The following is a 55,497-nucleotide window of genomic DNA, read 5'->3' on the forward strand; positions in this document are numbered from 1 at the left end:
CAAAATCGTCTTCCAGTGAAAGTACAGCCAGTCCCCCTTGCCGCAAGAGCCCCAGCGATAACCGAGGTCCTGCACCCTGACGCCGGCGGGCACGACTTCCATCCGAGCCGCGTACTCGCTCACCTTGTCTTCCAGCCACGGTCGTGCCCGACCGCAGTACCAGCGCACCAGGTGCTCCCGACCGTCCTTGGCCAGCGCCTGCGGCATCACGAAGCGGCCCCCCACCAGCTTGACCGCCGCATCCGACTCAGCCACCAGCCGCAGCCGATAGCTACGGCCTAGGTAGGGAAACCCTTCCCCATCCACGAAGGTCTTTCGGTGCGCCTGCTGTCCCAGGGCCGCCTGGCGGGCGAGCTGCCGGTAGACCCACATGCGCTTGCGGCGCACGAAGTCCCGCAGCTTCGTCTCATCGACCGCGGGGGGTGCCGACAGCACCAGCTCGCCCGTGCGATCAACGATGATTTCCATCGACCGCCGCGCGCTGCTGCGCCGCAGCTCGAAGCGCAGGTCGTTGACCACCAGAGCACTCATGCCTTGCTCAGCCGGTCGTGGTTGGCGCGCGCCAGTTCCATCAGCTTGTCGGTCAAGGCCTCCAGCTGGGGGGTCGGCATCAGGCGCGATCGCATCAGGGCCTCGAAGACCCTGGCCCCGAGGCCATCCTGCGCCGGCTTGCGGTTGGGCCGCCAGAAGGTCGGGGTCAACTCGGCCGCAATCATGTCGACGAGCTCGACGGTCAGGTCCACCAACCTCTTGCGCTCGGCGTCAGTGATGGCGCGGTCGCCGGCGGCGGCGTCGACCATCAGGCGCAGAAACGGCCCGTAGCGCTCGGGGAGGTCGGGCAGGCGATCGTCGTCCGCCACCTTCCCGGCCTTGATCTCATCGACGAGCCCCCGCAGGGCGGCGCTCAATTCGTCCCACTGCTCCCCCAGCTTGTCCAGCAGCTCGCGCAGCCGCTCGCTCAGTTTGCGGTAGGCGACGGGGTCCTGGTCGAGGTTCTCGCGGATGTGGGCCCGGATGGCGTGCTCCATCTCGGACGCCTTGGCACGATCATTCGGTTCGCGCGCCACCTTTTCGCCGAAGTCGGCGTCGGTCAGCGACACCGGGGGGATCTTGGGGTCCACCCCCATCGACACCACGTGGTCGTCGATGAGCTTGCGGACCTTGGCGCCCACGTCCTTGCCGAGGATGGGGGTGTCGCGGTAACGGTTGCGAGCGCGGGCGTAGATGAAGGCCAGCAGCTTGGCGTCGGGAACGAAGGGCAGCCCCTCCGGGCGCGGCAGCACCACGTCCAGGGTGTCGAGGAAATGCTTGAGCTTGACCGCGAACTCGGCGCGCAGCCGCTCGTCGTTCAGCACCTCAACGCAAGCCTCGTGGTCGGACAGGTTTTCGACACCCCGACGACGGAACAGGTCCACCACCCGCAGGTAGCGATCCCGCAGCACCGGGATCTCGTCCTTCAGGCTCTGCAAGGCCCCCTCTATGTCCTCGTCGGCATAGACGTTGAGCGCCTGCTTCAGATGGTGCGCTAGGCCGTAGTAGTCGACCACGATGCCGAACTTCTTGCCGTGGCCTGTGCGGTTCACCCGCGCGATGGTCTGCAGCAGCTCGGCCTCGCGGATCGGTCGGTCCAGGTACATCACCCCCTCGATCGGCGCGTCGAAGCCGGTCAGGAGCATCGACTTGACGATGAGGAAGGCAAGGGGGTCGCTCTTGGCGGGGTCGGCATGGTTCAGGGGCTGTTTGAAGCGCTTGATGCGCTGCTCCTGGGCTGCGGCATCGGTCCAGGGCCTCCATGCCGGGTCGTCGTTGTTGCTGCCCGAGATCACCGGCGCGAACTCCAGGCGCCGAAGAGTGTCCCGGTAGCGCCAGGCTTGCACCTGGGCCTGCACCCTGGGCGGACGCCGGCACAGGGCCTCGTCATCAAGCGTCTTGTCCTCGGGGCTCAACTGCTCGGCCTGGGCCAGCAGCTCGTCGCATGCGGTGCTGAAGGCGTCGAGATAGCGCACCACCGCCAAGCGGCTGTAGGCCACCACCTGGGCCTTGAATCCGTTGGGCAGGATGTTGGTCACGTAGTGGCCGAGCATGTCGCGCGCCTTGTCGGCGATCAGGGCCGGGGCCTCGAAAATCTGCCCCTTGGTGGCGTACTTCTGGCGGATCGCCTCCAGCTCCTCGGGCGTGTGCTCGCGAAACAGGTCCTCGAACAGCTCGTCGAGGTTGGCGCCGTCCTTGACGGCGCCGTGCGCGGTGCGGCCCTCGTAGAGGATCGGCACGATGGCACCGTCGTCCTCGGCCTCGCGGATGGTGTAGCGGTCGATGAAGTCGCCGAAGATCTCGTGGGTGCGCTTCTTGTCCCCCATCAGGATGGGGGTGCCGGTGAAGCCGATGCGCGCGCAGTTGGGCAGGCCTGCCTGCAACGCCGCCTGCAGGTCCCCAGCCTGGCTGCGGTGGGCCTCGTCGACCAGCACCAGGATGCTGTCATCGTCGTTCAGGACCTCGGTGAGGTACGACGGGGCCGGTTCGCGCGCGCTGTGCTTCGGCAGGTCCCCACGGGTCAAGGCCGGCTCACCGAAGGCATCGCCGCCGCGCTGCTTCTGGATCATGCCGAACACCAGGCCTGGGCCCTTGCGACGAAGCAGCCCGCGCAGGGCCTCCGCCGACGTGGCGAGCTCCACGGTCTCGCCGGTCAGCGCCGCCGTGCCGGACAGCTGCACCTCGAGGTCGGTGCGATCGGTCACCACGACCACCTTGAAGCGGCGAAGCTGGGGGTCGGTGCGCAATTTGCGGATCAGGAACACCATGGTCAGGCTCTTGCCCGAGCCCTGGGTGTGCCAGATGATGCCGCCGCGCCGGTCGTGCTCGCCGTCCTGCGAGCGGGTCTTGCCGGTCCGCAGGCGCTCGACGGCGTGAGCAACGGCGCGGTACTGCTGGTAGCGGCACACGGCCTTGACCGTCTGGCCGTCCGCCTGCATGAAGAGCGTGAAGTGGCGCAGCACGTCCAGCAGGTTGGCAGGGGCCAGCAGGCCGGCCACCAAGCGCTCCTGCTCCGAGAGCGAGCCCTTGCCTAGCGCGGTGGCCACGTCGGCGTCGGTGCTGGGCACCACGGTCTTCCAGGCCGCGTAGTGGCGGAAGCCGGCGCCAATGCTGCCCACCCGGGCCTCGTCGAAGCTGGTGACGATCAGCAACTGGTTGGTGTGGAACAGCCGTTCGTTGCCTTCGTTGTCGTCAACCTCGAAGTCCGCTCTGCGCTGGTTGGTGTAGCGGCGCAACTGGTCCACCGCCTCGGCCAGGGGCTCGGGGCACGAAGGGCTTTTGCACTCGACGACAACGAGGGGAATGCCGTTCACCAGCAAAACCAGATCGGGGACGATGAAGGCCTTCCCGCGGTCGAAGCCGGGCGGGCAGTCCACGCGGTACTGGTTGACGACCGTGAACTCGTTGCGCTCGGGGTGCTGCCAGTTGATGAAGTGGATGGTCTGGCCGCGGCCGCCGTCCCAGCCGGGCAGCCCCTCGACGGTGATGCCGCCGAGCAGCAGCTCGGTGGCGGCGACGTTCGCCTCCATCAGGCGGTGGGCGCCGATGCGAGTGACGGCGCCGACGGCCTGGGAGATGCGCTCCTCATCGAGCCAGGGCACGCGGTGGCCGTCGACCTCGCGCAGGTTTAGGGCGTGGAGCTGGCGGCGCAGCACGGCCTCCTGGATGACTTCGGTGAAGCTGGTGCGGACGGTGGCAGAGGGATGGTCGAGGTCACCTTCGACGTAGCGCCAGCCCATCGTGAGCAGCTGCTCCACAAAGGGCTTTTCTACGGTGTCGAGTTCCCAGCCCATGCGCGGTCCTTCTGTCAGGCTAGCAACGGCGTCACGCGGACGCGGCCGGTGAGCAAGTCGTCCATGAGGCCGAACTTCTGCCGACGCAACTTCTCCGCGAAGGCGATTTCACAGTCGAGCCTTACTTCGATGGTCGACATGCACTCGATCGCAGCCCGCTGCTCAGCAAGCGGTGGCAAACAGATCTGCATTGCACCGAGTTGATCCAGGTAGAGGCCGGGCTGGGCCGTCTGATTCACTTGCGCCCAAAGCCCATCCTGGAAGCGCTTGTGTGACATGCTGGCGTACAGGAACGAATTGTGCAGCTTTTGACTCGCTCCCCGCAAAACCGCAACGCTCCGTTGGAGCGTGAACTTCGGAAGGTCACCAACGACTGCCAGCTTGCCAATAGTCGCGCCGACAATTGCGAGTAGAACGTCACCGACCTCAATCGTCCAATGCTTGTGCATGCCCTGAAAGAACGCCTCCGAAACGTGCGTGTCTTGGTCGGTCAGAAGGAGCCGACCGTCCTTCATGTTTCGTACGCTGAGCAGTAACGGACCAGTCTCCGTCCGAGAGGGTGGGAGGTGCGTGCCATCGCGGATCAGATCACACGCGGCAGCCAAGGACTGCACCGACCAACCCTTCGGAATCCACCCCAACACCGACTCCTTGTAGAGATGCGGCGCGTCCTTCTGCGACGGGCGCAGCTCGCCGCTGGCGTCCATGCCGCGGGTCAGCAGGTCATGTAGCAGCCCCTGCTTGACCCGTCGGAGCTTCTCAATGATCGATTCGGTTTGGCGGATGATGGCGTCGAGGGTGTCGAGGATCTCGACGATCTTCGATTGCTCGCGTAGCGGAGGAAGACTAAGCGGTACGGCTTCGAGAATTCCCTTTGACAAACCACCGCGCCCACCGCCGGATGAGCGTGCACGAAGTTCCTCGTATCGATGGTCCAGGTTGTGAAACAGGTACTCGCTCTGGAGCTCCGCGTCGTCGCCTCGAAACAAAGCGATCGACTGATTGGAACTCAACTCGCAGAGCGTGAGCGCAACCGTGCCCCGAGTCTTGCCTTGACCTGCGAGGCCGATAGCAACTGCTGGGGGGGCTACGAGCGTCGCGTTTGACGCCGTCAGCCCTGCCTCGGATATGCGGCCGGGCACATCGCGTACACGGCGCAGATTTACGTCGCCCGACGCCATCCAGGGGATGTCACCACCCCAAAACCGCGGCACCTCGGTCGACGGCGTACCCCCGAGTGTGCAGGACGCAACCTCGCCGAGTTTTTTTATCTTCCAGTCATTGGGCGTGGCAGCACGATCTAGATCATGCATAGCCGAGATCTCGCAAGTACATCTGAAACTTCGCCGAGGCACCGTCTCGATCCTCTTCAATTGCCCTAAGCGTCACGCAGTACTTGTCCCACCAGCCATCGAACATTGCAACGACGTGCTGCCGCTGCGCACCAACGTATCGATCCAAAATCGCGCGCATGTCATTTCGCAGAATAGTTAGCAACAGCGCCGCTGCGTTAGCGTCGTCGAGAGCATCGACCGCCGCATTCAGGCGCTGGGCGAAGCCCTGCTCCTTGGCCTTGCACTCCTTCTTCAGCACCGCGAGTTGGCGCTTCCACTCCTTGAGCTGCGCCTCGTCCGCTGCCGGTTCGTCGTCGCCGGACTCGGCTTCTTCGCCATCATCGCCCGCGCCCTTGTCGGGCGTGGCCGCTTTGATCTGGCTGTCTAGTTCGGCCTTGCGCGCTTCCAGCTCGGCCAGCGCCTCGACGAAATCACTCATCAGGAACTTGACCAGTTTGTGATCCAGCGGGTTGTCCTTGCTCTGGTCGTCGCCCATCGCGGTGAGGATGCTGGTGCGCCAAGCATCCACTACACCCTTGGCGCCGCGGGCCATCAACGTCATGAATTCGTACTTGGCGTCGTCCCAGAAGCCGGCCACAATCCCGCGCACCTGAAAGCGTCCAAGCACGCCTGTGGGCTCCAGCGCGGCGCTGAAACTGTATAGGAGGTCGTTGCGCAGACCGACAAGACTGGGCGCATCGGCCAGTGCGATGATGCGCGGACTGTGCGCCTGCCACCAAGTGTCGAAGGCGTCGCGCACCGCCTGCTCGCGAGCCACAAGGCCGGGGTTGGCCTCGACCGTATTCCTCACAGCCTGCCGCGTCGTCAGCTCGGGACGGAAATCGTAGTAGCGGGCATCGCGCTCGACGAACAGCGCCAGCGGGTCCAAGCCGTGCCCCTTGAAGAGTGCGGCCTTGTCCTGCACCTCGGCCTTGGGCACACCGCCGACCAGGTGCGCGCGCACGTCGTGCGGTTCCGGCGCGGGGGCATTGTCGGCGTAGCGACGGATGTTGAGGTTGAAGTCTTTCTCGCGCAGCTTGGCGTTCGTGACAATGGCCGAGAAGCCGGGCACCTCGGCAAAGCTCTCAAAGGTGTTGACGATCTTCTCGACGTGCTCGGGCAGCAGGTGGTTCTGCGCCCGGCCCTCGAAGTATTCGCGGTCGGCGTTGATGAACAGCACCTTGCCCTGCCGCTCGGCCGGCTTGCCGCTATGGTTGCCCTGGCGCTGGCGCATCACCAGCACGCAGGCCGGGATGCCCGTGCCGTAGAACAGGTTCGCGGGCAAGCCGATCACGGCTTCGAGCAGATCGGCCTCGATCATGGCGGCGCGGATGGCGCGCTCTTCGCCACCGCGGAACAGCACACCATGCGGCATCACGGTAGCAAGCTGGCCGCCGTCCTTAAGCACGGCCACCATGTGCTGCAGGAACATCAGATCGGCCTTCTTGGCTCCAAGCGGTACCTCGCCGTAGCGAAAACGCTCGGCGCGGAACTTGGGCGCCCAGACGGCCTGACCGGCGCGGTCGATGTCGGTAGTGCCCCAGTTGATGGAAAACGGGGGATTGGAGAGCACGCGGTCGAAGCGCATGAGCTCGCCACCTTCAACGTGCTGCGGCTCAGCCAGGGTGTCGTCGTTGCGCAGGTCGGCGGTGCTGATGCCGTGCAGCAGCATGTTCATCTTCGCGATGGACCAGACCGTGCCGTTGGCCTCCTGGCCGCACAAGTCTGCGCGCCGTCCGTCCCCGCCATGTTCGTCGATATACTCTTTTGCCAGAATCAGCATGCCGCCGGAGCCCACGCAGGGGTCGTAGATGCTGTGCTCCTGCTCGGGTTTCACGAGCCGCACCATCATGCGCACCACGGAGCGAGGGGTGTAGAACTCGCCCCCCTTCTTGCCGGCCGAGTCGGCGAACTCGCTGATCAAGTATTCGTAGGCCGCGCCCAGCAGGTCGGGGAACTCGAAGTCCTCGTTACGCAGGCGGTACTGGCTGAAGTGGCTGATGAGCTGGCGCAGCTTGTTGTCCGGGATCTTGCTCTGGCCGACCTTCCGGGTGAAGTCGATGTGCTCAAGCACCTCGGCCAGGCTGGAATTGTTCGATTCGAGCCCTCCCAGCGCGCGGTTGAGGAAGCCGCCCACGTCGTGGTGGGCTTCGTTGACGAGGTACTCCCAGCGCGAGTTGGGAGGGACAAAAAAGGAGTCGCCGTACCAGCGCTTGAGCTCGGCGCTCTCGCGCGCCTCGGCCTCGGTCTTGCAGGCGTCTAGCTCGCGCTGCATCACCTCTTCGCGACGCTGGTCGAACACGTCGGAGCAGCGTTTGAGGAACAGCATCCCGAAGATGTATTCCTTGAACTCCGAGGCATCCATCTTGCCGCGCAGGATGTCGGCGGCTTTGAAAAGGTGGCGTTCGAGTTGGGGGAGGGTGAGGGGCATTTGCTAACAGACAACACGGGTCGGAGGGGCTGCACCTGCGTGGCGGAGCCGCCGGAGGAACGTTCAGGATGATAGTCACCCTTCACCTTCGGTCCCGCCCTCTAGTTCTGCAAGTCCGACTTCTTGCCCTCTTCCAAAAAATCGGCAAGGATCGCGCCACCCCTGCACCCACGACCACGACAGGAACTGCGATGGCAGCTCCAAAAGCGGCTACGCCCGCCATCGGGGTTGCGATCGATGCGAGCAACCCCACGCTGCTCCCCTGATGACGCCCCGCATCGGGCCAGTTCTCTCGTCCCAACCGACCCGCTTGCTCACAAGCGCGACACGTTTTAGAAGTGCCGTCGTGAGATCGAGTAGGTGACCTTACCGACTGGAGAGCATCGCCGTGGCGAATGACAGTCGCTCGCTCAGCCCAGGCAATCAAGAGTAGGCCGCTCGTCGTTGACGCTACCTTAATGCAGCCACTGCAACGCTGTGAACCTATCGCGCGTACCGCGCAATGCAGCCGCCGCACATCCACTCGCCGTCGTCGTAGATGCCGCCGGTCATATCGGTATGCTGATGGCACCAGCCGCATTCAGGCAGGCTGGCGGCGTGGCGTTCGCGCTCCAGTAGTTCGCGAAACGGATCGGGCCTGTGCCGTCGATCTTGGTGGCCAAGCTGCAGCGACGGCAACAGCTTCGGATCCGGCGGGCTCGCAAATGTGCCGCAGTTCGAGCACCAGCGTCCACCGTGATGTTCAATGGTGCTGGCCTTCTTGCATCGGCGGCACACAGTCTGCTCGGGGTCGATGGAGATCGAAACGGTCGTGAGGATCGAAGCCGGAGCCAAATCCGGCTCTCGCGCCGCTTCAGATGCCGTAATAGATGCCGGCTCGGATGGCGCCAGCAACTCGTCCAAGCTGGAGACGCGACGACAGTCCATCCCATTCTTGTTGAGATGGAGCAGCAGAGGGTCATAGCCCTTGTCCTTGGACAGAACGATGCACACGGTGTCCTTCGCAGTCTCAAATGTACGGCCGAGATGAAACGCGATGTGGAAGTCCAGCGCGTTCCTCCCAGAGCCTTCGATCGGGTGGAAGTCGACGCGGCAAAAGCGATGCGCCGTCGCCTTGTCCTTAGCTGCCCTCGGCGGATGCTGGTTGGCTCCGACGAAGATGACCCCGCGGTAGCTGTCGTCCAGTCGTGAGATGTCGAATTTTTGAACGTTCTCATAGTCGACCAAGATGAGGGTGCCGGCCATAGACAGTCGAACTGTGGGTTACTGGGAAAGCAGCGCCGCTGCGACCAAAAGCGCAATGATGCCGACGGCGCCAACCTGCTGACTCATCGGCTTTTCGCCGGTCAGCCAGGTCGCATAGTGCTCGCAGTTGAGCTTGACCAGGTCATAGGGGGGCTTTGCTCCGGCCGACTGGCTGGCGAACCATTCGATCTGAGAGTGACGCTCGATCGGTGCGGCTTTGTCTTGTCTGACGGGCAATCCCTGAGCAAATTCAGACAAGCTGGTGACCTCAATTCCGTCCGGCGTCATGTGCGCAACGAGACCGCTCGGCAGTGAAACCCCTACGTGACGCCCGACACGAGCCAGGGTGGGTCGAGAGATGACGCCGACGAACGGCGAGACTAGCCAGGGACTCGTGTGTTGCCGATTCACCGTCACAGTAGTCGCTCCAACCGATCAGTCCGCTTCAGTGCCCGGACCCGGCTCGGGAATGTAGACGCGGCGAAGTGGAAGGAGAGCTTTGTACTTGGAGTCGAGCGCCTCATAGTGTTCGAGCACCAAGTCGACCAGCGCATCGCCATCGACTAGGCGCAGGTTGCTTTTGCTGCGGGCGAACTGGGTGGCTTGGTTGGTGAAGTAGCCCAGCGTCACAAACAGGCCGAATTCGGCTGGAGCTACTTTGCCGTATAGCTGCGAGATCAAGGGATCACCCACGCTGCCCTCCGTGCTCTTGCACTGCACTTTGATGATGGGCGGCTGGAAGCCGAGTTCGTCCTGATGCGCGACGATGTCGATGCCGCCATCCGGACCTTCCGGCGAGATCCGCGTGCGATAGCCCAGGGTCTGCAAGAGGTTCGCGACGAAGTGAGCGAAGGGATGGCCCTTGGTCTGCTGCGCCAGTACCTTGAGCACATAGTCGCGCGTCGTCTCTTCGATGTCCTCGCTGATCTCGGCAACCGATTCGTCCTTAGCCACGGGCACCAGCGGCGGCGGCAGCTTGCTGTCGATCGCCGCCCAGAATTCGTCGGCGTAGTTTTTGACCACGAACAGCGACAGCGCCGAGCCGATCTCGTAAAGCGCGCCCTGCGAAAAGTGCGTGCGAGGTATTTCTTTTAGCCATTCGACGGAGCGACGCTGCGGATAAAGCTGTTCGCCACTCTCATCGTGGACATACTCTCCGGTGATACGTCCGAGGTGGACTTGCTTGGAACGCTTCGACGGATAGACCACGAAGTCGCCGACGCGCATCTCGTGTACGAATCGATAAAGCTGGCCGGCAGATGTGGGAACGTGTCCCGGCTTCGCTTTCGCGGCGACCGGGAACACCGATGCGTATCGGTCCTTGAACGCCTCACGCGTTGGACCCAGAGCCTTGAGATTTCCGATGTCGTGCCATCCGAGCGCGATCACACCTTGCTTCAAGAAAAGCTGGTCCGCATCGCCTGTCTTGCCGGCATGAATGCCCCACAGGGTTGTGTCTTGCGCCATTTCTGATTCATTTCCTTTCGTCGTAGAGCGTTATGTCGTGGTGCCAGTGCAGTCGCGAACTGTGCCACGATACGCACCTGGGCACCTAGCCACGCCATCTGTGCCCTCACTCATCGGGCGCCCTGGTACTAATCGATACACCTCTGATCAATGCCGACTGGTACCGCGGCTTGTCGAAGCGCAGGTCCAAATAGCACTGTCGATTGGCTGATGCCAGCATGGAGACGAAGCTGTACTCGCGGCTGTTGAGGTAGATCACCGCTGACAGCTCCGACTTCAACCCGACGATTGATCCAATGAGTTGATCCGCTGGACCGTTTATCGTGTCCTTCTCCAAAAGCATGATGTCGAAGCCGGTTACACCCTTCACGGGAGCATCAAGCCTCCCTCGCATGTGGAGGTACACCGAACCTTCGCGTAGGCGGCGCAGCTTTGTGTCCGCGGCGTGGATGAAGCATTGAAAATCCCATTCATTCACAACGCCACGATGGCTGATGACCTCAGCCCGAGCTGGCTTGCGCCTAGTGGCCATCACCAACTATGGGTTCGCCGCTAGAAGCAGCCGTAGGCGGTGCACGTCTTGCTATAGGGGTTGCCGTGGCTATCGATGCCGTTGTGAAACGTGGTGCCACCGATGTGCTGGGACGTACCGTTCCACATGTTGCCGTTGGCCGCAGTGCCGTTGTGCATCGTCGTATTGCCGATGGTGGTGCTCGTCTGATTCCAGTTGCTACTCGTGCTTGGATTCATGCCTTGCACATGCGTTGTGTTCCCGAAGCGCTGAACGTTGTAGGTGTTGCCCGAGGCGTCGGTACAGGTCTGGAATGAGCCAGAGCCGATACATGTCGCATGCGCGGCGAGCGACAACACACCGAGCGACAGCAACGCAGCGAGAGATCGAAGGTTCTTCTGCATGAGCTTCTCCTTGTCCCAGTAGGAGCGTTAGTCTTGACCCAGGCAGTTCTGCTTGCTATAGGGTTCACGCCGCCACCTGCCAACTATTGCCCGATTCAGTCAAAAGAAGTTCTCGAGCGGGAACGCATGCCACCTAGACTGCGCATCAGGAGTGAGCAGCATGAAGACATTGGTGACCTGTATTGCGGTGCTGCTGGCAGGCTCTGCCCAGGCGGGCACGATCTATCTCTGCAAGGCTTACAACGGCTCGACGTTTTGGGCGCAGGCGCATTGCAACCAGCACAACGCGTTGATTGAGCGTATCGAGCATGTTGCAGATGTGCCGTGGGACCAGCAAGTGCAGCAAGCCGAGCAAGGCAAGGCGGCACGCTCACAGCAGGCTCAAGTCAGTGCCGGCGATTCACAGCGAGAGACCCGATGTGCGCAGCTCGTAGCCGAGCGCAATAAGATCGAAGGCCGATACACGAACTGGCAATGGCAGCCGCCTGAGGTGATCAACCCGGACCAGCAACGTATGCGCGGGCTGCGGGCTGAGCTGTCGGCCAATCGCTGCGCCGTCCAGTAACGATGAAGCCAGCAGCTAGTCGCTGCCGGCTCTGCGCAGTACCGACCGCAGTGCCTTTTAAAGGGATTGCTTCGAAAATCGGCCGTCTAAACACTACAGAAGGTCGCCTTTCATGACGCTCGAACAGACCACCCAAACTCGCCTTTTTGTCTTGCAGCGCGCGATTCTGGCGCTGATCAACACTCATCCAGACCCGCGTGCGTTTGCCCGCGTGATGGGAAGCTTCACGGCGGTTCAGCAGATCGATCAGATCGAATACGCCAAGTCGAACCCCGAGGTTCGCGCCGAGTCTGACGCCTTCGCCCGTGAGATCATCGATTTCGCCGGTCTGGTGGCTGAAAAGCGCGACTCGGCAGACGGCAAAAATGGGCCGTCGGGCGAGGAGTAATGATGGCTGCTTCGCTGCCGGGGCCGTCCAGCCGCTCCAGCTTGCGGCAGCCACGCCCTTTGGTGATTAGTTTCCGAGAACGCGCGCGGCAGCGCCGATGCCGAACTTCTCGTCGAATTGATCGGCTTCATCGGGGTTGGTCTTCAGCTGAGCGATGGCGGCGGCGGGTGCTATGTACCCAACTGGGGCTGGCCGTCGCACGGCGCCGCCTGGCACCTGTATGACCTGACCTGTCGCCTTGTTGAAGATGATGGGTACCTTTGGCTCGGTCCGCATGCCGAGCATCGGATTCGCCGGATCGATCGGCACGGTGCCGCCACCCGATTCCAGGGCCGCAAAGTTGTCCTGCGCGGCCTTACCGGCTAGCGCCGCCAGCTTCTCGGAGGCCGCGCGGCGCGCCGCCGGCGTCTTGGCGTTCTGCACCTCGGCCTGTGCGCCTTCGATGCGCGCTTTCGTGCGGATGTCGTAGCCGGCGGCGGCTTGCCGAATGCCGAGATCCGCGCTCGCGATCGCGCCGGCCGCGGCCTGGCGGCGATCGACCATGCCAGCGCGTGCCATGTCGCCCTGCTCACGGATGTTCGCTCGTGCGGTGTCGCCTGCATCACGCACAGCTCCTCGAGCAGTCTCGCCGGCATCGCGCACGAGGCCTTCCGCTGCTCGAGCGCGGTTCGTGGAGGTGGTATTGATGGCACCCTGCGCTTGCGCGATCGCTTGGCCGTCGAAACCGCGACGCGGAGACCAGGTGCTTTGCGCGCGGCGCAAGTCCGATCGTTGATCGGCGTCGATGAAGAAGTTGGCTGTGGCCTGGCGGCTGTCGACGCTGGCGTCAGGAATGACGGCCATGCTGGGACCAGAGGCGGCCACCACAGATCCAGCGGCGGCCGCGCCGCCAGCGATGGGAGCCCGGCCAATGAAGCTCGCACCAGGCATCGATATGACGCCGCCGCCCGGCGCGCGGCCGTTGATCGACACATCGCCCGATACGTTGCTACCCGAATAGGAGTTGCCGACCCGCCGGATGGCTCCCGCCGGGGCCACCGGAAGCACTGGTGCCATGACCGGCGCGCCGTCGGGCCCGATCTGAGCCTCGGGCTTGGCGGGCGGGGCAAGCAACGCAGGAACTTGTGCACCGGCGTTGTCGAGCCTGCGCACATCTGCCTGCGTGGCTGGCGGGCGGATTGCACCCGCAGGCGCGGCCGGCGCGCTGGGCGTGAGGGTCTGCGTTGGCGCGGTGGTCGCGCCTTGCCCCAAGACGCGATCCAAGCTTGGCGTCATGGAGGACGGGTCGGCCCCTGCTGGCGTCAGCAGAGGCCTGGTGAAGGCCATGTTGACGCCAGCGGCGCGCACCGGACGCACCACCGCTGTGTCGTAGGCACCAAGGGCCGCCCGCGGAATGGCCGTTCCCGCGTCCATGATTGCGGCGCCTGCAACGTCATTGAGCTTGCTGGCACCTTCCAAGAAGCCACCAATCGCCTGACGGTCGGAGGCTGCTTGCGCGTCAAGCGGCGCGGCGGGCGCCGAAGGCGCTGCGGTGGCGGCCGCCGCAGCCGCAGGCCGCGCGCCCCCCACGTTCAGGATGCTGGTGTCGCCCATCGAAACGACCGGCCGGCCTCCGGCGTTGAAGCTCGTGGGCTTCGGAGTAGCGCCGTAAGAGGCCTGAGGGGAGCCGATGCGTGCGGGTGAAGCAGTGGCACCGGGGGCCATGCCAGCCGGGGCCACAGCGCCACCCACCGCCATTGGACCAACCGCCTGCGCGGCCGCGTCCCCGAAGGAGTTGGATTTCTTCTTGTCATCGGAGAGGATGGTAGCCATGCGTGCCTTTGCGGGTCGTTTAAAAATGCCTACGGCATTTAATCCGGCCTGCATCAATCTTGCGAACCTCAAGGGGGTGTCGGCCACGCGGACAGTCGAGGATGCGCAAATTGCGCGTTGAACAGCGAATCCGCAGCACACAAGAGGACAGGCAATGAAGAAAGAAGCTACCCCCATCGTCCATATCCGGCCGCTGTTCCTGGCCCGGGCGGACGCGGCCGCGTACTTATCCCTGTCGGTTAGTTTGCTCGACGCCCTCGTGGCGCGGGGCGAGGCCCCGAAGCCGCGCAAACTCAGCGCTGGCCGCACAGCGTGGCTGGTCGACGACCTCGACGCCTGGGGCCGCGCCCGCCCCGTGTCCGACCTGCTGCCCCCGGCGAACAGCGGCTACGGGCGCGCCGGGTTGCCCTCTTAAATGGCGCATCCTCTCCTGAGCCGCCAGCACGCTGGACCTTGCTGAGGCTGCGTTCGTATTTGTCTCAGCCACAGCGCCTGCAGCGGTGGTGACACTTCGGTGCGCGCTGGTGACATTCCTCGTCGCGCCTTCTTTCCCGCCATCGGCTCGCTCCCATTGGGGGCAGTGGGCCTTGCTGATCGCAAACGGTGCTGCCAGAGCCCCCGAAATGGCGGAGACATTCTGGGGACATTCCTAGTGCTGCAGCTGGCGGCGCAGATGTCGCTCAACGCATCGCAACGTTGTCGGCGAACACCAGAATCAGCGTATCGCGCTTGCGCGGCCAGTGCCTCGATTGTCGACCTGCTCAGCCGTCAGGCGTCGCGCCTGCCCTATGGTCTGCGATGGTGGACTTCAGGGCGCTGACCACCAGGTCCGTTTGTTTCCACACGCTCTGCCTATGCCCTCTTTTGATGGAAACAGTTTGGCAACACCTTGGCAACACTTTTGCCGTCCGTCGTTCCGCGGCGCTCTCTGGCGCCGGGCGGGGCGGCGCCGGCTCCGAGTACGGTGGGTGGATGGAAAAGCCAACGACCATTCTCATGACATTGCCAGAGGGGGCTACGTTCCAGGGCCTCCGGCACCGGCCGGGTACACGAGCCACATCAACCCCACGACGGGCGCGGGATGTACTTTGTAGATCTGCCCCCTGGGTACCTGTGCGGCGGGCCGGTAGTGCCGTACTCGCGGCGCACGAACCTTTGGATTGGGCATCGCAAGACGCATCAAATGGAGCTGCCAAGAAGCTCTAAGCGGCACCTGCGCTCGGGTCAAGAACGAACTTTCGGTTAGCCGCTTTTCCGCGTTCACCGCGCCGTTAACCACCGCGGCGTCAATCTGCGTGGGCAAGCGCTCGACGCCGCCCAAGGTTAGCGTCTCTTCGGCACTAACCATCGCACTAACCAACCAGCACTAACCTCGCGGCATTGGCTCTTTCGTGGGGAGTCGCCCTGGGAATCAAGTGCTGGAACCCAGCGCCCCGAGATTCGAAAGCGACAAAGCTACGACTCTGGCAACTCCGGCAACTCCGGCAACTCCGGCAACACAGGCAACACGCTTCTTCTGCCGGGCCTGCCGCGTGATTTTTCGGGCGCATGGTTCACTTGCACGGCCAAAGCCAAAGGCCTCGCACGCTGCGGACGCGGCATCACGTTGCGCATGGCTTCTTCGTGGAGCGCCTGCACCACCGCGGTCCGCGGAAACATCCAGGAGCGTCCGTACTTGATCCCCGGTAGGCGCCCCACCCGGGCGGCCTCCTCCACAGTTTTCTGCTCGCATCTCAATAGTGCCGCTAGTTCTTCAGCCGACACCAACATGCCGCCGCTGCAATCGGCGTGCAGGACGCCGCGATCGATACCGGTCATTTCGTGCTTTAACTCGAAGGGATCGGCAAAAGTCTACTGAGATGGCGGGGAAGATCAAACACTGAATGTCAATCGAGCCGCGCGCTTGGCCGGCTTCGATCGTGCGCGGCGACCAAGGGTCACCAAGCCGACAACCGCTCAACCCCAGCGACCTGGGCGACGCCCGGCAGGCGCGACGCCCGGTATTCGCGTGCTGTGCGTGTCGCACGCAATGCCGCTCGGGCCTGCCTGCGTCGCGCGCTGGTATTCAAGGCGGTGGTATCCACGCGGGTATCCACGGAAATGAGATGAAGTCAAAAGTGCTGGCGGTGCTGGAGCCCGCGGCGGGCGCCAGCGCTTCGACCGTGACTGTCGAGGACGCGGTGATGTTGGCCGCCCGACGCTGCCGGCCGCGGCGTGGACCGCTCGAATCTGCTGCTTGACCGCCTCAGACGAGGTCAGTCTTCCTCAGGCATGCCCAAGTTCGCCAGGCCCTGCATCAGGTCGAGGTGCGCGAGGTACGCGCGGCTTTTTGGCATCCGGGGTGTTTGCTCGGGTTCCTCCGCTGGGAACAGGTAAAGCTCGCGCGTCGCTTCCCAGGCGTCCTGCCATGTCGCGCCCTGCGTCGTCAGCGCGCGGATCGCTTCCGCCGTCGCGGTCGCCGCTTCGGTCAGCGCCTGCTCGAGCTTGCCCGTCATCAGGAGACGCCGGTACTTCCGGGGCTGGTGCTCCATCCAGTGGGCTCGGGCTTGCGCCATCCAGTTCGCGTGTTGCATTTCCATCTTTCGGTGATCCAGTATCCGCGGGTGGACGATCTTGAGGTGAACGCGAAGAACAGCTTCGACCCGCTTCAAGCAGCACCCCCTCATCGTGCGCGACGATCGTCTTCGCCGATCAGGTCCGGCCGGGCTGGGACATCCAAAGTGCTTTGGTAGAGGGCGTCTGCCGGGCCCTGCGCGCGGGCCGCGCCCGCCGCAGGCGACACTGGGCCCGACGCCTACCCCGCCTCAGGCCTGAGGCAGCGTCGGGCCTTCAGCGGGTCGCGAGTGGTCATCGAAGAGGTCGGCCAATTCGAAGCGCTTCACACTCCGGTAGGCGTGCTCAAGCTCGCCCATGTAGACACGCTTCTTGGCGATCCAAGCGGCGCGGGCAGCAGCTTGAGCGCCGTCTTGCCCCGGGTTAGCCTGGATCTCGCTGTTCGCTACGTCGATCATCGTGGTCAGGACGGTGAGGCGAGCGTTCAGCGTCGCGTGGCGGTTGTTCTCCTCCATCGCCTTCCGTTGGTGGAGCAAGGTCACAAATAGGCCGGCCACCGTGAGGAAGCCGAGCGCCGGATTCAACAATCCACCCATGAAATCGCCAAACTGACCCCACGACGACATGTCGACTGTCGCGGCAGAAGGCGCATGAAGCCGCTCAAAAAAACGGTAGGAGAGGTAACCAGCCATTCCGGCCAAGGCGACAAGGCCCGCGGCGATCAGCCCGGTAAGCCTGCCCAAGAAGTTCCGAGTGGCGATGACGTACAGAGCTACGGTGTGGCTGAAAACCTGGATGGCGGCTGTGATTTCCATTTTGCACTCCTGCCGCACCGTGCGGCGCCGCCAATATAGGCGGGTTAGCCGGAGCACACCCGAATCCTTGCGCACCTCGCTCGATATGGCGCAGGCCGCGAGCCGGATCGCCAGATGCGTCCAGTCGCCGCCCGCGTACACGATGCGAAATTAGGCCGCAGCGGAAATCGCGGCCACCGGTGCGAGGCCTTCATCATGTCGGGAAGCGACCCGCCTGCGAACCCGGCCGCGGAGCAGAGACCTAGATCCAAGTCAGCGAAGTGACGCCCCACTCGATGAAGCGGAGCACCCTCTGCAGCGTGGTGACTTTCTGGTGGTGACTCTGGCGCTCTGATTCAACGTAGGTCAGGCAGCGATCCTCGGTTTGCGCAGCGCTGCCAGGCGCTCGAGTGTCTCGACGCTCGGCTTCGCCGCGATCTTGTCGTCGTCGTAGAGCTTCTGGAGTGCCGGGTCGCGGCCGGTCGCACCGGGCACCGTCGCCGAGATCTGGATGCCTTCGTCCTTCCACCGGCCCTGGTTCAGCCAGGTCGCAGGGTTCGGGATGAACTGGCCCTTCTCGCGCTGCCACTGGTCCGTCCCGCGCGCCGTCGCGATCGCCTCCATCATCGCCGCGACCAACGCGCGAGTCGGGCTGCGCTTGTCAAACGCCTTGCGGGCATCGTCCTTGCCCACCTTCTTCGGGTAGGCCTTCCAGAATTCCTCGAAGAGCATGTCGCGAGCGGCAGGCGGCCTATCCACGGGTGGTGCAGCGACGGGTTTGCGTTCCAGCGACGGCGAGAGAGTTTTTTCCTGCTCCTGCTCCTGCTCCTGCTCCTGATTGGGCATAGGCTTCGTGAAGGCTTCCGGAAAGGCTTCGCGGAAGGCATCGCGAAAGCCTTCGGTCATGCCCTCCGCATAGGCGCGGGAGCGAGCAACGACGCGGGTTTTCAGGGCGCACTCAGGAAGAAGGTCCACCGCCGAAGCCCATCCCTTCACGACGTTGGGCGACTCGGGCTTGTTGTACCGGAGGAAGTTCGGCAGAGCCAGCAAGTGGGCCTTCGGGTCGTGCTCTGCCATGCCCCTCGACAAGACCTGCTGAAAGGCTTCCCGGAAGCCTTCGGTTGACCACCCCAGTTCTTCAGCCATGCCCGCTACCGTGGTGCGCATGGCGCCCAGCATGGTCATCGCGGGGTGCGTGAGCAACATGAAGAACACCAGCTTGGCGTCATCGCCCAGAGCGCGGAACTTCTCGTCGTTCCAGATGCGCTGATCAATCTTTCGGTAGCGGCTCACGTTGCCCCCCCGATCGCTGCCAGGAAGGCGCGGACAGCATCCCCGTCAGCGAGCGGGCGGATCAGGCCCCAGCGCGCAGCGTGATAGCGCACAGTGCCATCCGCGCAGGTCTCGCGACGCAGTTCATGGCCGAGCAGCGCGTACTGCGCCGCCAGGGTGGCGAAGGCCTTGTTGTCGGGCTGCTCGCTCATGTTGGCGCCGCCGTTTCTCTAGGGCCAGGATCGCCTTCATGATGGCGGTGAGCGTCGCTGTCGATCGCCGCCGCGCCAGGCTCTGCAACGAGCGTGTAGCGGGCCATGCGGGCATGGGAGTAGCCGTCCGCCGCTTGGCCAGAGAACTGAACCTTGTCGATGTCGTGGCCGCGGCGGTGACGAAGCGCGTGGATACGCGCACTGACCTGGTACACCCCCAGGGCGCGCAGATCATCCGTCGTCTTGGGACCCAGACGGAGGGCTGCGATGATCCGGCGGTGCTGGGCTTCCGTCCCGGTGCTCTTGTCGCTAGACTTGAGACTCGATTGCTGCTTCTTGAGGGGGCCGACTGCGGGAACAGGCGGCCCTTTCTTCTTGGTGGGCTTCATGGTTGATGCCTCACTGCACGGGATCAACGTCCGCGCCGCGCGACGAGCGCTTCGCGATGAAGGCTTCGACGGCGTCACGGTCCCACACGGTCACAGATTCACCCAGTTTGAAGGGCTTAGGAAAGCGGCCTTCACGCACCCAGCGCCAGGCCGTAGCGGGGCTCACCGGCATGAGTCCGGGCTTGTTCGGCGTGGTCGCCAATTCAGACATGCGGATATAGCGGCTCGGCGTTGCGACCGCCAGAACAGGGCGAACCGCTGGGTGATTGGGGATTGCTGCGGCAATCTCCGTCCGTGCTGCTTTGGGTTTGAAAGTCATCTGTGTTACTCGGTATGCGCAACACGTAGCCGGGATCAGGTGCCATGCGTTGCGCGGTTGAAAACTGCGCGCCGCAGGCATCAGAAGCCACAAAGCCCGAAAGCCAAAACCTCAAGGGGGGTACGCCTTGAGCGGCAACGCTTCAACGTGACACGAAGCGGCACAAAGCCATCACGTATCAACGATTTTTCAACGCAACGCCGCCTTTTTCGAGATAGGCATGGGGAAAACGGTGAGGCGCCCGAAAGCGCAGCAATGGTCAGCCGGCGGTCGTTATGCTGCCGGCTCGAGCCCTTCGGCGTCCATGGCAACGTACATACCGAAGTTGGCCGTGGCGTTCTGTAGGTTCATCCCGCCCATGACTAGCTCCGCTCCAACGACGATGTGGTGCATCGACGTTCTGCGCGTCGCCATGGTCGACCGCCACAAGCGGACCTCGCCGGCGGTGCGCAGCAGCTCGAAGGCGGGCTTGTCCGTGGGCAAGAAACACTTGTCCAGTTCGGCCGGGATGCGGGAAGAGGAAGTGCGGGTAAGCAAGAGCGATCCTTTTGCGATCATTGGTGGTCAGCCGGCCTCGGTGCTCGATACACCTTGGCCAGCGCCTTGCCCCGCATGATCCGGCGCGGGGCATGCCGGACTTATGCGCTACCGCAGCTCAACTAGGTCCCTCGCTCGTCGCTTCACCGCATCTAGATCTGCAACGAGCGCGGGCAGAAGGTTGGCAAGATAGCCGTGCGAGCGCACATCCGGGCTTGATGCGACCGCGCGGCAATGAATGAGTAGCGTGACCAGATCCTTGCGCAGTGCGCCAGACTTCAAAAGTAGTTCGCTGTCCGGGATCTGGTCGAAGGAAATGCTTTTGAAGGCTGCGAGTGCCTCACTGGTAGCGATCACAAGGCTTTCGTGATCGTTAGGACCTTCGACGGCGCCGACGCTGGTCCAGGCCACGGCCTCGTCTGCCTGAAGGCATGCAGCGAGCACAGCCCGATACTGCCGGTGATGAAGTTCGCGCGACGTGTGTTCGTCTCGTTCATTCTGTAGCCGTGTCGTGCGGTCGATGTACGCGAAGCCGGCGAGGATGGTGCCAATCGAGCCGAACGCCTGAACCCAGCCCGCTGCTGGGCCCTCGAGAAATTTCTTGAAGTCCGACCATCCAAGCGCCCCTATCAGCGCCAACGACGCCAGTAGCGCGATTACCGCGAGCGCGCCAACCACTCGCATCCAGTCAAAGCCCTTTGCGCTTCCTTCGCTCATGCCGCAGCCCGGCTGATCGGGAGCACGTCCGCACCGATCCGCAGCTTGTCCAGATAGTCCGCCCAGCGCTGCATCATCTCGCGGCGCGCAGGCAGGTGGGCCGTGCGGTTGTAGGCCCGTCCATTGGGATCTTTGACGATGTGGGAGAGCTGATGCTCGATCAGATCGGGTCGCTCGCCAAGGACTTCATCCATGATCGTTCGCGCCATGGCGCGGAAGCCGTGGGCGGTCATGACTTCCTTCGCGTAGCCCATGCCGCGTAGGGCTGCATTCACGGTGTTCTCGGACATGCAGCGCTCCCCGGTGCGGATGCTGGGAAACACATATCGGCCATGCCCTGTAAGGGGGTGCAGGGCCCGCAGGGTTTCAACGGCCTGCCGTGACAGCGGGACAAGGTGCTCGACCCTCATCTTCATCTTGGAGGCGGGGATGCGCCACTCGGCCGCATCCAAGTCCATCTCGGCCCACTCTGCTGCTCGCAGTTCGCCCGGGCGAACGAACACCAACGGAGATAGCTTGAGTGCAGCCAGCGCTGACGGGTGCCCGCCGTAGGCGTGAATTGACCGCATGAGCTGGCCAACCTGCTTCGGCTCGGTGATAGCGGCATAGTTTGTCTTCTCGATCGCGACCAGTGCACCTCGCAGATCGGCCGTCACGTCACGCTCGACAACGCCTGTGGCCACGGCGTAGCGGAACACCTGGCCGCAAATCTGCACGATCCGGTGCGCGCTTTCGTGGATGCCTCGGGCCTCCATCCGGCGAGCCACCTTGTCCAACACGTCTTTGGCCTTGATCGTCGACATCGGCAGCTTGCCGATATATGGGAACACATCCTTTTTGAGCCAACCGGCGACCTTGGCCTGAGTGACCGCAGCGCGCTTGTTCGCCGTCTTGGTCAGCCATTCGCGAGCCACAATCTCGAAAGTGTTCGCGGCAGCATCAGCCTTGCTCTGCTTTTCCTCGCGCTTGGCGACGCCTGGATCAACCCCGTCTGCCAGAAGCGTCCTGGCACTGGCGCGCCGGTCGCGAGCCTTGGCCAGCGTGACTTCGGGGTAGACGCCCAAGGCCAGGGTCTTTTGCTTTCCGGCGAACCTGTAGCTCATCCGCCAGTACTTTCCGGTTGCAGTGACGTGCAAGTACATGCCGCCACCGTCCGCGTACTTCTCTCCGTTCGCCGAGCCTTTGTGCTTGACCTGCTTGATTCCGGTGTCGGTGAGTGCCATCCCCGCTCCCTTGTTGGTATGGTGTTTTTGGGCTTTCAGAGCTACCAACAGAAATGATGGTATTTCTCTGAGATGGGATGCTACGCGGTGCGACGGGTTGAGGCAAAGAAAAACCCGCGACGCTAGGGAGCGTGCGGGTTTCTGATGTTTGGTGAGACGCCTTGATCCTGTCTCGTGGTGCCCTCGACAGGAATCGAACCTGTATCTGAGTCTTAGGAGGACCCCGTTCTATCCATTGAACTACGAGGACGAAGGCGATGGCGACTTTACCAGTTCAGTCGTACTTCACCGTGTAGATCAGGTCGATCCCGCTCTGCTGGCCGGCCTGGCCGCGCAGGGTCAGGCGACGGGTCAGGTCGTAGAAGACGAACAGCGAGCCGAGGGTGCCCGAGAGGCTGCGCTCGTAGGTGACGTAGAAATCCTGGGAGATGCGCTTGCCCACCGTGACGGCCGATTCGCGCAGGTCGCCGCCGCTGCCCGGGCCCTTGAAGCCGATTTCGTCGAGGCCGAAGCGGCTCGCGAGCCCGCCGCCGGTGCCGCCCTTGCCGAGCCCGCCCAGCAAGGCCAGCGCGGCCTGCTGCAGCAGCACCGATTCGCCGCCGCTGGTGGCCGAGGCGCGGCCCAGCACCACCCACGACAGCGTCTCCGCGTCCGACAGCGTGGGCTCGGAATACAGCCGCACGCGTGGCGTCTGTGCGGTGCCTCTGATCTGGACGCCGGCGCGCTGCGAGATGTTGGGCCGGATCGCGAGGATGTCGAGTGCCGGATTGTCGAAGGGGCCGTTGAAGCGCGCCACGCCGGTTTCCACGTCCAGCCGCTGGCCGTAGGCGCGGTACTGGCCCTTGACGGTCCTGACTTCGCCCGTGATGCGCGGCGGCGCGTTCAACGCGGTGCTGCGGATGTCGAGCTTGCCCTCCAGCCGCGTGGTGAGGCCGCGCCCCTGCACCGCGAAATCGTCGCCGAGATCGAAGTTGACCGCGATGTCGGGCGGCTTCGCGGTCTGCGCCTTGGCCACCTGCGCATCGTCGCGCACCGCCTGGCGCCGGGCGGCTTCGGCGGCCTCGCGGTCCTTGGCGGCCGAGCGCACCACCACGTCGCTGCCGAGGCCGGGCGCGGTCTCGTCGGGCAGGATGACGACGGCGCGGTCGGTCTTGAGGTTGCCGCGCACGCTGAACTGGCCGCCGTCGAGCCGCGCTTGCAGGTCGCCCGAGAGCGTGACCTGGCGGTCGCTGCGCACCAGCATGCGCAGCGCGCGCAGCTGGGCTTGCATGGCCATGCGGATGCCGGTGCCGGCGGCCGGCGCCGCGCCCCAGCTGAGCTCGCCGCGTGCCGAGAGCGTGCCGCCATCGCTCGCGGCCTCGCTGGCCGCAGTGCTGAGGTTGCCGCTCTGGCCCGGGATGCGCGCGCTGCTGCCGGTGCCGCCCTTGAGCGTGAACTCGGTGATCTCGATGCGCTCGCCGGTGAGCTTCGCGCGCAGGCGCCCGTCGCGCAGGTCCAGCCCCTCGACCAGCGCGCGCAGCGCGAGCTTGTCGGCGCCGAGCGTGCCGTTCCAGCGCGGCAGCGCGCGATTGCCAGAGAGTGCGGCGTCGGCCTCCAGCGTGCCGGCCACGCGCCAGCCCGGCGGCGCCAGCATTGACCAGACGCCGAGATTGGGCAGGCGCGCCGTCACGCGGCCGGCCAGCGGCGCATCGGCCGCCCATTGCCAGCCGCCCGCGCGCTGCTGCACGCGCGTGCTGGCTTCGGCGTTGATCTGGCCGGCGCGCTCGCTGTCCCAGGCCAGGCCGGCGCGCACGGTATCGCCCTCGGCATCGAGCCGCAGCTCGGCCTGGCGCAGGCCGGCCGGCGTGCTCGGGCCATCGCCCGCCGCGTTCATGCTGCGTTCGCTCGCGCTGCCGGTGCCGCGGCTCGTGATGCGCGTGACCAGCGCGGCCTCGCCGGCCTGCACGCGGATGTCGCCGCTTTCGCGCCTGAGCCGGGCGCGCGCGCGCAGCGCATCGCCGGCATCGATGTCCCAGTCGCCGTCGAACAGCAGGTCGCCGCTGATGCCGACCTCGGCCAGCGCGGCGCCACCGCCCAGCGCCTCGGCCCAGGCCATCGGCAGGCCCTGCAGGCGGCCCTTCGATTGCAGGCGGAAGGCGCGGTTGGAGGCGCCGCCGCTGTGGCTGTAGCGCAGGGGTTCCCACTCGATGCGCAGGGTGCCGGGCGCCGGTCCGCGCAGCGTGGCGGCCGCGGCGGAGGCCTCCACGTCGAGGCGGTCCGCCGTGCCGCTGCGCAGGGTGGCGCTGACGGCGCGGCTCAGCTCCACGGTCCAGGGGCCGGTGCTGGCGGCGGCGCTGTCCTGCATCTGCGCGCGCAAGCTGGCGACCGCGACGCGCCACTGCTTCGCCCGCTCCAGGCCGCCGCTGGCGCGGGTGTCGAGCGTGAACTTCTGCGTGCCGCTGCGGGCCTCGCCCTTCAAGTCCAGCGTGGCCTGCGCCAGGCTGCCGGCGAGTTCGGCGCGCAGCTCGCGCAGCAGCACGGTGGTCGCGGGCCCGTTGGCGGGCTGCGCCAGACGCAGGTCCAGGCGCGGCACGGACAGGTTGGCTATCAGCGTGGGCTCGGCCGAGCCGCGCGGCGCCGGTTCGCTGGCGTTCTGCAGGCGCCGCTGCACGGCTTGCCAGCCGCCTTGCCAACTGGCATCGAGCCGCGCGCTGCCTTGCGCCGTCATGCCTGCGAACACGGCCGAGAGCCCGGGCAGGCGCTCGACCCAGGCCTGCAGCGCGGCCGCATCGTCGACCTGGGCCTTGATCTCGCCGCCGCCGCTGGCCGGCGCGATGCGGCCTTGCACCTGGGCGCCGCCGCCCGGCATCGCGAGCTTCAAGTCGCCGCTCGCGGCCTGGTCTGCGACGCGCACCTGCAGCTTGCCTTCGACGCTGGCGTTCGATGCCTCGATGCGCAGCGTGCGCAGCTCCAGCACCTGCGCCTGCCACTGGCCGCGCGCCAGCGCGCGGTCGAGGCGCAGGCCTTCCATCGCCTTGCTGCCGGCGCCGCCCTCGGCCTGCAGCGCCACGTCGAATATCAGCGCTTCGCCGCGCTGCTCGGCATTGATGCTGCCGCTCACCGGTGCGCCGGCAAGCTCGGTATGCAGCGCGCCGGGACGCACGCTGCGCACCTTCGCGCGCGCTTGCCACGGCGCGGGTGCGGGGCTCCAGCGGCCCTCGGCCTCGATGCGGCCGCCGCCGGCGCGCACGGTCGCCTGGGGCAGGGTCCAGGTCGTGCCGTCGAAGCTGGCGCGCGCCTCGATCCGCTCGACGGGCAGCTTGCCGGTGTCCCAGGGGCCGGGCTCGGCGTTGCGGATGTCGGCGCTGGCCTGCCAGACCGTGGCGGCGCCTGTGCTGCCTGCGTCGGGGCCGGCCTCGACCTTGCCGCTCAGCAGCGTGGCCGGCGCCTCGGGCCACAGGCGGGCCAAGTCGACGTTCTGCAGATCGGCCTTGGCGTCGATCACGGGCTGCGGCAGCCAGGGCGCGATGTGGGCGTCGAGCTGCGCCTGCATCGGCGCCGCCGTGCTGTCTTCGGCCGGCTTCAGTTGCGCCGCCACCGCGAGCCGCGCATCGGCGCCGGCGAGCGTGCCTTTCACCGTCGCCTGGGCCAGCACGTCGATGCCGCGGTCCTCGGCCAGCGGGGCGCGCACCCGGCCGTCGAGCGCGGCATCGATTGCCATCGGCGCCGGACCCTGCAGCTTGACGCGCGCGCTGTAGTGGCCGTCGGCGATGTCCACGCCGCTCACCTCGAGTTGATGCTCGGCGCCGGCATAGCGGTAGCTGCCGGCCAGCTGGGTGGCCTGCAGCGCGGGCGGGCCGGCCCAGCGCAGTTCGTCGATGCGGAAGGGCAGCTCGACCTCGACCGGCAGCACGATCTGCTCCAGGGGCTCGAGCGGCTTGTCGTCGACCGGGCCGCGACGCTCGATGAGCAGCTGCGCCGCATGCACTTCGCCGAGCTGCACCTTGCGCTTCAGCAGCGGCGCCAACTGCCAGCCGATCTTCGCCTCGTGCACTTCCACCGCCAGCGCTTCGCTCTGCCAGCGCAGCCAGCCGATGCGCCCGCCCGCGCGCAGCGAGCCCGTGACTTCGCGGCTTTCCAGTGTCTGGCCCGCGGGCAGGTAGCGCGCGGCGCGCGCGAGCGCGAAGGCCAGCGATTCGTTCGAGCCCAGCCACCACCAGGCGCCGGCCGTGAGCGCCGCCACCAGCACGACCAGGCCGAGGAGGCTCCAGGCCAGTGCGCGCAGCGCACGGCGGCCGAGCGAGCGCTTCGGCGGCGGGGCGGGGGACTGCGTCTGTTCCTGCATTTCAGAAGGTGAAGCCCAGCCGCAGGTGCAGCCTGAATCTCTTCGTGTCCACGCCGTAGGCCAGGTCGGCCTGCACCGGTCCCACCGGGCTGCGCCAGCGCGCGCCCACGCCGACGCCGACCTTGGCCTTGAGTTCGCCGGGCTTGTCGGCCACGGCACCGGCATCGACGAACACCGTGCTCTCCCATTCGGTCATCTTTCCGCGATAGACGAAGGGGCGCTGCCATTCGACGCTGGCGACCCCGAGGTAGCGGCCGGCGACGATCTGGCCGTCGCTGCGCACGGTGCCGATCTGGCGGTAGCTGTAGCCGCGCACCGTGGTGTCGCCGCCGGTCAGGTACATCAGCGTGGAGGGGATCTGCGCGCGATCCTGGGCCACCACGGCGCCGGCCTCGGCGCGCAGCTGGATGCGGCCGCTGCGGGCCTGAGTCCCGTCGTCGCTCTTCACGGTGCCGAGCGGCACGATGCCGAGCCAGCGCCCGTAGACGCGCGTGAAGGGCAGGTGCTCGCCGGTCAGCGTGTAGCCGAGGCCGAGCTCCAGCGCCAGGCCGTGGCCGCGCGTCGGTGCGCCCGCGTTGTCGAAGTAGCGGCCGGTCCAGCCCCAGTTGACGCTCAGCGCCGAGGCCGACGGCGGTGCGGCGATGCCGCGGTTCTGCGTGTAGTCGTACTGCAGGAAGTAGTTGAAGTCGATGTGGTCGCCGGCTTTGCTGCGTCCGCCGCGCAGCCGGCCGCTGTCGACCTTGTAGCTGCCGGAGGTTTCGTTCTTCAGCAGACCCGAGCCGAACAAGCGCCACCCCTTGTCGTCGGGGATCGCGTTCCACTCGGTGCCCAGCGACTTGGTTTCGCGGTCCACCGAGAGCTTGGAGACGGCGCGCCAGCCGAGCAGCGGCATGCGGTTGTGGATGTGGTCGATCGACAGCCGCGGCCCGCTGTCGGTGGTGAAGCCGACGCCCAGCACCACTTTCTGCAGCGGCGCTTCGCGCAATTGGGCGATGACCGGCGCCCACAGCGGGTTGGTGCCGTCGGTGTCGAGGGTCAGGAAGACGGAGTCGTAGTAGCCGCTGCTCGCGAGGCGCTGCTGCGCATCGAGCAGCTTCTGCTGGTCGTAGTCGCTGCCGGTGGGTATGCGCGCGATCCGGCGCGTGCCGTCGGCGTCGTAGCGCTCGCTGCCGCGCACGTCCAGCGGGCCGAAGCGGTAGGCCGGGCCGGACTGGTAGTTGAGGCTGAGCTTGGCCTCGCTGCGGTCGGCGTCGATTTCGGCGCGGCTCGCGCTGATGCTGCCGGTGGGGAAACGCTTGGCCGTCAGACTGCGCAGCGTGGCGGCCTTGGCGTTGTCCCAGGCCAGCTGGGTGAAGGGTTGGCCGGCGCGCAGCGGCCAGTCGGTGCGGATCGTGTCGCGCTGGGTCTCGGCCGTGGCGTCGCTCTCGATCGGCCCGCCGAAGCCGATCTGCACGTTGGCGACGCGCGTAAGTTCGCCGGGCTCGACCGTGATCGTCACCTCGCGCGGCGCCTTGGCTTCAGGCGTCTCGCGCAGTTCCAGCGTGAGCGTGGGCGTGAAGTAGCCGAGGGTGCCGAGCAGCTCGCGCGCGTTCCCTTCGGCGGCCACCATCAGGCGCGAGAGTTCGGCCGCGCCGAGGTCGTCGAGCTGGCGGTAGCGCTGGATTTCGAGGTGGCGCACGAGGTAGTCGCGCACGGTGTCGGGCGCCTTCACCTCCACCGCGAACGCATCGCGCTGCGATGCCGGCCTGTCGCTGCTGGTTACCGGGCTCGCGGCAGTTTGCGTTTCCGCCGGCTCGCTCTTCGGCAGCAGGCTGCACCCTTGCAACAGAAGGGTGCCTGCACAAAAGAACGCCGGCATCCACGCCGGCGCGAGAGAGCGAACCACCCTGAGCATGCGGCCATTTTGACAGCATGCGCAGGGCGCCCTCGACGGGCGGGGGAGCGCGGGGCTCCTTTTTCAGGCGCGCCCGCTGACCTTTCGCGCCAGCAGCCAGACCACAGGGGGCGTCAGCATGCGGGCCAGCGCCTTGACGCGGTCGACGCGGTGCGTCTTCATGAAGACCGAGGCCGATTCGTCCCCGTGCTGCTTGCCGGCGAGCGGGCTGGTGTAGTAGTAGGCGGCGACCGAACGGCGCGGCCGGCCGTCCGGCGCCTGCAGCGGCTTGGTGTGGCCGTGGTAGCTCGCGGGGCCGTGCGGCAGCACGATGGTGCGGCCGAACTCGGGCTGCACGGTGGTCACGCAGCGGTCCTGCTTCTTGTCCCAGAGTTCGAGCCCGGAACCCCAGGCCGGGTCCCATCCCTTGTTGAGGTAGGTGATGAAGACCATCTCGTTCTTCAGCCCCAGATGCCGGTGGCGGTTGAAGTCGCGGTGCACGGCGAAGGTTGCGCCGGTCCTGCTTTCGTGCAGCCCGCCGCCGAACAGCTTGGGATCGGGCAGCAGGTAGTCGACGCCGCTGAGCGACGAGAGCCAGTCGATGAACCAGCCCGAATTGATGATGTCGAAGTACAGCTGCGAGGCCGGGCCCAGCGCCACGCCGAGCACCGAGCGCCGCGTCGATTCGTACTGGGTCTTGATGTCGGCCCAGCCGCCGCCGGGAAGCATGTCGAACTCTTCGGCCACGAGCTCCAGCAGGGCCGGGTGGAAGATGTTCTCGAGAACCAGGTGCGGGAACGGCGAGGCGGCCAGCAACTTCTGGTGCAGGCGTTCGCGCTGCTCGGGTGCAAAAAGGGAGCGGTCGACGAGCTCGGCACGCGGCAGGCGCACGCCGCGGATGCTGATGAAATCGGCCGGTGGCTGGAATCGCGCTTCCAGCAATGCGCCGGCCAAAGGCTGCTCGAGTACCGGGGAGTCCAGCGGAAAAGAAAGCACGGCAGACATGGCACACCTCCTGCGGACGCAGCGTCAACAAAACGCCATATTTGAATCCTTAGGTGTTAACTGTAACCTGAGGTCTCAACGTTGTGACAACTTTTTTACGCGTTTTCGGCCCTGCGGATGGCCTATCCCGCCGCGTGCTTGCTGCGTGCGAGGGGCTATTTTGACAGCAGCCGCATGGCCTCTTCGAGGCCCTTGAGAGTAAGCGGATACATGCGATGCGACACGAGTTGTTGCATCACGGCAATGCTTTGCCGGTATTGCCACACGCCCTGCGGCTCCGGGTTGATCCATGCGAACTTCGGGAAGGCGTGGGTCAGGCGCTGGATCCACTCGGCGCCGGCTTCCTCGTTGTTGTATTCGACGCTGCCGCCCGGCTGCAGGATCTCGTAGGGGCTCATGGTGGCGTCGCCGACGAAGACCAGCTTGTAGTCCTTGTTGTACTTGCGAATGATGTCCCAGGTCGCGAACTTCTCGGAGAAGCGGCGCCGGTTGTTCTTCCACATGAAGTCGTAGACGCAGTTGTGGAAGTAATAGAACTCAAGGTGCTTGAACTCGGTCTTGACGGCCGAGAACAGCTCTTCGACGCGCTGGATGTGCTCGTCCATCGTGCCGCCCACGTCCATCAAGAGCAGCACCTTGACGTTGTTGTGGCGCTCGGGCCGCATCTTGATGTCGAGATAGCCGGCGTTGGCCGCCGTCGAGCGGATCGTGTCGTCGAGGTCCAGTTCGTCCTCGTGGCCCTCGCGCGCGAACTTGCGCAGCCGCCTGAGCGCGATCTTGATGTTGCGCGTGCCGAGTTCCTGGCTGTCGTCGTAGTCCTTGTAGGCGCGCTGGTCCCACACCTTGACCGCGCTCTTGTTCTTGCCCGCGCCGCCGATGCGGACGCCCTGCGGGTTGTAGCCGCCGTGGCCGAAGGGCGAGGTGCCGCCGGTGCCGATCCACTTGCTGCCGCCTTCGTGGCGTTCCTTCTGCTCCTCGAAGCGCTTCTTGAGCGTTTCCATGAGCTCGTCCCAGCCCATCTTCTCGATCTTGGCTTTCTCCTCGGCCGTGAACTCGCGCTCCAGCGTCTTGCGCAGCCAGTCGAGCGGCACTTCCTTGGTGAAGTCGGTCACCAGGTCGACGCCCTTGAAGTAGGCGGCGAAGGCGCGGTCGAACTTGTCGTAGTGCTTCTCGTCCTTCACCAGCGCGGTGCGCGAGAGGTAGTAGAAGTCGTCGAGGCCGAAGGCATCGTCGGAGTTCGGGCCGACCACGTCGGCCTGCAGCGCTTCGAGCAGGGTCAGGTATTCCTTGACCGAGACCGGCAGCTTGGCCGAGCGCAGGGTGTAGAAGAAGTCGATCAGCATGGCGCATCACTCCTTGGGTTCGGGACGCGGCTTGTCCAGCAGATAGAGCAACTGGGCGCGCACCTCGGGCCACTCGCCCGATCGCAGGCTGTACATCACCGTATCGCGGATCGTGCCGTCGCGGCGTAGGGCATGGCCGCGGATCACGCCGTCCTTCCTTGCGCCGAGGCGTTCGATGGCGCGCTGCGACGCGTGATTGAAATTGTCCGTGCGCCAGCCGACAACGTGGCAGCCGAGGGTATCGAAGGCGTGCGTCATCATCAGCAGCTTGCAGGTGGTGTTGACGTGCGTGCGCTGGCAGCGCTTGGCGTACCACGTGTACCCGATCTCGACGCGCTTCACCGCGGGCAGGATGTCGTGATAGCTCGTCGAGCCGAGCACGGTGCCGCTCGCTTCGTCGGTCACCGCGAAGGCGAAGCGGTTGCCGGCCTCGCGCATCTGCAGTGCGCTCTCGATGTAGCCGCGCGTGTCCTGCGGCTCGGGCACCGAGGTGACGCGGATCTTCCACAGCTCGCCGTCGGCCGCTGCGGCGCGCAGGCCTTCTTCGTGCGCCAGCGCGAGCGGCACCAGCGCGATGCCGCGCGAGCTGAGCGTGACTGGCTCGACAAACCCCATCGTCAACTCCTCGGAGAGCCGTATTTGCGCGTGTACCAGGCGCGCGCGATCTGCACGCCGCCACCGCCGCCGAGGCCGATCAGCAGGATGCCGGCAATGGCGCTGTTGCTGTAGCCGCCGTTGCCCAGGGCGTCGAAGCCGAGCGCGAGGCCGAGCCAGCGGCCCAGGAGCGCGCCAACGACGAACATGACCGCCTGTGCCACGCCAAGCAGCAGCAACTGGCGGGTGGGTTGGCGGTCTTCGCTCATCGGTTGTGGCGTTGCATGAAGACGAGCTTCTCGAACAGCGTCACGTCCTGCTCGTTCTTGAGCAGCGCGCCCACCAACGGCGGCACCGCGACCTTGTCGTCCTTGCTCTGCAGCGCCTCGAGCGGAATGTCTTCGGCCACCAGCAGCTTGAGCCAGTCGAGCAGCTCGGAGGTCGAAGGCTTCTTCTTCAGGCCCGGCAGGTTGCGCACGTCGTAGAAGGTCTTCATGGCCGAGGCCAGCAACTCCTGCTTGAGGCCGGGGAAATGCACCGCGACGATGCTCTTCATCGTGTCGGCATCGGGGAACTTGATGTAGTGGAAGAAGCAGCGGCGCAGGAAGGCGTCGGGCAGCTCCTTCTCGTTGTTGGAGGTGATGAAGACCACCGGCCGGTGCTTGGCGCGGATCAGCTCGCGCGTCTCGTAGCAGTAGAACTCCATGCGGTCGATCTCGCGCAGCAGGTCGTTCGGGAATTCGATGTCGGCCTTGTCGATCTCGTCTATCAGCAGCGCCACTGGCTCGTCGGAGGTGAAGGCCTGCCACAGCACACCCTTGACGATGTAGTTGTGGATGTCCTTCACGCGTGCGTCGCCGAGCTGCGAATCGCGCAGCCGGCTCACCGCGTCGTATTCGTAGAGGCCCTGCTGGGCCTTGGTGGTCGACTTGATGTGCCACTGGAGCAGCGGCAGGTCGAGTGCCTGCGCCACTTCTTCCGCGAGCATCGTCTTGCCGGTGCCGGGTTCGCCCTTGACGAGCAGCGGGCGCTTGAGCGTGATGGCGGCGTTGACCGCGAGCATCAGATCCTGTGTGGCGACGTAGTTGTCGGAACCCTTGAATTTCATGAGTGGCGTGGAGCAGGGTGGATGAAATGACACATCATTCAACTGCGACGCGCAACGCCCGGTGCTTCACGCATGGGACCGCAGAGGGCCCCCGCATATAATCAAAAGTTGATCTGAAATCTGTATCTCCACGAGATTGTGCGCGCAAAATGAACCAGTTGTTGACCACGATGTTTGCCTTCGCTGTCGCTTGCGTGACGGTCTCGGCCCAAGCTCAGAAGATCACGGGCAATGCCGAAAACGGCTCGAAGAAAGTGGCGATGTGCGTGGGCTGCCACGGCATCATCGGCTACCAGGCCAGCTTCCCTGAGATCCACAAGGTCCCGATGATCGCGGGCCAGAGCGCCACCTACATCGCCTCGGCGCTCACAGCCTACAAGGGCGGCGACCGCAAGCACCCGACCATGCGCGCCATCGCCGACACGCTGAGCGAGCAGGACATCGCCGACCTCGCCGCCTATTACAGCCAGCTCGGCGTGCAGGAAGGCGACGCGCCGCCGGCCACCGCCGTCAAGCAGCCGAGCGAACGCGTGCAGGCCCTCATCTCGCGCGACAAGGACAACGCCTGCACCAAGTGCCACGGCGTCAACTTCAACACCCCGAACGACGGCACGGTGGCCAAGCTGGCGGGTCAGCATGCCGACTACCTCTACGTGGCGCTGAGGTCCTACAAGGTCGACAAGAACCTGCAGATCGGCCGCTCCAACGGCGTGATGAGCGGCCAGGCCAAGAAGTTCAGCAATGCCGAACTCAAGGAACTGGCCAGCTACATCAGCTCGCTGCCGGGCGAATTGAAGACGGTGCCGGAATCGCGCATCCACCGGGCCAAATAGGAAGCGCACACCACAGAAGGACAAAGCCCGCTTTCAAGCGGGCTTTGTTTTTGTCCAGCCTCTCGGGCTTTTTTGTTGTCAGCCGTCGTTCATACATCGAAGAAGACGGTCTCTTGCGGGCCTTGCATGTGGATGTCGAAGCGATAGGTCACGGCCCCGCCCGTCTCGCTGCGCTCGGCGACGAGCGTCTTCCTGCGCTCGGCCGGTACGCTCGCAAGCACCTTGTCCTCCGCATTGGCCTTCGCCTCATCGCTGAAATAGATGCGTGTGAAGGCGTGCAGCAGCATGCCGCGCATCAGCACGATCACGTTGATGTGCGGCGCTTCGCCCGCCGTCTCGGCGCCGGGCTTGACGGTGTGGAAGACGAAGCGGTTCTGAGGATCGGTGCCCGTGCCGGCGCGGCCGAAGGCACGGAAGCCGATGGCCTGCGCATCCTCGACCGACTTCGGATAGGCGCCGGTGCCGTCGACCTGGCTGATCTCGACCAGCGCGTCGTTGATGGGCTTGCCGTCGCCGTCGATCACGCGGCCCTCGATCCGGATGCGTTCGCCGCGCGCGCCATCGAGCGCGAGCACTGCGTCGAAAGGCTGGTCGAAGTCGTAGCCGTACTGGGTGGCCGTGAGGCCGTAGGCGAAGTAGGGGCCGACCGTCTGCGAAGGGGTCTGGCCGAAATTGGTTTCGAGTGCGCTCATCATGGTGCGTGTCTCCTGGCTCAACGGGTTTCGAAGGGCGTTTCGTCGGCGCCGCGCAGCACGATGTCGAACACGTAGCCGAGCGCATAGCCGTCCTCCGTGACGTCGAGGCTGAAGTCCGAGACCAGTCGGTTGCGCGCCTTCTCCGGCGTGCCGGTGATCATGGGGTCGTATTGCATCAGCGGATCGCCGGGGAAGTACATCTGCGTCACGAGGCGACTCGCGAAGTGCTCGCCGAACAGCGACAGGTGGATGTGCTGCGGCCGCCATGCATTGGGATGGTTGCCCCAGGGGTAGGCGCCCGGCTTGATGGTGAGGAAGCGGTAGCGGCCCTCGTTGTCGGTCAGGCAGCGGCCGGCGCCGAGGAAGTTCGGGTCCAGCGGCGCGTCGTGCTGGTCGACCTTGTGCACGTAGCGGCCGGCCGCGTTGGCCTGCCACAGCTCGACCAGCGTGTTGCGCACCGGGCGGCGGCGCTCGTCGAGCACCTGGCCGGTGAGGATCATGCGTTCGCCCAGCGGCTCGCCGTTCTTGCGCGCGTTGCGCGTCAGGTCGTGGTCGAGCTCGCCGATGCTGCTGTGGCCGTACACCGGCTGGCGCAGTTCACCGAGCGAAGCTTTCAGCGGAATCAGCGGCTGCAGCGGCCCGCGCTTCGCGGTCGACTTGTAGCCGGAATAAACGTAGGAGGGATGGCTGGGCCAGTCGCGCGGCGTGAGTGTGGTCATGGGCTTGTCTCCGGGATCGTGGGGATGAACCCGACTCTATTCATGCGCATTGCTGATGTAAATTGACGTCTTGGCGATTTTTCATAACCAACAGTAATTCGATGGCGGCCAGTTCCGAAGCCTTCGTCCGTGGCGTCCAGCTGCGGCACCTGCGCTGCCTGGTGGCGGTGGCGCAGGAGCGCCATCTGGCGCGGGCGGCCGAGCGCCTGGCGCTGAGCCAGCCGGCGGTATCGAAGACCCTGGCCGAGCTCGAAACCCTGGCCGGCGCCCGGCTGGTCGAACGCGGCAGCGCCGGCCGGCGCGGCATCCAGGGCTTCACTGTGGCCGGGGAGCAATTGCTGGCGCATGCGCTGCGCGTGCTGGAAGCGCTCGATGCCAGCGCCGAGGCCGTGATGCCGGCGTCGGGCACGCGCCCGCAGCGCCTGCGCATCGGCGCGCTGCCGAGCGTCGCCCCGTCCTTGCTGCCTGCTGCGCTGGCGGCGCTGCGCGAGCGGCTGCCCACGCTGCAGGTGCAGGTGCAGACCGGCGCCAACGGCCCGTTGCTCGATGCCCTGCGCGCGGGCGAGCTGGACCTGGTGGCCGGCCGCATGAGCGACCCGCAGCTGATGGCGGGGCTCACCTTCGAGCTGCTCTACACCGAGCCGCTGGCGCTGGTGGCGCGCGCCGGCCATCCGCTGGCGAGCGGCGCGCCCTCGGTGCAGGAGGTGCTGCGCCATCCGCTCGTCATTTACGGAGAAGGCACCATCCCGCGCCACCACACCGAGAGCTTTCTTTCCGGATTGGGCCTGCGCTTGCCCGCGCATGTGACGCAGACGCTGGATCTCTCGGTGGCGCGCGCGCTGCTGATCCGTTCCGACGCCGTCTGGTTCACGCCCATCGGCGCCGCGCGCGACGACCTGGCAAGCGGTCAGCTGGTGCGGCTGGCGATCGACACCCCCGGCACCGAAGAGCCGGTCGGTCTGCTGTTGCGCAGCGATGCCGAGCCCTTGGCCGCGCGGCAGGCGCTGATCGCGCTGCTGCGCGAGGCCGGTATGGCTCAGTCGCGCGTGGCGCGCCGCTGAACGCAGGCCACATAGGCCTCGCCGTCGGGCGGCCGGCCGGCGCGCTGGCTCTCCCACATCATCCGGCCCAGGCATTCCATCGCCTCGTGGTGCGCATCGAGCAGCGAGTCGCGGCGCGCGGCCAGCAGTTCGACCGCCTGGCGGATGCCGCGCGGCTGGTCGATCGAGCACTGCTCGCTGATCGACAGGTGCATCGAGAGATGGAGAAACGGGTTCTCGCGCCCGTCCTTGCCGTCGTAGACCCGCGCCACCGCGGCATCGGCATCGACCAGGTCGGCGTGGTACTCGGGGTGTTCGTCGATCCAGCGGCTGGCGATGATTTCCAGCGCTTCCATCGGCAGGCCCTGGCGGCTCTTGGCGAAGACGTCGCAGAAGAAACGACGCACTTCCTCTTGGGAGGGATTGAACATGCGTCGAGGTTAGCAGCAAGCATGCTTGCCAGTGGCGCAAGGGCCCGAAGTGGCGCAGCATCGGGCTCCAATGGCCACGACCTGTCTTTGCCCGGCGTGCGGTTGCGTCAGCGACTCGGATTTCGCCTTCTGTCCGCGCTGCGGCGCGGCGCGCCATCCAGCGCAGAACAACTCTGAGCAAGAGGGCGACCGACGCCAGGTCACCGTGCTGTTCGCCGATCTGACGGGCTTCACCTCGCTGGCCGAAGGGCTCGATCCCGAAACGCTGCGCAGCTTCCAGAACGCGCTGTTCGAGACGATGGCGCAGGCCATCGCGCACTACGACGGCTTCGTCGAGAAGTTCGTCGGCGATGCGGTGATGGCGGTGTTCGGCGCGCCGCGTGCGCACGAGGACGACCCGCTGCGTGCGCTCGAGGCCGCGCAGGAAATGATGCAACGCGTGGACCGCCTGAGCCGGCAGTGGGCGGCGCGCCTCGGGCGACCCGTGACGCTGCATATCGGCGTCCACACCGGCGCGGTGGTGGCCGGCAGCCTGGGGCAGGGCGCCGGCAGCGCCTACGCGGTCACCGGCGATACCGTGAACACCGCCTCGCGGCTGCTCGCGGCCGCCGAGCCGGGCACGGTGCTGGTGTCGGAGGCGACGCAGGCCATGGTGCGGCACCGCTTCGCCTTCGAGCCGGCCGTCGAGCTGGCGCTGCGCGGCAAGGTGCAGCCGATGCGGGTTCACCGCCTGACCGGCGCGCGCACGGATCTGGCCTCCGCGCGCGGCCTGGCCGAACTCGGACTGGCGGCGCCGCTGGTCGGGCGCGACGCGGCGATCGCGTGCCTGCTGGCCGCATTCGACCGCATGCAGCGCGGCCAGGCCCAGCTCGTCAGCGTGATCGGGGAGGCCGGCGCGGGCAAGTCGCGCCTTCTTGCCGAGCTGTTCGCGCGGCTCGAAAGCGACGGCCGGTTCGCCGCGACGGTCGTGCGCCGCACCACCTGCTCGTCGCTCGGAGAGCCGACCTACGGCACCTTCGGCGCGCTGTTCCGCGAGGCCTACCGCGTCGAGGAGGCCGACACGCTGGAGGCGGCCCGGCGCAAGCTGCAACAGGGTTTGCAGGCCCTGGGTGCCGATGCGGACGAGGCCGATGCGGTGGCGCAGGTGCTGAACTACCTGCTCGGCATTCAAGAGGCCCGCCCCCGCGACATCGAACCCGAACAGCTGCAGCGCCAGATCACGCTGGCGGCGCGCGCTCTGCTCGAGCGGCGGTTGGCGCGGCAGCCGGTCATGGTCGTCATCGACGACCTGCAATGGGCCGATGCGGCCTCGGTGGACCTGCTGCGCGAGGTCGTCGACCAGCTGGCGGACCGGCCCCTGATGCTGCTGGTCTCGCAGCGCCCCGATGGGCGCGCGCTGCGCACCCTGCTCGCCGAGCACTCGACGGTCGAGCTCGGCCCGCTCGGCGACGAGGACGCCCGCTCGCTGGTGAACCATCTGCTCGGAGCCCCTGCTGCCGACGACGGCCTGGCGCCGATGCGCGATTTCGTCGCGGCCCGCGCCGGTGGCAACCCGCTGTTCGTCGAGGAAGTCGTGCGCAGCCTGGCCGGCCGTGGCCTGCTGGTGCGCAAGCAAGGGCGCTGGGTGTGCGCGGCAGATTGCGACGCGCCGGATGTTCCGCCCACGCTGTATGGCCTGCTGCTGTCGCGCATCGACCGGCTGGCCGCCGAGGACCGCCGGGCGCTGCAGGAAGCGGCCGTGCTGGGGGCCGAGTTCGACCGCGCGCTGTTGCAGCGCATCGCGAGCGAGCCGAGGTCGACCGAGGCGGCGCTGCACCGGCTGGCCGTGGCCGACCTGATTCGCGCCGACGGGTCCAGCGAACAACGCTGGCGCTTCACGCACGCCTTGCTCCACGAGGTGGCCTATCAAAACCTGCTGCTGGCGCGTCGCACCGAGCTGCACCAGCGCGCGGGCCGGGCGCTGGAAGCCGAGCTCGGCGCGGATGCGCAGGCCCCGGCCGATGGCGAAGGCCGCGGCCCGCGCCGCCTGGCCGAGCTGGAGGCGCTGGGCCACCACTGGAGCCTGTCGCCGGACAAGGCGCGTGGCGCGCACTACCTGCTGGCCGCTGGCGACTGGGCGCGCGCGGTCTATGCGAACGACGACGCGATCCGCCACTACGAGCGCGCGCTGCGCACTCTGGCCGAGGCATCGGTGGACACGGCTGCCGCAGCGGCCGAGGTCGAGGCCGCGGAGCTCGACGCGCGCGAGCGGCTCGGCGACCTGTTCGGCCTGCAGGGCCGGCGCGCCGAGGCGCTGGCGCACTACGAGCTCGTGCAGCGGGCAGTCGAAGGGCAGCGCGATCCGGTGCGGGCTGCGCGCCTGCTGCGCAAGATCGGCGGCCTGCACTGGGAGGCCGGCGAGCGCGAGCGCGCGGGTGCCTGCTTCAACGCCGGCCTGGCTCGCCTGGGCGAAGACGGCGATGCGATCGAACGCGCGCACCTGTTCCAGGAGATGGGCCGGCTCGCCTTTCGTGCCGGCGACAACGCCACCGCCCTGGCGCTGGCGCAGCGCGCGCTGGCCGAGGTGCCCGCCGATGCCGCCGGGCGCACGCGTGAGGCCAACGTCGTGCGCGCCGAGGCATGCAACACGCTCGGCATCGCGCTGGCGCGCCTGGGGCGGCCGGTCGAGGCGGTGGGGCATATCGAAAGCAGCGTCGCCGAGGCCGAAGCCAACAACCTTCTGCAGGCGGCCTGCCGCGGCTACACCAACCTGGGCGTGCTGTACGCGTCGCTCGATCCGCAGCGCAGCATCGAGACCTGCCTGCGCGGACTCGAAACCGCCAAGAAGGTCGGTGACCTCGGCTTCCAGTCGCGGCTGTATGCCAACCTGGCGGTGGCCTACTGCGCGCTGACCAATCGGTGCGACGCCGAGGGCATCGCGGCGGCGCACGCCGCAGCCAGCCTGGACCGCCGGCTCGGGCTGCTCGATCACCTCGCGGTGCCGCTGATCGTGCTGGCCCAGATCCACCAGTGCCATGGCGATCATGCGCGCGCCTTCGCGTGGTACCGGGAGGCGTTGCAATTGGCCGAGCAGGTCGACGAGCCTCAACTGCTCTTTCCCTGCTACGATGGTTTGGCAACGTTGTATCTCGACACTGGGCGCCCGGCCGAGGCCGAGGCCTATCTCGCGAAGGCGCAGGCGGTTTGCGAACGCGCCGGCCTCGAGCCCGACGCCCTGATGGTGCTTCCGTTCCTCTGTTGAACCTGCCGGAAGGAGCCTCGACATGACATCCGCGATGAGTCAACCCGTGATGCCGGGCGAACCCGCCCCCGATTTCGCGCTGCCGGCAGTGGCCGGGCCCGAGACCGTTTCGCTCGCCGATTACCGCGGGCGCAGCCCCTTGTTCCTCTCGCTGATGCTCGGCCTGTGGTGTCCGTTCTGCCGACGACAGATCGTCCAGCTCGGCGCGCTCGAGGGCAAGCTCAAGGCGCTGGGCGTCGAGAGCCTGGCCGTGGTGGCGACGGCGCCGGAGAACGCGCGGCTGTATTTCAAGTTCAGGCCGACGCGGCTGCGGCTGGCGTCCGACCCCGATTTGACGACGCACCGCGCGTTCAGGGTGCCGAAGCCCGAGCCGACGCCGGCGATGATGCAGGAGATGGAGACCACCCGGATCAACCCCACCGGCGAACTGCCCGAGCCGCTGCCGATCCCCGAGGCCGGCAGGGTGCTGCAGGAACTCGACGGCTACGTCTACACGCCGGCCGACCTGGCCGATATCGATCGGCAATGGCCGCAGCTGAAGGCGATGTTCATGATCGATCGCGACGGCATCGTGCGCTGGATGGACATCGAGTGCGCCGCCGAGGGCATGGCCGGCATCGGCAAGCTCCCGTCCGAAGACGTGATCCTCGGCGCTGCCCGCGCCCTGCAATGAGCGAAGAGAGGCCGGGCGCGCCGGCGGCACGGGTGTCGCGCTGAATCGATGGACCGCCTCGAAAACATAGAGACATTCGTCCGCGTCGCGCAGACCCAGAGCTTCGCCGAGGCCGCCAGGCAGATGCGGGTGGCCAAGTCGGTGGTCACCAGCCGCGTGAAGCAGCTCGAAGACCACGTCGGCGCGCCGCTCTTCCACCGCAGCACGCGGGTCGTGCGGCTCAGCGACGTCGGGCAGGCCTTCCTGCGCGACTGCACCGAACTGGTCGGGCGGGCCAATGACATCATGGACCAGATGCGCGGCGCGCGTGCCGGGCCGACCGGCACGCTGCGCATCCACGCGCTCACCGGCTTCGTGCTCGGCCACTTTGCATCGCTGCTGCGCGCCTTCCAGGTCAGCTACCCCGACATCCACCTCGAACTGATCGTGAGCGACGCGGTGGTAGATCCGGTCAAGACCGGCGTGGACTGTGCGCTGCAGATCTTTCCGGCCGCTTCCACCGAACTCGTCTCGCGGCCGCTCTTCCCGGTGCGCCGCGTGTTCTGCGCCACGCCCGAGTACCTGCGCACGCACGGCGCGCCGCAGAGTCCGCGCGACCTGCACAAGCACACGCTCGGCCTCTATTCCGGCTATCCGACCCGCGACCGCTGGACCTTCCATCACGAAGGCGAGCAGGTGACGATCTACATGAGCGCCGCGCTCTTGACCAACAGCGTGCACCTGCTGCGCGAATACGCGCTCGAACATGCCGGCATCGTCTGCCTGCCGACGCTGGTGGCGGGCGATGCGATCCTGGGCGGCGATCTGCAGGTGGTGCTGCCCGAACACCAGCTGTCCTCGTTCTCGCTCAGCGCGGTCTATGCGGGCACTTCGCGCAACGCCTTCAAGCTGCGCCTCTTCATCGAGCACATCACCGCGGCCTTCTCGCGCGTGCCGCCGTGGGATGCCGCGATGATCGAGCGCGGCTTGCTGCCGGCCGATTTGATTGCAGACGCTTAGATTCGGAGCCGCCTGAACGCCGCTGTTGGCGCAATTCCTACAGAGCATTGACATCTCGCTGACAGAGGGCAGGGCTTCAATCGCGCACTCTGGTGGTTCGATGTGGTGCGCTCAATGAACACCTCCGGTTGGGTCTTCTCGCCGGCACGCTCGAGATCAAGCAAGGGCTTCACTGTCGCCACGGTGGCGGTCTGGACCTTGCTCGTGCTCGCGCTCATGTCGCGCCACGTGTTCTGGCGCGATGAGGTGCGCGCGCTGTCGCTGGCCTTGCAAGGCGAGGGCGTGCTGGCGATGCTGCGCGGCCTGCAGGGCGAAGGCCATCCTGTGATCTGGTACCTGCTGCTGCGCGCAGCGCACGCCGTCGTGGCGTCGCCGGTGGTCCTGCCTGCCGTGTCCTTCCTGGTGGCACTCGCGTCGGCCTGCCTGCTGACACGGCACTCGCCGTTCGGATGGGTGCTGACCGCCGGCGTGCTGCTCGGCCAGGCCGGGCTGTACGAATACGCGGTGGTGGCACGCAACTACGGCATCGGCATGCTGGCGATGTTCGCGTTCGCCACCCTCTACAGACGATATCGGGACCGCGGCATCGTGCTGGGTTTGCTCCTGCTGGCGCTCGCGAACTCCAGCGCGCATGCCGTGCTGCTGGCGGGCGCATTCGCGCTTTTCTGGATGCTCGACCTGGCCTGGCAACGGCCTCCCGCGCCAGCGCGCGCGTGGCGCAACTTCGCGCTGAACGCGGCCCTCGCGGCCTTGGGCGCGGCGCTGTGCGTCGCGACCATCTATCCGCCATTCAACGACGCGGCACAGATCGCGCGGCCGGAAGGTGGCACCGCTGCCGCGATGGCAAAGGCCTTGCTGTTGCCCTCGTCCTCGTTCGGCGAAGTGTCCGGATACCGGCTCTTCAGCGATCTGCTCGAGCCTCTGTCCGGCGAGGATCAGCCCCGGACCCTTGCGCTCTACTTCCTGACCTCGGTGCTGATGGTCGGAAGCGCGCTCGGGCTGGTGCGCCGGCCCGCTGCACTGGTCGCCGTCTGGGTGGCGCTTTTCGGCTTCTGCGTCTTTTTTGCGTTTCTTTATCCCGGAAGCTATCGGCATCAAGCGCTTTGGCTGATGTTCCTCGTTTCGCTGTACTGGATCGTGTGGCGCGAGGCCGCGCCGTCGCCGGGCGGCTCCGCCCTGCGGCGGCGCGTGGGCGAGATGGGCGCGGCGCTGTTCGTGGCCATCGTTCTGCTCCAGGTCCCGGGCGGACTCTTCAAGCTGGCCCAACTCGCCCAGGCCGATGCGCCGGAAAGCCGCAGCCGTGACTTCGGGCGGCTGATGGCGCGGCATCCTGAATTGCGCGACGCGACGATCCTGGGCGATCCCGACTACCTGGTCGAGCCGCTCGCGTACTACGTTGCGAATCGCACCTACCTGATGCGCGAGCAGCGATTCGGAAAGGTTGTCGTGTTCACGCGGCGCGCCCGCCAGTCCCTCACCTTGGACGACATCCTGGCCGATGCGCATCGCGTGCGCGACTCGACCGGCCAGCCGGTCGTCATCCTTCTCGCGGAGCGGCTGGATCGTTCGGCACCCGCGCGGACGATCACCGAGGGCTACAGCTGGACGCTGTCCACCAGCCCCGAACAGGTGGAGCGGTTCCTTGCGGCCACGCGTCGCATCGAGCGCTTTGCGCCCGCCTGCTGCAGCGACGAGAGCTTCGATGTCTACGTGCTCGATCGCTGATACCCGGCCCCATCGAACAATGGAACACAGCAACGCCCATGTCTTCCGCACCCGCCTCGCATTCGCGCCCCGCCGCCCGGCAAGCCGGACGGCCCGCCGACTACCTCGCCATCGCACGCCTGGACCACAGCACCAAGCACATCCTCATCGTTCCCGGCATGGTCCTGGCGTACCTGCTGCGCGGGGTTCATGCCGACGACGTCGCGCAGCAGGTCGTGCTCGCCCTGCTCTCGGCCGTCGGCATCGCGTCCGCCAACTACGTCATCAACGAATGGCTGGACCGTGAATCCGACAGGCACCACCCGACCAAGTCGCAGCGCTCGGCCGTCCAGCGCCAGTTGCTCGGCCGCTGGGTGCTGCTGGAGTGGTTCTGCTGGCTGGCCCTGGGCATCGGCAGCGCATACCTGGCGAGCGGGACGATGCTGCTGGTCGCCGTGCTGTTCGCGCTGCAGGGCTTGGTCTACAACGTGCCGCCGCTGCGGAGCAAGGACAAGGCCTACCTCGACGTGATCTCGGAATCGGTCAACAACCCTCTTCGCTTGACGATCGGCTGGGCCATGATCGATCCGACGACCGTGCCGCCCGGGTCCGTCATCCTTTCCTACTGGCTGGGCGGCGCGTTCCTCATGGCGGCGAAGCGGCTGTCGGAGTACAGGGAGATCGTGGCCTCGCACGGCCGCGGACTGCTCGTGCGCTATCGCGTCAGCTTCGCGGGCTACACGGACACCTCGCTCACGGTCTCGTGTTTCGTCTACGCGATGCTGTCGGCCTTCTTCCTGGCGGTCTTCCTGCTGAAGTACCGCATCGAATACCTCATCCTGATGCCGCTCGTGGTGGCGCTTTTCGGGCAGTACCTCGCGCTCTCCATGCAGCCCGGCTCGGCGGCCCAGAAGCCGGAGAAGCTCTTCAAGGAGCGCGGCCTCGTGTTGCTGGTGCTGCTGCTGGGACTGGCGTTCGCGGTCAGCACCTTCGTCAACATTCCCGTGCTCGAGCCCTTGACCGCTCAGCGCTTCATCAGGCTTCCATGAGCGGCCTGCCGCCTCCTCATCCCAGCGAGTAGGACGCTATCCGTTCGTTCCGCTCCCGGGTTAACCCTGCGGATTGACCGGATCTGCCGAACAATGCGGCCCGCATTTAGGCCCTACCCGAGGGGGCTTTCGTTTCCTAGAGTTCAGCCATCGCAGCACACCGCTGCTTCGACGACCCAGGAGACAAGCCCCATGACCACTACCGGCTACCAGACCCGCTTCGGGTCCCTCAAGCATTTCGACAAAGGCCATGTCGAGCCGATCGCCGACGACGTGCGCCACTACGCCTTCTCGAATTGTTTCGAGATCGCGAGCAAGAGCAAGCCCTACGAGAAGGTCGTGTTCGGCCAGAACCAGATCTACGTGCTCGAGACCCTGCGCGCCGAAGGCGCCTCATCCTGGTACACGTGCGCGCACGACGAGTTCGCGCTGGTGATGGATGGCGAGGTCGAGATCCACCTGGCCAAGCTCGACGCTTCCCAAACCGTCGCCGACGAAGAGAAGAACGGCGCCGTGCTCGTGAAGGGCGAACCCAAGGGCCAGAAGATGGGCTGGATGAAGCTCACGCGCGGCCACCAGGGCCTGTTGCCCAAGAACACGGCCTACCAGTTTCGCGCGCCCGGCGAGCCCGGCGTGATCGTGCTGCAGACCTGCAAGGGCGAACTCTCGGTCGAGAAGTGGGCCGAGATCTGCCAGACACATTGACCACCCCCAGGCTGCGCGCACTTCGTGTCGCTACGCCAACCCCCTCACCGGGGGCAACACCAGCGGCCCGGCAAAGCCGGCTCCGCGGTGTTCCCCGAAGGGGACAGCAGCCAGCATCGAAACAAAGGAGTCATACAACATGAACGCACCCGCAGAACTCGCCAAGGTCATCGCGTCGCAGCCCGACGCCGCGCTTGGCTACAAGGATTTCTCGCTCGGCAGCTTCGGCTTCCGGCGCGACGAGTATTTCGTCCACATCACCTGGAAGACCAAGGACGGCCGGCCCATGAGCCACACCATGGACGCCGGCAACTACCTGCGCGCGTTGATGCGCGACGTGGCCTGGGGCTTCTTCTACGGCTGGGTCAATTTCGACGACGTGGTCGGCACCGTCAACCACTACCAGTCGGTGGATCTCTACGCCGGCAGCTTCAACGGCACGATGAAGGAAGCCGGCATCGACTTGCTGGAGAACTTCCCGACCGCGCAGATCCGCGCCACCTTCGAAGCCATGCTCGACGACTGGACCAACGAGAGCTTCGACCCCTTCAGCGCACCGCAGGAAACCGGCTCGCCCTACGGTCGCAAGAAAGGCAACAACACTGCCAAGATCACCCGGGCGCGCGAGCTCGCCAAGCGCTGCGTCGGCTTGAAGGACGACCTCCGACTGCGCAGCGACGACACCGGCGCGCCGGTCAACCGCGCCTTCGCCGACGTGCCGCAGGGGGAGCCCGAGCTGCATCCGGAACCCGGCTTCGAGAACGAGGTGCATGCCTTCAATCTCTTCGGCTTCCTGAGCCGCTCGCAGGTCACCTGGAACCCGAGCTTCACCTCGGTGGTGAAGCACAGCTTCATGTGCCCGACCACCGAGGAGCACATCCTGCCGATCATCCACGGCAACGACCGGGTCGAGTGGTTCTTCCAGATGACCGACGAGATCCACTGGGACTGCGGCGACAAGAACACCGGCAAGCCCATGGCCCGCGTGATCATGAAGGCCGGCGACATGGCCGCCATGCCCGCCTACTGCCGCCACCAGGGCTTCAGCCCGAAGCGCTCGATGCTGCTGGTGTGGGAGAACGGCTCGCCGAGCCTGGTCTATGAGATCCAGAAGGGCGAGAGCCCCGAGATCCCCGTAACGTTCTAGAGGAAAACGCGCCGCGGAGCGGCGCGTCCTTCTGTGTTTAGGAGACAAGAGATGGCAGACCGCATCCGGTCCGATGCCGGCGCAGCTTCGCGCCGACGATTCATCCAGCAGGCCGGCGCAGGCTCGGCGGCCGTCGCTGCGGCGACGCTGGGCCTTTCGACGCAGGAAGCCGAAGCCGCACCGGCTTTCGACGCGAGCTACGACGTCGTGGTCTGCGGCAGCGGCTGCGGCGGCCTGGCCTCGGCGTTGTTCGCGCGCTGGCAGGGCAACAGCGCGGTGATCCTCGAGAAAGCCGGCAGCATCGGCGGCACCACAGCCAAGGCCGCGTTCTGGTACTGGGTGCCGAACAACGAGGCGATGAAGAAGGCCGGCATCGCCGACCCCAAGCCCGACTTCCTGAAGTACGTGGCGCGGCTGTCGAGCCCGCAGACCTACGATCCGGCGCATCCCCGCCTGGGCCTCACGCCATGGGAGTACGACATGTGCTCCGCTTTCTACGACAGCGCCTCGCCGGCGACCGAGCTGCTGGCGGCCAAGGGCGCGCTGCCTTATCGCCACGTGGCCGACGTGCCCGACTACTTCGCCGAGCTGCCGGAAGACAAGGCGCCCAAGGGCCGCGTGCTGGTGCCGAAGGACGCGATCCCCAGCATGTCCGACGGCGGCCTGGTGGCGGTGCGCACGCTGTCGGCCAAGGCACGGCAGGAGGGCATTCCGATCCGCACCGGCATGCGCGTGACCAAGGTGCTGCAGGACAAGTCCGGCCGCGTGATCGGCGTCGAAGCGAAGGACGATCTCGATGCCACGGTACGGCTGCGCGCGAGGAAGGCGGTGATCTTCGCCACCGGCGGCTTCACGCACAACGTCGAGTTGCGCAAGAACTTCTTGAACGGCCCGATCTACGGCGGCTGCGCGGCGCCCAGCAACGAGGGCGACTTCGTGCAGATCGCCGGCCCGCTCGGCGCTCAGCTGCGCAACATGAACTACGCCTGGACCTGCCCGATCCCGCTGGAGAAGGCGATCGCCAAGGACGGCTCGATCTCGGGCATGTTCTCGGTGGCCGGCGACTCGATGCTCTTCGTCAACAAGTACGGCCGGCGCAACGTCAACGAGAAGCTGCAGTACAACGAGCTGGCCCAGACCTTCTTCGAATGGGACGGCGCCAAGGCCGAGTACCCGAACCTGGTGCGCATCGCGGTCTGGGACCAGCGCTCGCAGCAGCATTCGGCCAGCGCCGAATACGGCCGGCTGATCGTGCCGCCCGGCACCGACGACCGCCATGTGATCAAGGGCGCCACGCTCGCGGAACTGGCACGTGCCATCGACGAGCGCCTGGCCAAGTACGCGGGCGCGACCGGCGGCGCGAAGCTCGCGCCCGACTTCCTGCCCAACCTGCAGGCTGCCATCGCGCGCTTCAACCAGTTCGCGAAAACCGGCAAGGACCTCGACTTCCAGCGCGGCGAGCGCATCGTCGAGCAGCTCTTCAACGGCGACGTGAAAGCCGAGCCGGGCCGCGCCAACCCGACGATGTGGCCGCTGGCCGATGCCGGCCCGTACTACGCGGCGCTGGTCGTCGCCGGCACCCTCGACACCAAGGGCGGACCGAAGACCGACACGCACGGCCGCGTGCTCGACGGCCGCGACCGGCCGATCCCCGGCCTCTACGGCGTCGGCAATTGCGTCGCCTCGGCCTCGGGCCGTGCCTACTGGGCCGGCGGCGCGACGCTGGGGCCGATCATCGCCTTCGCCTACCGCGCGGCGAACGCGGCGCATGCCGAGGGCAGGAGCGCAGCATGAAGACCTGGCTCCTCATCCCGGTGCTGGCGCTCGCCGCGAACCTGGCCCACGCGCAATCGCCCGGCCAACGCCTCGCGCAGACCGCGTGCACCCAGTGCCACAGCTTCGGCAAGGGCGAGCCGCACGGCGTCGGGCCCAACCTGTTCGGCCTGCTCGGAAGGCCGGCAGCGGCCAACGGCGGCTTCACCTACTCCAAGCAATACGTCGACGCGATGAAGGGCAAGACCTGGGATCGCGCGCTGCTCGACAAGTGGCTCACCGACACCCAGGCGGTCGCGCCGGGCAACACGATGGTCTATTTCCAGGACGACCCGAAGAAGCGCGCCGCGCTCATCGAGTACATGCAATCGCAGAAGTGAAAGAAGGAGACACACCATGGCCCTCACACGTCAAACCATGACCGACGAGCAACGCAAGTCGGTGGCGCTCGAATACCTCAAGGCCTACGACAACGGCGGCGTCACTTCCACCGGCGGCTCGATCCTCGACCTGTTCGCGAGCGACGCGCAGGTCTACTTTCCGAAATGGGGCCTGGCCAACGGCAAGGACGAGATCGGCAAGCTCTTCGGCGAAGTCGGCAGCCGCGGTAAATCCATCCGCCACGACTACGCCGGCTTCAACTGGATCTTCTCGGGCACCGACCTGTTCGCCTGCGAAGGCACGAGCTACGGCGAGCATGCCGACGGGCCCTGGCGCGCGGGCGTGCCCGAGTGGGGCGCGGGCCGCTGGTGCGACGTGTTCGAGGTGCGCGACTGGCTGATCCAGCGCTGCTTCATCTACCTCGATCCTGACTACGCCGGCAAGGACACGGCCCGCTACCCCTGGTTGAAGACATGAAGCTCGCAGACATCCAGCAGGCCGCAGGCCTCAAGACCCCCATCCGCCACCAGCTCTTCATCGACGGCCGATTCGTCGACGCCGAGTCGGGCGAGACGCTGGCCACGCTCAATCCGCACGACAACTCGACCATCGTGGAAGTCGCGCTGGCCGGCAAGGCCGACGTCGACCGCGCCGTGGCCGCGGCGAAGCGCGCCTTCCCGGCCTGGAGCCGCATGGCCGCGGCCGACCGAGGACGAATTCTGCTCAAGCTCGCAGACCTGATCGAGGCCAACGCCGAAGAGCTCGCGCGCCTCGAATCGCTGGACACCGGCCATCCGGTGCGCGACTCGCGCAAGCTCGACGTGCCGCGCACGGCGGCCTGCTTCCGCTACTTCGGCGGCATGGCCGACAAGTTCCAGGGCGAGACCATTCCGGTGGAGCAGGGCTTCCTCAACTACACGCTGCGCGAGCCGGTCGGCATCGTGGGCCAGGTGGTGCCGTGGAACTTTCCGCTCATGTTCACCAGCTGGAAGATGGCGCCCGCGCTCGCGGCCGGCAACTGCATCGTGATGAAGCCGGCCGAGATCACGCCGCTCAGCTCGCTCAAGATCGTCGAGCTCATGGCCGAGGCCGGCATGCCCGCCGGCGTGGTCAACATGCTGCCGGGGCTGGGCAGCGTCGCGGGCCAGTACATCGCCGAGCATCCCGAGATCGCGAAGATCGCGTTCACCGGCAGCACCGCCACCGGCCGGCGCATCGTGCAGGCCAGTGCCGGCAACCTCAAGAAGGTGCAGTTGGAACTCGGCGGCAAGGGGCCCAACATCGTGTTCGAAGACGCCTTCCTGCCCGCCGCCGTCAACGGCAGCGCCTGGGCCATCTTCCACAACCAGGGGCAGGCCTGCATCGCGGGCTCGCGCCTGATGCTGCACGAGAAGATCGCCGACGCCTTTCTCGACCAGTTCATTCCGCTCGCCAAGTCCATCCGGCTCGGCAATCCGCTCGACGATGCGACCGAGATGGGTCCGCTCACGAGCGCGCAGCACCGCGAACGCGTGCTGAGCTATGTCGAAGTGGCGAAAGGCGAGGGCGGAGAATTGCTCGCCGGCGGCAGCTCGCCCGGCGGCGAACTCGCGAAAGGCTGCTACGTCGAGCCGACGGTGGTGCGCGCAAAGTCGTGGCGCGACCGCGTGGCGCAGGAGGAGGTTTTCGGCCCCTTCGTCACCGTGCTCACCTTCAAGGACGACGCCGAGGCGATGCAGATCGCCAACGGCACCGACTACGGCCTCGGCAGCGGCCTGTGGACCAGCAACCTGCAGCGCGCGCACCGGGTCGCGCGCGACCTGCATGCGGGCATGGTCTGGATCAACAGCTACAAGCGCGTCAACCCGGGCTCGCCCTTCGGCGGCGTCGGCCAGAGCGGCTATGGGCGCGAGATGGGCTTCGATGCGATGCGCGAGTACACCCAGGTCAAGAGCGTCTGGGTCAACATCGATGCGCAGATCCCGCCGCACTTCCAGCGCTGATGCCATGGCCATGCGCGACTTCGTCTACACCAGCCAGCCGCAGCGCGTGGTCTTCGGCGCCGGCAGCCTCGCCCACCTGGCGCGCGAGATCGACGCGCTGGGCGCGCGCCGCGCGCTGGTACTGTGCACGCCCGAGCAGCGCGCCCAGGCCGAGCGCGTGGCCGAGCTGCTGGGCGCGCAGGCCGCCGGCATCTTCGACCGCGCCGCGATGCACGTGCCGATCGAGACCGCGCGCGAGGCTCGCGAGATCGCGCGTGAGCTCGATGCCGACTGCGCCGTGGCCATCGGCGGCGGCTCCACCACCGGCCTGGGCAAGGCCATTGCATTGGATTCGGGTCTGCCCATCCTGGCGATTCCCACCACCTACGCGGGCAGCGAGATGACGCCGATCTACGGCCTGACCGAAGCGGGCCTCAAGAAGACCGGCAAGGATCCCCGTGTGCTGCCGCGCACCGTGATCTACGACCCCGAGCTCTCGCGCAGCCTGCCCGTGGGTTTGAGCGTCACCAGCGGCATCAATGCGATCGCGCATGCGGCCGAGGGCTTGTATGCGCAGGACAGCAACCCGGTGATGGACCTGATGGCCGAGGAAGGCATTGCCGCGATCGCGCGTGCGCTGCCCGCGATCCGGCGCCAGCCCGAGGACATCGAGGCGCGCTCCGATGCGCTCTACGGCGCGTGGCTGTGCGGCAGCGTGCTGGGCAACGTCGGCATGGCGCTGCACCACAAGTTGTGCCACACGCTGGGCGGCAGCTTCAACCTGCCGCATGCCGAGGTGCACACGGTGGTGCTGCCGCATGCGATCGCCTACAACGCGGCCGCGGCGCCGCGTGCGATTGAGCGCATTGCGCGAGCGCTGGGCCGCGAGAACGCGGCGCAAGGGCTCTTCGAGCTGGCGCGCGACAACGGCGCGCCGGTCGCGCTCAAGGACATCGGCATGAAGCACAGCGACCTCGACCGCGCGGCGGACATCGCGGCGGCCAACCCGTACTGGAATCCGCGCCCGGTCGAGCGCGAGGCGATCCGCGCGCTGCTGCAGCGCGCCTTCGAGGGCGAGCCGGCCTGAATCCCTTGTGCAAGAAGAGAAGCAAAAGAAGGAGACAACCATGACATTCAATCGCAGACAGTTCACCCAGGCCGCGGCCGCACTCGCCGCGAGTGGCGCCGCGCCGCTGGTGTTCGCCGCCGACACGCTGAAGATCGGCTACGTGTCGCCGCAGACCGGGCCACTCGCACCCTTCGGCGAGGCCGACAAGTGGGTCATCGAGCAGATGAAGACGGCCTTCAAGGACGGCCTCAGCGTCGGCGGCAAGAAGTACGCGGTGCAGATCGTGCTGAAGGACAGCCAGTCCAATCCCAACCGCGCGGGCGAGGTCGCCAACGATCTGATCCTCAAGGACAAGGTCGCGCTGGTGCTGACCGCCGGCACGCCCGAGACCGCGAATCCGGTGAGCGACGCCTGCGAGCTCAACGAAGTGCCCTGCGTCTCCAGCGTGGTGCCGTGGCAGCCCTGGTTCTTCGGCCGCAAGGGCGATCCGGCCAAGGGTTTCAACTGGACCTATCACCTGTTCTGGGGGTTGGAGGACGTCATCGCCAACTTCACCAACGGCTGGAAAACCGTCGAGACCAACAAGAAGGTCGGCGGCCTGTTCCCCAACGACGGCGACGGCAATGCCTGGGGCGACAAGGAGCTCGGCTTCCCGAAGCCGCTGGCGCAGATGGGCTTCACGCTCACCGACCCGGGCCGCTTCCAGAACGGTACGCAGGACTTCAGCGCGCAGATCGCGGCCTTCAAGCGCGACAACGTCGAGATCGTGACCGGCGTGGTGATCCCGCCCGATGCCAAGACCTTCCTCACGCAGGCGCGGCAGCAGGGCTTCAGGCCCAAGGTCATCACTCTGGGCAAGGCGCTCCTGTTCCCGGGCGCGATCGAGGCGCTGGGTGATCTGGGCTACGGCCTGTCGACCGAGGTGTGGTGGAGCCCGTGGCATCCCTTCACCTCGAGCCTCACGAAGCAGAGCGCCAAGTCGCTGGCCGAGGCCTACGAGGCGGGCGCGAAGAAGCAATGGACGCAGCCCATCGGCTTCGCGCACGCGCTGTTCGAAGTCGCGTCCAACGCGCTCTCGCGCGCCAAGTCGCCCAAGGCGGCCGACGTGCGCGACGCGGTCGCCGCCACCTCGCTCGACACGGTGGTCGGCCCGGTGAAGTGGGGCGGGCAGGGCCCGTTCAAGAACGTGAGCAAGACGCCGCTGGTGCTGGGCCAGTGGAACAAGGGCCAGAAGTACAAGGTCGAGCTGACCATCGTCAACAACGATGCGGCCAAGAGCATTCCGGCCGGCGGCACCCTCAAGCCGCTATGACGCTTCTCGCGCTGCACGGCGTCTGCAAGTCCTACGGCGCGCTCAAGGTCACCGACGACATCACGCTCGCGGTGGCCGAGGGCGAGACGCTGGGCATCCTCGGGCCGAACGGCGCGGGCAAGACCACGCTGTTCAACCTGATCTCGGGCGACGTGCGCGTCGACGCGGGGCGCGTGGAGTACGAAGGGCGCGACGTCACCACGCTCAAGCCGCACCAGCGCTGCCATGCCGGCATCGGCCGCAGCTACCAGGTGCCGCAGCCCTTCGGCCACATGAGCGTGTTCGAGAACCTGGTCACGGCCGCCTGCTTCGGCGCCGGCCAGACCGAGCGCGAGGCCTGGCAGACGGCGCAGGAGGTGCTGGCCGAGACCGGCCTCATGGCCCATGCCAACAAGCCGGCCGGCGGTCTGACCCTGCTCGACCGCAAGCGGCTCGAGCTTGCGCGTGCGCTCGCGACGCGGCCCAGGCTGCTTCTGCTCGACGAGATCGCGGGCGGGCTGACCGAGCCCGAGGCGAAGCAACTGGTGGAAGAGCTCAAGCAGATCAAGGCGCGCGGCGTGACCATGATCTGGATCGAGCACGTGGTGCATGCACTGCTCTCGCTGGCGGATCGGTTGTTCGTCATCAACTTCGGGCAGAAGCTGGCGGAAGGCGAGCCGCGGGTGGTGATGGGCGATCCGGAGGTGCGGCGGGTTTATATGGGGATGGAGGCATGACGAAGCTGCTCGAAGCCCGAGGCCTGAAGGCCTTCTATGGCGATGCCCAGGCGCTCTTCGGCATCGACTTCGAGCTCGCGCAGGGCGAGCTGGTCGCGGTCATCGGTGCCAACGGCGCGGGCAAGTCCACGCTGCTCAAGTGCCTCACGGGCCTGGTGCGCGCGCCGCGCGAGGCGGTGCACTTCAAGGGCGAGGCCATCGGCGGCCTCGCGCCCGGCGAGATCGTGAAGCGCGGGCTGGCGATGGTGCCCGAGGGCCGGCGCCTGTTCTCCAGCCTCAGCGTGGAGGAGAACCTGCTGATCGGCGGCCACGCGGGCCGCAAGGGGACGTGGAACCTGCAGCGCCTCTACGCGCTGTTCCCCATCCTCGCCGAGAAACGGCACGAACCCGGCACCTCGCTCTCGGGCGGCCAGCAGCAGATGGTGGCGCTGGGCCGTGCGCTGATGAGCAACCCCGAGGTGCTCTTGTGCGACGAGCTCTCGCTGGGCCTGGCGCCGATCGTGATCCGCGAGATCTACGCCGCTATGCCGGCCATCACCCGCGAAGGCATGACGGTGGTGATCGTCGAGCAGGACGTGAGCATGGCGCAGCGCGTGTCGCAGCGCATCTATTGCCTGCAGGAGGGGCGCGTGTCGCTCGCGGGCCGATCGGACGCGCTCACGCGGGACCAGATCTCGGCGGCGTACTTCGGAGTCTGAGTCGTGCTTGAAACCCTGCTCCAAGGCATCCTGCTCGGCGGTCTCTACACCCTCTTCGCGCTCGGCCAGTCGCTGATGTTCGGCGTCATGCGGCTCACCAACACCGCGCAGGGCGACTTCATCATCCTCGGCGCCTTCGCGGTGATCGCCGGCACCACGCTCGTGGGCGGTGCGCCCTTCCTGGTCGCGCTGGCGGTGTTGCCGCTGGCCTTCGGCTTTGGCTATGCGCTGCAGCGCTACGTGCTCAACGGCACGCTGGGCAAGGACCCGCTGCCCTCGCTGGTCGTGACCTTCGGCCTCTCGATCGTGATCCAGAACCTGCTCTTGGAACTGTTCTCAGCCGATCCGCGCTCGATCGAGACCGGCGGCCTCAACACGCTGGGGCTTCGCATCGGCGAGTCGCTGTCGCTGGGCGTGCTGCCGCTGGTGGTGCTCGCCATCGCGGTTGCCGCGACGGCGGCGCTGCAATGGCTCTTCGCGCGCACGGCGCTCGGCCGCTCGTTCCGGGCGGTGTCGGACGACCGCGAGATCGCCGAACTCATGGGCCTCAACGCGAAGAAGGTCTACGCCTTCGCGACCGCCATCGCCTTCGTGCTGATCGCGGTGGCCGGCGCGCTGCAGGGCATGCGCACGACGGTGTCACCCTCGGACGGGCCGCTGTTGCTGCTGTTCGCCTTCGAGGCCGTGATCATCGGCGGCATGGGCTCCTTCTGGGGCACGCTCGCGGGCGCAATGATCCTCGGCATCACGCAGCAGATCGGCTTCCGACTCGACCCGGGCTGGGGCATCTGGGTCGGGCACATCGTCTTCCTGCTGGTGCTGGTGCTCAGGCCGCAAGGGCTCTTTCCGAAAACGCGAGGCTGATGCAATGACCAGGAATCCGGTCTTGACCCCGAACCCGGCGTTCGACGTCGTGCGCAGTACAGCCGCGAGCCGCGCCGCGCTGATGGTGGCCGCGGTGCTGGTCGCCCTTGCCGCCAGCCTGCCCTTCTGGGGCGAATCGAGCTGGATGCGCGAGTTCGTCGAGATCGCCTGCTACTTCATCTTCGCGATGATGTGGAACCTGCTCGCCGGGTACGGCGGCATGGTCAGCATCGGCCAGCAGGCCTTCTTCGGCTTCGGCGGCTACGTGATGCTGATGCTCGGCAACTTCGCCGGCGTCAACCCCTTCATCGCCATTCCGCTCGGCGCGCTGGCGGCTGGGGCCATCGCGGTGCCGGTGTCCTTCGTCGCCTTCCGCCTCTCGGGCGGCTACTTCGCGATCGGCACCTGGGTCATCGCCGAGGTGTTCCGCCTGAGCTTCGCCAACGTCTCGGTCGTGGGCGGCGGCTCGGGCACCACGCTCACCGCCCTGCGCGGCATCGAGCGCGCCACGCGCGAGAGCGTGACCTACTGGATGGCGCTGGTTTGCGTGGTGGCGGCGATCGCACTGGTCTACCTGTTCCTGCGCAGCAAGCGCGGGCTGGCGCTGCTCGCCATTCGCGACAACGAAGTCGCCGCCGAATCGCAGGGCATCCCTGTCGTGCGCATGAAGCTCGCGGTGTACGTGGTCGCGGCCTTCGGCGCCGGCCTGGCGGGCGCGCTCTATTTCGTCGGCAATCTGCGCATCAGCCCCGACGCCGCCTTCAGCGTGAACTGGACCGCCTTCGCCATCTTCATGGTGGTGATCGGCGGCATCGGCCGCATCGAGGGGCCGCTGGTGGGTGCGCTCATCTTCTGGGCGCTCAACAAGTTCTTCAGCGACTACGGCACCTGGTACCTGCTGGGCCTCGGCCTGCTGGCGATCGTGGTCACCATCTTCTTCAAGCAGGGGCTCTGGGGCTACGCGCAGCAGCGCTGGGGGTGGTCGCTGTTTCCGACGCAGCGGGTGCTGGTGGGCAGCGCCCCATCAGATAAGGTATTAGAATCTATTCATTAATCTATTCTTTTTTATATTCCGAAGTCGACTTGCAAGAGGTGTGTCCGCAGGTTCGATCTATTCACATGAGCGAACTTACCGAGCGCGTTCGACAGGCGCTGCGTACCGCTGGCGCCGCGCGCAGCGCTGAGCTGCAGCAGGTCTGCGGTGCAAGCCAAGCCTCCATTTCGCGTGCGCTCGCGCCGCTTC

54 protein-coding genes and 1 tRNA gene (2 of these 55 only partly in view) are annotated in these 55,497 nt (G+C 66.5%); 24 read left to right on the plus strand and 31 right to left on the minus strand.

Features of this window, described 5'->3' with window-relative positions:
• From ACSQ86_RS05210 to ACSQ86_RS05250, 9 genes are all read right to left on the minus strand, one after another.
• Positions 1-531, minus strand: partial view of a M48 family metallopeptidase gene (locus ACSQ86_RS05210; protein ID WP_436308571.1) — the 5' portion only. 165 nt of this gene lie to the left of the window's left edge; the window shows 531 of its 696 coding nt (coding positions 1-531); it begins with the start codon at positions 529-531; its stop codon lies beyond the left edge, outside the window.
• A complete protein-coding gene (locus tag ACSQ86_RS05215; protein ID WP_436308572.1) occupies positions 528-3,824 on the minus strand; it encodes a type I restriction endonuclease subunit R in 3,297 nt (1,098 codons plus the stop codon). The genes ACSQ86_RS05210 and ACSQ86_RS05215 overlap by 4 nt, the downstream gene beginning before the upstream one ends.
• A gap of 14 nt (positions 3,825-3,838) precedes the next feature.
• Positions 3,839-5,137, minus strand: a complete 1,299-nt coding sequence (locus tag ACSQ86_RS05220; RefSeq protein ID WP_436308573.1) for a restriction endonuclease subunit S — start codon at positions 5,135-5,137, stop codon at positions 3,839-3,841.
• A complete protein-coding gene (locus ACSQ86_RS05225; protein ID WP_436308574.1) occupies positions 5,130-7,589 on the minus strand; it encodes an N-6 DNA methylase in 2,460 nt (819 codons plus the stop codon). The genes ACSQ86_RS05220 and ACSQ86_RS05225 overlap by 8 nt, the downstream gene beginning before the upstream one ends.
• A gap of 483 nt (positions 7,590-8,072) precedes the next feature.
• Entirely contained in the window at positions 8,073-8,834 is a 762-nt protein-coding gene (locus ACSQ86_RS05230) for a PIN domain-containing protein (protein ID WP_436308575.1), read from the minus strand.
• Between the two features lie 18 nt (positions 8,835-8,852).
• Entirely contained in the window at positions 8,853-9,122 is a 270-nt protein-coding gene (locus ACSQ86_RS05235) for a lecithin retinol acyltransferase family protein (protein ID WP_436308576.1), read from the minus strand.
• A gap of 147 nt (positions 9,123-9,269) precedes the next feature.
• Entirely contained in the window at positions 9,270-10,301 is a 1,032-nt protein-coding gene (locus tag ACSQ86_RS05240) for a restriction endonuclease (RefSeq protein ID WP_436308577.1), read from the minus strand.
• A 106-nt stretch (positions 10,302-10,407) separates the two neighbouring features.
• Complete coding sequence (locus ACSQ86_RS05245) at positions 10,408-10,833, minus strand: hypothetical protein (protein WP_436308578.1); 426 nt, start codon at positions 10,831-10,833, stop codon at positions 10,408-10,410.
• 20 nt (positions 10,834-10,853) lie between these two features.
• Positions 10,854-11,216: a hypothetical protein gene (locus ACSQ86_RS05250; protein ID WP_436308579.1), complete on the minus strand. Its 363-nt coding sequence runs from the start codon at positions 11,214-11,216 to the stop codon at positions 10,854-10,856.
• 160 nt (positions 11,217-11,376) lie between these two features.
• Here ACSQ86_RS05250 and ACSQ86_RS05255 point away from each other — a divergent pair, with 160 nt between their 5' ends.
• Together ACSQ86_RS05255 and ACSQ86_RS05260 are read left to right on the plus strand one after the other, a co-directional pair.
• Complete coding sequence (locus ACSQ86_RS05255; protein WP_436308580.1) at positions 11,377-11,781, plus strand: hypothetical protein; 405 nt, start codon at positions 11,377-11,379, stop codon at positions 11,779-11,781.
• A gap of 112 nt (positions 11,782-11,893) precedes the next feature.
• The gene (locus tag ACSQ86_RS05260) at positions 11,894-12,169 is read left to right on the plus strand and encodes a hypothetical protein (protein WP_436308581.1); all 276 of its coding nucleotides are present in this window, start codon (positions 11,894-11,896) and stop codon (positions 12,167-12,169) included.
• A gap of 66 nt (positions 12,170-12,235) precedes the next feature.
• Here the strand turns inward: ACSQ86_RS05260 and ACSQ86_RS05265 are convergent, their stop codons facing one another.
• The gene (locus tag ACSQ86_RS05265) at positions 12,236-14,068 is read right to left on the minus strand and encodes a hypothetical protein (protein ID WP_436308582.1); all 1,833 of its coding nucleotides are present in this window, start codon (positions 14,066-14,068) and stop codon (positions 12,236-12,238) included.
• Positions 14,069-14,135: 67 nt separating this feature from the next.
• Here ACSQ86_RS05265 and ACSQ86_RS05270 point away from each other — a divergent pair, with 67 nt between their 5' ends.
• On the plus strand, positions 14,136-14,396 hold the full coding sequence (locus ACSQ86_RS05270) for a helix-turn-helix transcriptional regulator (RefSeq protein ID WP_436308583.1): 261 nt from the start codon (positions 14,136-14,138) through the stop codon (positions 14,394-14,396).
• A 1,040-nt stretch (positions 14,397-15,436) separates the two neighbouring features.
• Here the strand turns inward: ACSQ86_RS05270 and ACSQ86_RS05275 are convergent.
• On the minus strand, positions 15,437-15,799 hold the full coding sequence (locus tag ACSQ86_RS05275; RefSeq protein WP_436308584.1) for a helix-turn-helix domain-containing protein: 363 nt from the start codon (positions 15,797-15,799) through the stop codon (positions 15,437-15,439).
• Between the two features lie 287 nt (positions 15,800-16,086).
• On the opposite strand from ACSQ86_RS05275, the gene ACSQ86_RS05280 reads away from it, so the two are divergent.
• Positions 16,087-16,221: a hypothetical protein gene (locus ACSQ86_RS05280; protein WP_436308585.1), complete on the plus strand. Its 135-nt coding sequence runs from the start codon at positions 16,087-16,089 to the stop codon at positions 16,219-16,221.
• A 15-nt stretch (positions 16,222-16,236) separates the two neighbouring features.
• Here ACSQ86_RS05280 and ACSQ86_RS05285 read toward each other — a convergent pair whose 3' ends face one another.
• The 17 genes from ACSQ86_RS05285 to ACSQ86_RS05365 all read right to left on the minus strand — a co-directional run bounded on the left by ACSQ86_RS05285 (position 16,237) and on the right by ACSQ86_RS05365 (position 32,244).
• On the minus strand, positions 16,237-16,632 hold the full coding sequence (locus ACSQ86_RS05285) for a hypothetical protein (RefSeq protein WP_436308586.1): 396 nt from the start codon (positions 16,630-16,632) through the stop codon (positions 16,237-16,239).
• Positions 16,633-16,785: 153 nt separating this feature from the next.
• Positions 16,786-17,349, minus strand: coding sequence for a hypothetical protein (locus ACSQ86_RS05290; protein WP_436308587.1), 564 nt, complete (start codon positions 17,347-17,349; stop codon positions 16,786-16,788).
• Between the two features lie 345 nt (positions 17,350-17,694).
• Complete coding sequence (locus ACSQ86_RS05295; RefSeq protein ID WP_436308588.1) at positions 17,695-18,621, minus strand: hypothetical protein; 927 nt, start codon at positions 18,619-18,621, stop codon at positions 17,695-17,697.
• The gene (locus ACSQ86_RS05300; RefSeq protein ID WP_436308589.1) at positions 18,618-18,812 is read right to left on the minus strand and encodes a hypothetical protein; all 195 of its coding nucleotides are present in this window, start codon (positions 18,810-18,812) and stop codon (positions 18,618-18,620) included. The genes ACSQ86_RS05295 and ACSQ86_RS05300 overlap by 4 nt, the downstream gene beginning before the upstream one ends.
• Positions 18,809-19,201 carry a helix-turn-helix domain-containing protein gene (locus tag ACSQ86_RS05305; RefSeq protein ID WP_436308590.1) on the minus strand — a complete coding sequence of 131 codons (393 nt, stop codon included), beginning with the start codon at positions 19,199-19,201 and terminating at the stop codon, positions 18,809-18,811. The genes ACSQ86_RS05300 and ACSQ86_RS05305 overlap by 4 nt, the downstream gene beginning before the upstream one ends.
• Before the next feature lie 10 nt (positions 19,202-19,211).
• Complete coding sequence (locus ACSQ86_RS05310) at positions 19,212-19,520, minus strand: helix-turn-helix transcriptional regulator (protein ID WP_436308591.1); 309 nt, start codon at positions 19,518-19,520, stop codon at positions 19,212-19,214.
• Between the two features lie 273 nt (positions 19,521-19,793).
• Positions 19,794-20,078, minus strand: coding sequence for a hypothetical protein (locus ACSQ86_RS05315; protein WP_436308592.1), 285 nt, complete (start codon positions 20,076-20,078; stop codon positions 19,794-19,796).
• Positions 20,079-20,165: 87 nt separating this feature from the next.
• Positions 20,166-20,774, minus strand: a complete 609-nt coding sequence (locus ACSQ86_RS05320) for a hypothetical protein (protein WP_436308593.1) — start codon at positions 20,772-20,774, stop codon at positions 20,166-20,168.
• The gene (locus tag ACSQ86_RS05325) at positions 20,771-21,997 is read right to left on the minus strand and encodes a tyrosine-type recombinase/integrase (protein WP_436308594.1); all 1,227 of its coding nucleotides are present in this window, start codon (positions 21,995-21,997) and stop codon (positions 20,771-20,773) included. Before ACSQ86_RS05325 ends, ACSQ86_RS05320 begins: the two co-directional genes overlap by 4 nt.
• Positions 21,998-22,172: 175 nt before the next feature.
• Positions 22,173-22,247 (minus strand) — tRNA-Arg (locus tag ACSQ86_RS05330).
• A gap of 24 nt (positions 22,248-22,271) precedes the next feature.
• Complete coding sequence (locus ACSQ86_RS05335) at positions 22,272-26,321, minus strand: translocation/assembly module TamB domain-containing protein (RefSeq protein ID WP_436308595.1); 4,050 nt, start codon at positions 26,319-26,321, stop codon at positions 22,272-22,274.
• Between the two features lies 1 nt (position 26,322).
• Positions 26,323-28,215, minus strand: a complete 1,893-nt coding sequence (locus ACSQ86_RS05340; protein ID WP_436302905.1) for an autotransporter assembly complex protein TamA — start codon at positions 28,213-28,215, stop codon at positions 26,323-26,325.
• Between the two features lie 63 nt (positions 28,216-28,278).
• On the minus strand, positions 28,279-29,199 hold the full coding sequence (locus ACSQ86_RS05345; protein ID WP_436302906.1) for a 2OG-Fe(II) oxygenase: 921 nt from the start codon (positions 29,197-29,199) through the stop codon (positions 28,279-28,281).
• A gap of 155 nt (positions 29,200-29,354) precedes the next feature.
• Positions 29,355-30,542 carry a vWA domain-containing protein gene (locus tag ACSQ86_RS05350; RefSeq protein ID WP_436302907.1) on the minus strand — a complete coding sequence of 396 codons (1,188 nt, stop codon included), beginning with the start codon at positions 30,540-30,542 and terminating at the stop codon, positions 29,355-29,357.
• 6 nt (positions 30,543-30,548) lie between these two features.
• Positions 30,549-31,157 carry a GNAT family N-acetyltransferase gene (locus tag ACSQ86_RS05355; RefSeq protein ID WP_093109581.1) on the minus strand — a complete coding sequence of 203 codons (609 nt, stop codon included), beginning with the start codon at positions 31,155-31,157 and terminating at the stop codon, positions 30,549-30,551.
• A gap of 2 nt (positions 31,158-31,159) precedes the next feature.
• The gene (locus tag ACSQ86_RS05360) at positions 31,160-31,405 is read right to left on the minus strand and encodes a hypothetical protein (RefSeq protein ID WP_436302908.1); all 246 of its coding nucleotides are present in this window, start codon (positions 31,403-31,405) and stop codon (positions 31,160-31,162) included.
• Positions 31,402-32,244, minus strand: coding sequence for an AAA family ATPase (locus tag ACSQ86_RS05365; RefSeq protein WP_093109583.1), 843 nt, complete (start codon positions 32,242-32,244; stop codon positions 31,402-31,404). The genes ACSQ86_RS05360 and ACSQ86_RS05365 overlap by 4 nt, the downstream gene beginning before the upstream one ends.
• Positions 32,245-32,393: 149 nt before the next feature.
• On the opposite strand from ACSQ86_RS05365, the gene ACSQ86_RS05370 reads away from it, so the two are divergent.
• A complete protein-coding gene (locus ACSQ86_RS05370; protein WP_436302909.1) occupies positions 32,394-33,077 on the plus strand; it encodes a c-type cytochrome in 684 nt (227 codons plus the stop codon).
• An 89-nt stretch (positions 33,078-33,166) separates the two neighbouring features.
• Here ACSQ86_RS05370 and pcaG read toward each other — a convergent pair whose 3' ends face one another.
• Positions 33,167-33,772: a protocatechuate 3,4-dioxygenase subunit alpha gene (pcaG, locus tag ACSQ86_RS05375; RefSeq protein ID WP_436302910.1), complete on the minus strand. Its 606-nt coding sequence runs from the start codon at positions 33,770-33,772 to the stop codon at positions 33,167-33,169.
• 17 nt (positions 33,773-33,789) lie between these two features.
• Positions 33,790-34,491 carry a protocatechuate 3,4-dioxygenase subunit beta gene (gene pcaH / locus ACSQ86_RS05380; RefSeq protein ID WP_093109586.1) on the minus strand — a complete coding sequence of 234 codons (702 nt, stop codon included), beginning with the start codon at positions 34,489-34,491 and terminating at the stop codon, positions 33,790-33,792.
• A gap of 101 nt (positions 34,492-34,592) precedes the next feature.
• On the opposite strand from pcaH, the gene ACSQ86_RS05385 reads away from it, so the two are divergent.
• Positions 34,593-35,552, plus strand: coding sequence for a LysR substrate-binding domain-containing protein (locus ACSQ86_RS05385; protein WP_436302911.1), 960 nt, complete (start codon positions 34,593-34,595; stop codon positions 35,550-35,552).
• On the opposite strand, the gene ACSQ86_RS05390 is transcribed toward ACSQ86_RS05385, so the two are convergent.
• A complete protein-coding gene (locus tag ACSQ86_RS05390) occupies positions 35,528-35,962 on the minus strand; it encodes a DUF1841 family protein (RefSeq protein WP_436302912.1) in 435 nt (144 codons plus the stop codon). The two genes, ACSQ86_RS05385 and ACSQ86_RS05390, sit on opposite strands and share 25 nt — an antisense overlap.
• 205 nt (positions 35,963-36,167) lie before the next feature.
• On the opposite strand from ACSQ86_RS05390, the gene ACSQ86_RS05395 reads away from it, so the two are divergent.
• The 18 genes from ACSQ86_RS05395 to yjjJ all read left to right on the plus strand — a co-directional run.
• Positions 36,168-39,203, plus strand: coding sequence for an adenylate/guanylate cyclase domain-containing protein (locus ACSQ86_RS05395; RefSeq protein ID WP_436302913.1), 3,036 nt, complete (start codon positions 36,168-36,170; stop codon positions 39,201-39,203).
• Between the two features lie 22 nt (positions 39,204-39,225).
• Positions 39,226-39,876, plus strand: a complete 651-nt coding sequence (locus tag ACSQ86_RS05400; protein WP_436302914.1) for a peroxiredoxin family protein — start codon at positions 39,226-39,228, stop codon at positions 39,874-39,876.
• Positions 39,877-39,924: 48 nt separating this feature from the next.
• Complete coding sequence (locus ACSQ86_RS05405; protein WP_093109591.1) at positions 39,925-40,875, plus strand: LysR family transcriptional regulator; 951 nt, start codon at positions 39,925-39,927, stop codon at positions 40,873-40,875.
• 114 nt (positions 40,876-40,989) lie between these two features.
• Entirely contained in the window at positions 40,990-42,600 is a 1,611-nt protein-coding gene (locus tag ACSQ86_RS05410) for a hypothetical protein (RefSeq protein ID WP_436308596.1), read from the plus strand.
• 38 nt (positions 42,601-42,638) lie between these two features.
• Complete coding sequence (locus tag ACSQ86_RS05415; protein WP_436302917.1) at positions 42,639-43,628, plus strand: UbiA family prenyltransferase; 990 nt, start codon at positions 42,639-42,641, stop codon at positions 43,626-43,628.
• Positions 43,629-43,820: 192 nt separating this feature from the next.
• Positions 43,821-44,333, plus strand: coding sequence for a hydroxyquinol 1,2-dioxygenase (locus ACSQ86_RS05420; RefSeq protein WP_093109594.1), 513 nt, complete (start codon positions 43,821-43,823; stop codon positions 44,331-44,333).
• 139 nt (positions 44,334-44,472) lie between these two features.
• Entirely contained in the window at positions 44,473-45,480 is a 1,008-nt protein-coding gene (locus ACSQ86_RS05425; protein WP_093109595.1) for a hydroxyquinol 1,2-dioxygenase, read from the plus strand.
• A gap of 51 nt (positions 45,481-45,531) precedes the next feature.
• A complete protein-coding gene (locus ACSQ86_RS05430) occupies positions 45,532-47,274 on the plus strand; it encodes an FAD-dependent oxidoreductase (RefSeq protein ID WP_436308597.1) in 1,743 nt (580 codons plus the stop codon).
• Complete coding sequence (locus tag ACSQ86_RS05435) at positions 47,271-47,633, plus strand: c-type cytochrome (RefSeq protein ID WP_436302919.1); 363 nt, start codon at positions 47,271-47,273, stop codon at positions 47,631-47,633. Before ACSQ86_RS05430 ends, ACSQ86_RS05435 begins: the two co-directional genes overlap by 4 nt.
• 16 nt (positions 47,634-47,649) lie before the next feature.
• Positions 47,650-48,111: a nuclear transport factor 2 family protein gene (locus ACSQ86_RS05440; protein ID WP_093109598.1), complete on the plus strand. Its 462-nt coding sequence runs from the start codon at positions 47,650-47,652 to the stop codon at positions 48,109-48,111.
• Between the two features lie 41 nt (positions 48,112-48,152).
• Positions 48,153-49,616, plus strand: a complete 1,464-nt coding sequence (locus ACSQ86_RS05445) for an aldehyde dehydrogenase family protein (RefSeq protein ID WP_436306257.1) — start codon at positions 48,153-48,155, stop codon at positions 49,614-49,616.
• 10 nt (positions 49,617-49,626) lie between these two features.
• Complete coding sequence (locus ACSQ86_RS05450) at positions 49,627-50,682, plus strand: maleylacetate reductase (protein ID WP_436310257.1); 1,056 nt, start codon at positions 49,627-49,629, stop codon at positions 50,680-50,682.
• A 40-nt stretch (positions 50,683-50,722) separates the two neighbouring features.
• Positions 50,723-51,976, plus strand: a complete 1,254-nt coding sequence (locus ACSQ86_RS05455; protein ID WP_093111626.1) for an ABC transporter substrate-binding protein — start codon at positions 50,723-50,725, stop codon at positions 51,974-51,976.
• Positions 51,973-52,692 (plus strand): ABC transporter ATP-binding protein, encoded by a 720-nt coding sequence (locus ACSQ86_RS05460; protein ID WP_093111624.1) that lies wholly within the window; start codon positions 51,973-51,975, stop codon positions 52,690-52,692. Before ACSQ86_RS05455 ends, ACSQ86_RS05460 begins: the two co-directional genes overlap by 4 nt.
• Positions 52,689-53,390 (plus strand): ABC transporter ATP-binding protein, encoded by a 702-nt coding sequence (locus ACSQ86_RS05465; protein ID WP_436302920.1) that lies wholly within the window; start codon positions 52,689-52,691, stop codon positions 53,388-53,390. The genes ACSQ86_RS05460 and ACSQ86_RS05465 overlap by 4 nt, the downstream gene beginning before the upstream one ends.
• 3 nt (positions 53,391-53,393) lie before the next feature.
• Positions 53,394-54,254: a branched-chain amino acid ABC transporter permease gene (locus tag ACSQ86_RS05470; protein ID WP_436302921.1), complete on the plus strand. Its 861-nt coding sequence runs from the start codon at positions 53,394-53,396 to the stop codon at positions 54,252-54,254.
• Between the two features lie 22 nt (positions 54,255-54,276).
• Positions 54,277-55,308: a branched-chain amino acid ABC transporter permease gene (locus tag ACSQ86_RS05475; RefSeq protein WP_436302922.1), complete on the plus strand. Its 1,032-nt coding sequence runs from the start codon at positions 54,277-54,279 to the stop codon at positions 55,306-55,308.
• 65 nt (positions 55,309-55,373) lie between these two features.
• Positions 55,374-55,497: the beginning of a type II toxin-antitoxin system HipA family toxin YjjJ gene (gene yjjJ, locus ACSQ86_RS05480; RefSeq protein ID WP_436302923.1), read on the plus strand. Its footprint extends 1,250 nt past the window's final position; only the first 124 of its 1,374 coding nucleotides appear in the window; it begins with the start codon at positions 55,374-55,376; its stop codon lies off the right edge, out of view.

It is taken from the genome of Variovorax sp. LjRoot130 (assembly GCF_964253755.1).
Classification (GTDB): domain Bacteria; phylum Pseudomonadota; class Gammaproteobacteria; order Burkholderiales; family Burkholderiaceae_C; genus Variovorax.

Excerpts from the sequence above, each read along its gene's own strand:
- ACSQ86_RS05215 (WP_436308572.1), bottom strand. The coding sequence starts at position 3,824 with ATGGGCTGGGAACTCGACACCGTAGAAAAGCCCTTTGTGGAGCAGCTG.
- ACSQ86_RS05220 (WP_436308573.1), bottom strand. The coding sequence starts at position 5,137 with ATGCATGATCTAGATCGTGCTGCCACGCCCAATGACTGGAAGATAAAA.
- ACSQ86_RS05225 (WP_436308574.1), bottom strand. The coding sequence starts at position 7,589 with ATGCCCCTCACCCTCCCCCAACTCGAACGCCACCTTTTCAAAGCCGCC.
- ACSQ86_RS05230 (WP_436308575.1), bottom strand. The coding sequence starts at position 8,834 with ATGGCCGGCACCCTCATCTTGGTCGACTATGAGAACGTTCAAAAATTC.
- ACSQ86_RS05235 (WP_436308576.1), bottom strand. The coding sequence starts at position 9,122 with ATGACGCCGGACGGAATTGAGGTCACCAGCTTGTCTGAATTTGCTCAG.
- ACSQ86_RS05240 (WP_436308577.1), bottom strand. The coding sequence starts at position 10,301 with ATGGCGCAAGACACAACCCTGTGGGGCATTCATGCCGGCAAGACAGGC.
- ACSQ86_RS05245 (WP_436308578.1), bottom strand. The coding sequence starts at position 10,833 with ATGGCCACTAGGCGCAAGCCAGCTCGGGCTGAGGTCATCAGCCATCGT.
- ACSQ86_RS05250 (WP_436308579.1), bottom strand. The coding sequence starts at position 11,216 with ATGCAGAAGAACCTTCGATCTCTCGCTGCGTTGCTGTCGCTCGGTGTG.
- ACSQ86_RS05255 (WP_436308580.1), top strand. The coding sequence starts at position 11,377 with ATGAAGACATTGGTGACCTGTATTGCGGTGCTGCTGGCAGGCTCTGCC.
- ACSQ86_RS05260 (WP_436308581.1), top strand. The coding sequence starts at position 11,894 with ATGACGCTCGAACAGACCACCCAAACTCGCCTTTTTGTCTTGCAGCGC.
- ACSQ86_RS05270 (WP_436308583.1), top strand. The coding sequence starts at position 14,136 with ATGAAGAAAGAAGCTACCCCCATCGTCCATATCCGGCCGCTGTTCCTG.
- ACSQ86_RS05275 (WP_436308584.1), bottom strand. The coding sequence starts at position 15,799 with ATGACCGGTATCGATCGCGGCGTCCTGCACGCCGATTGCAGCGGCGGC.
- ACSQ86_RS05280 (WP_436308585.1), top strand. The coding sequence starts at position 16,087 with ATGAAGTCAAAAGTGCTGGCGGTGCTGGAGCCCGCGGCGGGCGCCAGC.
- ACSQ86_RS05290 (WP_436308587.1), bottom strand. The coding sequence starts at position 17,349 with ATGGAAATCACAGCCGCCATCCAGGTTTTCAGCCACACCGTAGCTCTG.
- ACSQ86_RS05300 (WP_436308589.1), bottom strand. The coding sequence starts at position 18,812 with ATGAGCGAGCAGCCCGACAACAAGGCCTTCGCCACCCTGGCGGCGCAG.
- ACSQ86_RS05305 (WP_436308590.1), bottom strand. The coding sequence starts at position 19,201 with ATGAAGCCCACCAAGAAGAAAGGGCCGCCTGTTCCCGCAGTCGGCCCC.
- ACSQ86_RS05310 (WP_436308591.1), bottom strand. The coding sequence starts at position 19,520 with ATGACTTTCAAACCCAAAGCAGCACGGACGGAGATTGCCGCAGCAATC.
- ACSQ86_RS05315 (WP_436308592.1), bottom strand. The coding sequence starts at position 20,078 with ATGATCGCAAAAGGATCGCTCTTGCTTACCCGCACTTCCTCTTCCCGC.
- ACSQ86_RS05320 (WP_436308593.1), bottom strand. The coding sequence starts at position 20,774 with ATGAGCGAAGGAAGCGCAAAGGGCTTTGACTGGATGCGAGTGGTTGGC.
- ACSQ86_RS05325 (WP_436308594.1), bottom strand. The coding sequence starts at position 21,997 with ATGGCACTCACCGACACCGGAATCAAGCAGGTCAAGCACAAAGGCTCG.
- ACSQ86_RS05335 (WP_436308595.1), bottom strand. The coding sequence starts at position 26,321 with ATGCAGGAACAGACGCAGTCCCCCGCCCCGCCGCCGAAGCGCTCGCTC.
- ACSQ86_RS05340 (WP_436302905.1), bottom strand. The coding sequence starts at position 28,215 with ATGCTCAGGGTGGTTCGCTCTCTCGCGCCGGCGTGGATGCCGGCGTTC.
- ACSQ86_RS05345 (WP_436302906.1), bottom strand. The coding sequence starts at position 29,199 with ATGTCTGCCGTGCTTTCTTTTCCGCTGGACTCCCCGGTACTCGAGCAG.
- ACSQ86_RS05350 (WP_436302907.1), bottom strand. The coding sequence starts at position 30,542 with ATGCTGATCGACTTCTTCTACACCCTGCGCTCGGCCAAGCTGCCGGTC.
- ACSQ86_RS05355 (WP_093109581.1), bottom strand. The coding sequence starts at position 31,157 with ATGGGGTTTGTCGAGCCAGTCACGCTCAGCTCGCGCGGCATCGCGCTG.
- ACSQ86_RS05360 (WP_436302908.1), bottom strand. The coding sequence starts at position 31,405 with ATGAGCGAAGACCGCCAACCCACCCGCCAGTTGCTGCTGCTTGGCGTG.
- ACSQ86_RS05365 (WP_093109583.1), bottom strand. The coding sequence starts at position 32,244 with ATGAAATTCAAGGGTTCCGACAACTACGTCGCCACACAGGATCTGATG.
- ACSQ86_RS05370 (WP_436302909.1), top strand. The coding sequence starts at position 32,394 with ATGAACCAGTTGTTGACCACGATGTTTGCCTTCGCTGTCGCTTGCGTG.
- pcaG (WP_436302910.1), bottom strand. The coding sequence starts at position 33,772 with ATGATGAGCGCACTCGAAACCAATTTCGGCCAGACCCCTTCGCAGACG.
- pcaH (WP_093109586.1), bottom strand. The coding sequence starts at position 34,491 with ATGACCACACTCACGCCGCGCGACTGGCCCAGCCATCCCTCCTACGTT.
- ACSQ86_RS05385 (WP_436302911.1), top strand. The coding sequence starts at position 34,593 with ATGGCGGCCAGTTCCGAAGCCTTCGTCCGTGGCGTCCAGCTGCGGCAC.
- ACSQ86_RS05390 (WP_436302912.1), bottom strand. The coding sequence starts at position 35,962 with ATGTTCAATCCCTCCCAAGAGGAAGTGCGTCGTTTCTTCTGCGACGTC.
- ACSQ86_RS05400 (WP_436302914.1), top strand. The coding sequence starts at position 39,226 with ATGACATCCGCGATGAGTCAACCCGTGATGCCGGGCGAACCCGCCCCC.
- ACSQ86_RS05405 (WP_093109591.1), top strand. The coding sequence starts at position 39,925 with ATGGACCGCCTCGAAAACATAGAGACATTCGTCCGCGTCGCGCAGACC.
- ACSQ86_RS05410 (WP_436308596.1), top strand. The coding sequence starts at position 40,990 with ATGAACACCTCCGGTTGGGTCTTCTCGCCGGCACGCTCGAGATCAAGC.
- ACSQ86_RS05415 (WP_436302917.1), top strand. The coding sequence starts at position 42,639 with ATGTCTTCCGCACCCGCCTCGCATTCGCGCCCCGCCGCCCGGCAAGCC.
- ACSQ86_RS05420 (WP_093109594.1), top strand. The coding sequence starts at position 43,821 with ATGACCACTACCGGCTACCAGACCCGCTTCGGGTCCCTCAAGCATTTC.
- ACSQ86_RS05425 (WP_093109595.1), top strand. The coding sequence starts at position 44,473 with ATGAACGCACCCGCAGAACTCGCCAAGGTCATCGCGTCGCAGCCCGAC.
- ACSQ86_RS05430 (WP_436308597.1), top strand. The coding sequence starts at position 45,532 with ATGGCAGACCGCATCCGGTCCGATGCCGGCGCAGCTTCGCGCCGACGA.
- ACSQ86_RS05435 (WP_436302919.1), top strand. The coding sequence starts at position 47,271 with ATGAAGACCTGGCTCCTCATCCCGGTGCTGGCGCTCGCCGCGAACCTG.
- ACSQ86_RS05440 (WP_093109598.1), top strand. The coding sequence starts at position 47,650 with ATGGCCCTCACACGTCAAACCATGACCGACGAGCAACGCAAGTCGGTG.
- ACSQ86_RS05450 (WP_436310257.1), top strand. The coding sequence starts at position 49,627 with ATGCGCGACTTCGTCTACACCAGCCAGCCGCAGCGCGTGGTCTTCGGC.
- ACSQ86_RS05455 (WP_093111626.1), top strand. The coding sequence starts at position 50,723 with ATGACATTCAATCGCAGACAGTTCACCCAGGCCGCGGCCGCACTCGCC.
- ACSQ86_RS05460 (WP_093111624.1), top strand. The coding sequence starts at position 51,973 with ATGACGCTTCTCGCGCTGCACGGCGTCTGCAAGTCCTACGGCGCGCTC.
- ACSQ86_RS05465 (WP_436302920.1), top strand. The coding sequence starts at position 52,689 with ATGACGAAGCTGCTCGAAGCCCGAGGCCTGAAGGCCTTCTATGGCGAT.